Below are 57,671 nucleotides of genomic sequence, written 5' to 3' on the forward strand. Positions count from 1 at the left end.
TGAACCCGTGCTTCCTGCACAGTTCCTTGACCGGCATCCCGGCTTCAGCTTCCTTCAGAAACCCGATGATTTGCTGTTCCGTAAATCGCTTCTTCATGTTCGTCTTCTTCTCCGAAAACGAACTTTACTAGACTCCGGCTGGCCCTGTTTGTAGGGGGCAGGTCAGCCGAATTCGGCCAGACGCCGCCTCCGGGGTAGCCACGGCCACTGATCGCAGTGGTTTGCCTCTGCAAGTGACAAGTCGGCTGTCGTGAGCAGCAGCACTTGGTTTGGGGTAGCCTCCACATAAGCGCGCCGCTCGCTAGATATAATACCCGATGAAAATGTACGAATTTCGAATTTTTGGGGTAGTGCATGAGCAACCGAATTGAAAGTGATTACTTCTCGGTTTCTTTTTCTGATTCATACCAAATTGGTATTTTCGAGCTGGAAGACGTTTTTTGGCTTTTCAGAGAAGGCCGAGCGTTCACTCGCGCGGCCCCAATCTCGAAATCAGGTGAGCAGGCCGTATTTAAGATTGTAAAAAATTGCGAAGGTTATGACTATATCCCTTGCAGCTTCGTGCAGCTTTTTTCGACGAGAGTTTCTGATTTTCTACGAAGGGAAGCAAATTGTGAATTCGTGGACTTCATAGCGCTCAACGGGACCGTGCTAGTGAAAGATCCTGGCTATTCGCTATTTCACGCGATGGACGTATTTGAGGCCGTTGATCACGAGAAGAGTGAATTGCTAATGTGGAATGAAGAAGCGGGCGGGGGCATTAGGAAGATCAGAACGCTGTTCCTGAAGTGGGACATCATAGGCAGCAGCGAAGTTTTCGTTCTGAATGACGCGCAGATACTCTGTGTGTCAAGACGAATACGGGATCGTCTTTTGGAAATCGGGGTGAAAGGTTTCCGGTTTTGCTGTCTGGATGACATCGCAGCGGAGTACCTCTGAGATACACCGCAAGTCCTTGTGATGCATGGCTCTTCCGGGTCGGAATCGGCCATCCGAGACGACCAATTTCCCTCGGTGAAAACTCTCGGATCTGTGCACCAAACGTGCACCGATTAACGATATCTTATTGATCTAATTGGTTATAGGATTCTGGTCCCCGGTACCACTTAGGCTTCGAGCCACATCAAGCCAGACGTAGTAATCCCTATTGTTTCAGTGGGTTGTGTCAGATTCTCCGTTCCAGGAGCCGTGCGATAACGTAGCCAAAAGTAGCCCAGGAAAGCTATTTTGGCTTCTCAGTGCACCAGATTTGCACCGAAATTTGCACCGGCACCGAGTGGAAGGACGACGCTGCGCAAGCGTAGCCGCTGAAGAAAATTGCGGGAGATATTCGCAACCACCTCAGACTCCGATGAGGTCGAATATTGCGACGCCACTCTTAACCTGATTGGCACGCAGAAGGCACTGCCCGCGATAACGCAAAACCGAAAGTCTCGAAAGCGCAATGTGAAGATTTCGGATCAAGAGGCAATAGAGGCGCGCGACGGCTGGCTAGTCAATGAATCCGATGGTCAATCAGCGCTAGTGCGTTGCATTCATCGGGTCAATCCACAGCCATGAACCGTCATTCAGCCTCTTTGGTTTGATCGCTAACAATTTCCTCAATCAGGGGGCGCTTATGGACCTCAATCGGATCCATTCCCGCTCGCCCAACTTCGCCGGCATCGAAGGAGATTACGTCGCCACTGCCCGCCCAATTGAAAGAATTGGCCCGGTTGGCCGTCCGATCGGGGAGCCTTGGGGGGGCTCAAGGGTAATTTCAAACAACTGATTGGGCAGAAGTGGCGGGAGCTTCTCGATCGATACCTCGACCGGTACGCCAGCCCTTAACAGTCCCAACGAAACCGGAGCGGACCAGCCATCGGCCTTCGTCCATAGTTGCAGTGTCTTGTCCGTCTGTATTGGCTCTTGTTTCAATGGGATCAATCGCAACTTTCGGTCAGCGCCTACCTGCAACAACCAGCCCGGACTTTTGTCCTGAGGAGAGGCCAGTACGACGACGAAGCGTGGTGGCGGAGGCGATGTTCCCAGCTTCACCGCTAGCACAATCGATAGAGACAGTGCGGCGCAGGTAACGGCACCGGACGTGAATCGCCAAAAGCGGATGTCGTCCCATAAGCGACGCAATACTGAACGCTGTGTGACAGAAAGCGTCCGGCTCAGGCGCTGCCAGAGTTGTACCGAAGGCTCAAGCGGCGCCACGCTTTCGGCCAACGGGTGCAAACGGGACTCCCACTCGGCGACCTTCGCGGCCAGGATTGGCTCGTGCCGCAGCCTGGATGCCACGGCCTGTCGTTGCTCCCAAGACAGGGTGCCGATGACGTACTCACCAGCGAGATCGTCAAGCGCAGTGAGTTCCTCTGGGGGCATTCCATGCACTCACGAAGGGATTGGAGGCCGCGACGTACCCACGCTTTCACCGTCCCCAGCGGTGACCGGAGACGCTCTGCTATCTCGCTATGTGAGCAGCCGTCAAGATACGCGTAGAGGATGCTGGCGCGCCGGGGACCATCTAACCGATCCAGACACCCGGCCAGACGGCTTCGCATCACCGGGTCAGCGGCCAACGAGAACGACATTGCGCTTGACGTGGTGTCGGCGTTCATATGGGCATCAAGCGTATCGTCATCCGCATTGACTTCCTTGCTTCGACGACGAACGGTATTGAGTGCCTGGTGACGGACAATGCTGAAAATCCACCCGCGCCCGGAACCGCGGGTGGCGTCGAACGTTGCGGATTGCGTCCAGATACTGACGAACGCGTCGTGCAATACATCTTCGGCCAACTGGCGGTCGCGCACGATGCGCTGCGCAACGCCAAGCAGATCGCCGGCGTCGCGCTCATAGAGTTGCCGCAGCGCCTTGGCGTCTTGCCTGCGGCACGCTGCAATCAATGATTCGTAGTCAAACGCATCCGTATTGTCGTGCACAGGCAGCTCTCGGAAGCAATAGGGGGCATGCGCGAGCATGCCCCCGATAATCGACTACGCTTTCCGGAACATGCCTTTCGTATCAGGCCTTGTCAAGACGCCTTCCAGAAAATGTAGTCGGCCTGATACTTGACGGTTTGTTTCGCGCCTTTCGACGCTACGTTGCATGGCGTGGTCGGCGCTGTGCCACCTCGCGTCGCCAGTCGCTGTATGTACGTCACCCCCTGCATGGCACCGGCCCCCGTCGCAGGATTCGCCTTGACTAACTGCAGCGGGATGTTGCCGGCGCCTGCGGGCGACACTGCCACCTGCGTCGCAGTCACCTTGGAGCCGTCCATGGATTCCCACGTTGCGGGCGGGCCATAATACTTCCCGACTGCGCTGCCCGACCGGTCACTCAATGTGGCGTCAGGTCCAACAAAGGTCCATTCGAACTGGCCTGCCACGTCTTTCTTTTCCCGGCACTCATAAAGAATTTCCCCTTTACCGAGCGTCTGCATGACGACCCGATGGCCATCGGGAACCTTCACGGCGTCCGCAACCGGTGCCGAAGAGGCATTCATTTGCGTGCCTCCGGCGCAAGCGCCGAGAACGGCAGGGGCAAATACGCTGACAAGGACGAAGCGCTTCATGGCATGACTCCTGTGGAAGTTTGACGGGCAAGATGTCTCGATTTCGGGAGCATCACCCTCTCTACACACGAGATGCCAATTCGGATGCAGTGAACTGCAAATATTTGATTGGCTGTGAAAGAGGCGGCAAGCGGTGGTCGGACTGCTGCCTCGATATACCGTGTGGACTTAGCCGCAGGCCATGTAAGTCGTTACAACACGCCGCTTAATTATTTCTATGACGAATGTCAGCGGCTGTTGTTAATCGTCGCTCACCTCAGCTTGAAGGTAACGATTGTTGCAATGCGAGCAGGTTCTGAGGCACAACGCGAATAAGCCCACCCCGTGGACTATCGATATCGGCGATGAGGGAAAGCGAAAGCGATAACGTGACGGGTAGCACGAACAACAAAATGCGCCGCCCGGCAGCACCTCGTGCACCATACCCTTGCATGAGATTGCCGAAAAAAGCGATCGCTATCATGAGCGTCCACGCAGAGATCGGCACACGATTGAGCCACGCCGCCTGGGTGTACCCCTGCGTGTTGATGACGTCGTTCGTTCCGGCGACGGCGAGGGCGACGATCGGATTCGATTGTTCGGCTGCGGACTCCCGCACGCCATTCCACAATTGGGTCTGGATATCTGCCGTTTTTGCGTTAATGGTATCGAGTTGATCGGTGTCGCGCGTTCTGTAGAACTCGATACGCAATTTCACATAATCACGCAGCAGCGCTTTTAGCTTCGTGGCCTGACGTTCTCCCAGCAGTTCGGCGCGCAGGTACTGCGTACCGATCGCGTTCGCCTCCTCTTCCTCCAGATTTTTTCGCTGATCGTATCGACTCACGGCCATCGAAAGCGTGAAACCAATGAGCAATGCGAGCAGGGTAAGGGTTGCCCCCTGGACGACGGTGTAGTTATCGCGTGCGTCGTCCGATATGGGCATTACCCGTTGCAGACCCACCGCGCCCATCGCCGCAGCGACCGATAGCAGCACTATCAATGTCAGGAAAAGGTATGCCGGGTGATGCACAAGTTGCGTCATCTCAATCCCCGTAAATCTTCATCCAGTGCAACATTCACGCGAATGGAGAAGTCGCACTGGCGATTTGCTTTGCCCGGTCGGTAGGACATTGCCTCGAAGGGGAGGACGGCTCCCGCGCTAGCGGGTCTTAACGATGTCGTCGGGCTTCCATGTCTGGTCGAAGAACGCTTGCTTCGGAGAATAGAGTCTGAAGATCACGAAGTATCCCTTACCGGGTACTGTACGCAACCAGTTCTTTTCCTTGCCTGCGGGCGCCATTGGCCCGAAGTAAAGATCGACAGAGCCGTCGGCATTCTCTAGAGGCTTATCCATCTGGTTAAGCGATGGGAACGATTGCCCGTTGGCGAGCCCCGAAGCCGTGGTCCCGTCATAGACCGTCGCCGACCAGAAGTTCTTCGCCGGAATATTCGGCGGCAGATGCAAAGTGTAAGCATTTCCCCCGTCGAGGAAATTGCCATCTTTATCGCGGAAAGTCACCGGGTATTTGGCGCCCATCTCAACGAGATTGACAACCATACCTGGACTTGCCGAATAAGCGCTGGTGTAGAAGCCGGTGCGCTGTTCGAGGTTGATGAACATGCCCCCCGCCTGGAAAGCCGTATTTTCACCGGCAAACACGTTGATCCACTGACGGTCGGGATAATACTTGCCTCCCGGCTCGTGCGGCACCATGTCCACCATGACGACCTTGCTCATCTTGAACGCGATTTGAGCTGCCTGATCCAGCAGCGTCCGCCGCTCAGGCGTCGGGTTGAACGGCTTGCCTTTCTCGATGCCGATAGTGTGCAGAAAGCCTCGCATATCCAGATCACTTGGATCAACGTACTCGCTTTCGATCAGGCGCGACAACATACCGAAATACGCACCATCTCTCGGGAAAAGCATATTCGCCGGGGTCTGGTTTGCATCCGGGAATTGCATTGGCTTCGCGCCGCTCTTCTTCCCGAGCGGATAGATGCGCGTCGAGGCGATCTCGGCGTTCGGCTTGGATAGGTCTTTCGGATCGGAGAAGAAGGCCCGCCAGAAAAGGAAAACGTTGTAGGTGCGCGAGCGATAGACAAACGATCCTTTGGGTACATCTTTCGGCTCACCCTTGAAATCGGGAGGAAGGAGCACATAGATGCCCCCTTTCCCTTTATCGGGTCCGGCGAAGCCGACATCCCCCGTCCACGTATGACCGTTGAGCGTCGGGCCGACTAATGGGCGCTGAAAAAAATCGTCGAAAATGCCTTGCACGCCGGCAGGCACCTCAACGACGAGCGGTCCATCTTTATGCAGGTCGAGATACCCCATGGCATACACAACATCGGAATTTGGCGTCGTCACCTGTGTGGTGGCCTTGATGCGCTCCTTCCACACCGGAAGCACGTTGTAGCCCGCCCCAAAAGTCTTCTCAGAGCCTTCCTTCATCGCCCACATATTCACCGCGGGAAGCGCCCAGAGATATGTCTGGGTCGCGCGCTGAAAAATGAGTTCATCCTGAAGCGTGCGCGAAGTACTTGCGGTCGGATAATCCTTTTCGAATGGCAAGTCCGCCAGAGACTGATACCGTGAATTAGACGTTTGCGCATAGCCCACCGTCGCCAGACAGAGCATGAAGGCAGTGGTTGCAATTCGAGTGCGCGTGCTTCTCAGCGGCTTCATGAACGTGGCTCCGAAGTGATAGCGAAAACTTTCCCGTGACGCTGGACGGCCGACGGCCGACCCGATGAGGGAGAGACAGATAACAACGCGGCATATCTGTGGGAAATTTAGCGAGCCGTTGGTGGAAATGAAAGACGCTTGCCCCAGATTGCACCAAAGGGCAGACGCCTTGCCCTAAATCCCTATCGCTAATGGAAAACGCACCAGTGATACTGAAAATTGTCGTGCTTTGGGTTCAACGCGCGCATACCGCGACACGCGGAAATCACTGAGATATTGCGAGGCGATATGGCAGATCGTGAAGACGTTAATCTGACCCGCAGGCTGGTGGCTGTACTGGGTGGCATCGCGCCCGTTGCCTACGCCTCCACCTTTGCGGGTGTGCGCGACGCGAGTGCAGCGCCACAGGCGAAGCGCCTGGAGACTGGCGCAGCTGAGTCGGCAAGGACTGGTCCGTCCGCCGCGACACAAGTTCAGCCGCCGAAAGGCATCGTCATGCATGCGGGGTACGCGCAGGTCGTCGCGAAGTTGGCGTACGTCTGGGGCTGGCCGATGGTCAACATGCTGAACCGCTTCGCACGCATTACCCAGGCCCCGCATCCCGGATTACTCAACGGCGTGCTTCCGGCCGCACCGCGCGGACAGATCGGCATGCTGCACGACTACATCGATCCGGCCGAGACGTTCGTTACTTGTCCCAATCAGGATGTGGTGTACGGCCTGGGATTCTTTTCGCTCGATGAAGAACCCGTGGTGATTCAAGTGCCGGATTTCGGCAATCGCTTCTGGGTCTATGCGCTGTATGACGCCCGTACGAATCAGTTCGGACACGTCGGCAAGCCGTACAAATCGCGCCGTGGTTTCTACTTGTTGGCAGGGCCGAACTGGAAGGGAAAGGCGCCGGCAGGCATCACCGAAGTCGTGCGCTGTCCAACGGCGCTTGCCAACGCGATTCCGCGTGTCTTCATGAACGACACCGAAGAGGACCGCAAGGCGATTCAATCCGTGATCAATCAGGTCGTCGCTTATCCGCTGACGCAATTCGACGGAAAAATGAAAACGATCGTGTGGCGTGACGCCCCCGTCATCACGCCGCCCACTCAGGCAAATACCGAAAAGGCGGAAGCGGGGGAGACGAAATGGGTGATCCCGGAGAAGTTCTTCGATCAGTTCGGTGAGGTACTGAGCACGGTACCCCCTCTACCGGGCGAGGAAGCGATGTATGCTCAGTTCCGGTCATTGATGGAAGTCGCGGGGCGCGATGCTGAAATCAAGAAAACGATCGTGCAGACTGCCATTGATACGGAGCGCGATGCCATCGATCCGTTTTTCCAATGGCGGCATAACGGTGTGCCTGCGGGCAATGGTTGGAATCGCTCAACGAACAACGCGCAGAGCGGGTTTGACTACTTTGACCGCACCGGCACGGCAAAGTCGAACATGTTCGACAATCGCCCCGAGGAAACACAGTATTTTTACACTGACGTTGACGCCTCGGGCGCGCAATTGGTCGGTGGCAGCACCTACGAGATCGTCTTTGCAAAGGGGGAAGAGCCGCCCGTCAATGGCTTCTGGTCACTCACGCTTTACAACGACAAGCACCTGTTCCATCCCAACGATCTGAAGCGTTATTCGCTTGGCACAAAGAACATCACGCTCAAGCGAAATCAGGACGGCTCACTGTCGCTATACGCTGGCACTAAGTCCCCAGGAGTTGATAAAGAGGCGAATTGGCTACCGGCGCCCGCCGGGAAATTCTCTTTGTACATCCGTGCGTACTGGGGCAAGTCGCCGATTCTCGACGGCTCGTGGAAGCCGCCAAGAATCAACAAAGTCGGTTGAGGTATCTGGTTTGCGGTGTTGTCGTCACCCGCACGTTTGCATTGAATGACCGCTTCGGGTCGGAATCGGTCATCCGAGTAGACCAATTTCCCTCGGTGAAAATTCTCGCATCGGTGCACCAAGGGTGCGCCGATTGAAAATATCTTATTGATCTAATTAGTTATAGGATTCTGGTCCCCGCTACCACTGAGGCTTCGAGCCAACTCATGTCTTACAACGCAAACCCTATGATTTCAAGGGTTTGTGCAATGTCTTCCTACCGCAGATCGGTGCGGGAACGCGGCCCGCTCGATAAGGGATGAATACCGAACTGGGCGCATTCAATCGAGATATCCCTTGATACTTAATACATATTGTGGACGACCGCCCTGTTGGGTGCACCACTCCTCGTATTCGACGGGCGTAATCAAAGATTTCGAATGAATAAAATAGACATCTGCCCGCTTGGGGATCTTTGCCAATTTATCGCTGAGATGTATTCCGATGACATGGGGGGTGCCCTTCTTTTCATGAAGAGCGGGATCTATGTACGCGGAAGGCTCTTGCGGAGATACAGTCGTCTTGATGTCGAATAATGCCTCGAAGCCGCTGTACCTGACCACGAAGTCTGGTCTTGACTCCGGGGCAAGCGACACCAAACTCACTGGCTTTACGGACGAATGAAGCGCCAGAACGCGAAGCAATGCCCACTCTCCCAGGGCACCCACTATGTCCTGTTCTATGGGAGTTGAGTCAATCGTAAAAGCGTTGGCCCGAAGCCAGGCAATACGCTCAGCCGCCGCCAGGTCGTTTGGAGAAACCTCAATCGAGGCAATGTAAACGAGGCCATGCGGTGGCTGCGTCATGATTGCCGTTTCGAGGGCTTGTAGAAATGCTTCTCGCTCTGCTGGTTTTCTGAGGTCGCAGATAACACGCCGAATCAGATTTTTTTCGGCGGAACGGGCATCGATAAATTCGGTGTTGACTGGCAAAAAAATTGCTCCGGTGGAATTCTGCTCGCCCCTACGCAGTCATTGTTCGATGACGGCAAGTGGCTCGCCACAGTCTGTCGCGTGAAGCCATTCTGCGACGTTTGTGCAGAAGTGGTCTTCGGCACGAATCGACATGGGAATGGGTATGGTTGCCAATGCTCCACGACGCAATCGGATGTCGCTAGCCATCATTACGCGAAATCGCCAGCGGTTAATCCCCCTCACTGAAGAAATGCCGTAATCGCCGCCATCGTCGCGGCCGGTTGTTCTTCCATCAACCAATGACCGGCGTTCGGAATGACGACGCCTTTCACATTCGTTGCCGCAGCGCTCGCGACGGTTGCCATCATCGTGGCGAATGACTTCTCGCCACCGATGGCCAGTACCGGCATCGGTAGCGGACCCTTCGCGAGAAACGCCTTGTTGTCGATGGCGTCCTGATCGAAGGCATGGAATTGTTCGAAGCCGGAGTGCATCGCGCCGGGCAAAGCGTAAAACCGCGTGTAATGGCGGCGCGACGCTTCGTCGAAATGCTTGGGGTCTGCGGAGAACTCGTTCCAGAAACGGTCGAGGTAAATGCGTTCGCGTCCCTTCACCAGACGCTCCATGTCCGGCCCGCCAAACCGGAAGTGCCAGAGCAACGGGCTCTTCAATATGTCTTCCCAAGGGCCGACGCCGGGAATCGGGGCGTCCATCAGCACCAGTTTCGTGACCCGATCGGGCTGCTCCGCAGCAAATGCATACGCCACCATATTGCCGATGTCGTGCGCCACGACATCCACGCGGCCGATATGGAGCGAGTCCAGCACGCCGGCGATATCTCTGGCTTCGTTCTTCTTGTCGTAGCCACCGGCCGGATGGTCCGAGAGCCCCATGCCGCGAAGATCGGGCACCACCACTGTGTGATTCGTCGCGAGCTTCGCCGCCAGCGGCGCCCACATGTCGCCCGTTTCACCATAACCGTGCAACAGCACGACCGCCGGACCCTGCCCGCCGACGCGCACGTAAATCTTCGCGCCATTGGTCGCAATGGTCTGGTGCCGGAAATCCGAAGGGAAGCTGAATTTGTCCGCGAACGCGGGGAAGGACTGGAACGACACAAGCAACAGCAGGAAAGCAAGCAGTTTTCGCATTTCCGACTCCCGAGGGGTGGCCCAACCGATCTGGCTGAATTGCTCGATTCGCGGATAGTCTCATACTTTCTAGCGGCAATTCATTTCGACGGGATTCCATACCCGTCTTGCATCGTTGCCACGCGTGACGTTGGCGACCACCCGCACCGATACTCCGCTCCGACTTGCGCAACCCCCTTCGCTGAAAAATTTTGAAAAGCGCGGAATAACTCGACACGACGAGTCGTTATGGGAGTGAGAGGTGCTATTGATATCCCTCACATTCCCCCCAACGAATCGGAAATGATCATGTCTCAAACGCTTCTGTCTCGCCGTCGGATGCTCACCAGCGGTTCGCTCGGCGGTGCCGCGCTCGTCATGTCGAACCTGGCCTTTGCGCAGCCGCCGTCGTACCCGCCGAAGAAGTCGGTTAAAAAGCTCGACGAAGCCGCGCTGCTCGCGTATCTCGGTGCGTCGCCGCAATCGCTGCCCAATCTGCCCTACGCGCAGGACGCGCTCGAACCCGTCATTTCCGCTCGCACCATCGGCATTCATTACGGCAAGCATCATCAAGCCTATTTCACGAATCTTCACAAGCTGCTGGCCGATTCGCCGCTCGCCAATGCTACGCTCGAACAACTGATTCTGAAGTCGCATGGCCGCGAGGACATGGAAGACATCTTCAACAATGCCGCACAGGCGTGGAATCACAACTTCTACTGGAAGTCGCTGAGCCCCGTGCAGACGCAGCCCGACGAGCGTCTCGCCAAGGCCATCGTCGCCAAGTTCGGTTCGGTCGAAGCGCTGTCGAAGCAACTGATGTCGGTGTCGGCATCGCAATTCGGTAGCGGCTGGGGATGGCTCGTCGTCGACGACAAGCATGAGCTGGCCGTCGTGAAGACGGGGAATGCAGAGACGCCGTTCACGCGTAGCGGACAACTGCCGTTGCTCACGGTCGATGTGTGGGAGCACGCGTATTACCTCGACTATCAGAATCGTCGCCCGGACTATCTCGCCGAGACGATCGCGAAGAAGTTGAACTGGACGTTTGCCTCGCAGAATTACGCACGCATCTGAGTCCGGCCGAGCACAACAAGTGAGCGAGAAATGCGAATGCCCCGATTCGTCGGGGCATTTCGTCGTCCTGCAACGCTGCGTCGCAACCCCGTGACTGCGACCGAATATGCATATGCGCAATTCAACTAAGCCCATGGCCGATCACGTCGCATAATCGAAGGCTCCTCGCGCCTATCGATCGTCATGCAACCGCTGTCTCTCGCCCCTCTCGATCAGTTTTCTTCCGTCCGGTTCGTGCTGACGGATATGGATGAAACGCTCACCTATCGGGGGCGTCTGCCCGCGCAGACTTACGACGCATTGGCGCGTCTGGAAGCGGCGGGCATTCGCGTGATTCCCGTCACCGCCGCCCCTGCGGGATGGTGCGATCAGATGGCGCGCATGTGGCCCGTTGACGGTGTCATCGCCGAGAACGGTGGACTCTTCCTGCGAAGAACGGAAGACGGGCACCGCGTGGAGCGGCACTACTGGCACACGTCGGACACCATTGAGCATGCGACCGAACAACTTCAGACGATTGCTCGGGCGGTAGCGCACGCCGTGCCGCAAGCGGAGCACGCCGACGATCAGCTTTTCAGACTGACGAGCCTTGCGTATCGCCGCACGGGAACGGATCTCGATCAACGCATTCTCGACGCGCTCATTCAGGCGGGCGCCAACGCCACGATCAACAACTTGTGGGTGCTCGGCTGGGTCGGTGGATACGACAAGCTTTCCATGTCGCTACGCATTCTCGATGACGTCTACGGCATCGACGCCGAGGCGGCGTCCGACCTGATCGCGTACTCCGGCGATTCGACCAACGACGCGCCCATGTTCGGCTACTTCCGGCACACGGCGGGGGTGAGCACGGTGGTCGACTATCTGCCCCAACTTCCCGTGCCGCCGCGCTGGATCACGCAAGGCCCGGGCGGTGCGGGATTCGTGGAGTTCGCCGACGCGATACTCGCGTCGCGCACGACGCCCGCATTGCTTGCCGTGTAGCGCATGACGCTCGGTGGCGCGTCGCAAACGGAGAGAGCCCTGACACGTCAGGGCTTTCTTCATTTGCGTTGGCCATCGGCCATCGGCGTAGATCCGCTTGATGCACTTATTGCCAGAAGGGCGATGCTGCGGAAATAAGGCCGGTGAGATACAGAGCGCCTTCAGCGAACAGGGGGAGCAGGGGCATGGTGTTTCTCCTTCAGTAAGTCGGATGATGGTGAGGGTGATACGTCGGTGGTGTCGTCTTATTGCCAGAACGGGCTGGTCGCCGAGAGCAGGATCAGGCCTTGGAAGGCGTATTCGGCGGCATACATCAGGGCGGGTACGATCGGCATGGTGGTTCTCCTGGTTGGGGCTTTCGCGGTGTTGCGTGAGCCGTTGAATGAAGTATCCGACTTCGTGCTCGATGGCGAAACTGCGATTAATACAGGTGCGCTCAGCATGTCTGCGCAGGCGCTTGCCCCACGACGGTATCGACCCGTTCGCGAAACGCCCGAAGTGGCAGCGCGCGCCCGGCTGGTAAAATGCGCGTCCGCCGCATCTTTGCTTCAACGTCATTCATGAAGTCTCCAACGCTTCGGGATCAGTGGTTCCCGAATCTCCCCGGTAACGTCCTTGCCGGGCTCACCACCGCGTTCGCGCTGGTTCCCGAGTGCATCGCCTTCGCACTGGTCGCACAAGTCAATCCGCTGATGGGGTTGTACGGCGCATTCATCATCTGTGCGCTCACGGCCATTTTTGGCGGACGCCCCGGCATGATCTCCGGCGCCGCCGGGTCGATGGCCGTCGTGATCGTTGCGCTCGTCGTCGAGCACGGCGTGCAGTATCTGCTGGCGACGGTCGTGCTCAGCGGCCTGCTGATGATGGGCTTCGGCATGTTGCGGCTCGGCAAACTGATCCGCATGGTGCCGCATCCGGTGATGATCGGTTTCGTCAACGGACTGGCCATCATCATTGCGATGGCGCAGCTCGAACACTTCAAGCAGGCCACGCCGCAAGGCGACGTCTGGCTGCACGGCACGCCGCTCGTCATCATGTGTGCACTGGTTGCCGTCACAATGTTGATCGTCTACGTGCTGCCGCGCGTCACCAGGGCGGTGCCGCCGGCGCTCGTCGCCATTGTCGGCGTTGGTGTCGTGAGCCAGTTGCTGCATCTGCCCACACGTACGCTGGGCGACATGGCGCACATCGCGGGCGGTTTCCCGACGCTCCATCTGCCGCAAGTGCCGATCAATCTGGACACGCTGCGTATCGTCTTCCCTTATGCGCTACTCATGGCGATCGTCGGTCTGCTGGAGACGTTGCTCACGTTCAATCTGACGGACGAGATCACGCAGACGCGCGGCCGTCCCAACCGCGAATGCCTCGCGCTCGGCGTATCGAACGTGGTGTCGGGAATGTTCGGCGGCATGGGCGGTTGCGCCATGATCGGGCAGACGATGATCAACCTGAGTTCGGGCGGACGCACGCGGGTGTCGGGGGCCACCGCCGGGATCATGATCCTGCTGTTCGTGCTGTTTCTCTCACCGCTGATCGAGCGGATTCCGCTCGCGGCGCTCGTCGGCGTGATGTTCGTCGTCGCGCAGCAGACCTTCGCGTGGGGATCGCTGCGGGTGCTCGGCAAGGTGCCGCGCAACGACGCCATCGTGATCGTCGCGGTGACGGTCATTACCGTCTTCACGGATCTGGCGGTGGCGGTGCTGTGCGGCATCGTGATCGCTGCGCTCAACTTCGCCTGGCAGCATGCGCGGGAGATTCGCGCCGATATTGAAGACAACGCGCCCGACGCCCGCACTTACGTGCTGCACGGCACGCTGTTCTTCGCGTCGACGGCGAATTTCCAGGAACTGTTCGCACCGCCCACCGACGTGCACGACGTCACGGTCGATTGCCGCCATCTCCACGTTGCCGATCACTCGGCCATCGTGGCGTTCGAGACGCTGGTCGAGCGCTACCGGAAAGCCGGCCGGCACCTGCGCTTCGTTCATCTCTCGTCGCGCAATCAACGTCTGCTCGAACGGGCAGGGGTGCGTCTCGTCACGACGTAACGAGGGGATCAATGACCGGCGCAGCACCAGCGTGCCGATCGGTGTACTGGCGGTTGTGACCGCCATGCGTCGATGCGCGAACATCGACGCACGACAGCATTGCGCCGCCGCGTCAGCGCATCAGAATGCGTGGCGCATGCCGATCATCGTGCCGAACTGGCTCTTGCCCGCCGCAGGCGCCGAGCCGACGGCATCGGCGCTCACCGCGAGTGCGAGTCCGGCACGATTGTCTATCAGACCCGAAGTGACGTAGACCGACGTGCGCTTACTCAGCGAATACATGCCCCGCACCGCATACAGCCATGCCTGATTCGGGCTGCCGTGATAGCCGAGCCATGCGACCTGCGCGGCGAGATTGATCGCCGGCGACGCATCGTAGGAGACGCCGAGCGAGAACAGATCGCTGACAGGTTTGGGATTGGCGTCGTTGGTGCGACGTAGCCAGCTTGCGGCAATCCGGCCGTTCGGAATGGCGACGAACGCACCGACAAGCATCCGGTCGTCGGTCTGCGCCGGACTGTTCAGGCCACCGAACGCGCCGGCACCGCCTCGCAACGAGTCGTAGGCGATATTGGCGCCGTACTGGCTCGTCTTGTACATCAGCAACGCCGACCATTCGCGGCACGCGCGCGAGTTGCCGGGAATCTGTCCGGGACAGTTCATGCCGGCGGGGCTGGGGCCCGCGTTGACCGTGTCGCGTCCAAAACTGTAGGTCGCGCCTACCGTCCAGCCACCCGATTCGAATTTGTACGCCACGGCGTTATCGGCCCGGGCATTGGGAATGTAATTGTCGAGCGAGCCATTGCCGTAAATGTTGGGGCCGAGCACGTCGGTGTCCATCGTGGCCCAGAGCAGCATCGTCATCTGTCGCCCGAAAGTGAGTTGTCCCCACTGCGGGCTGTTCACGCCGACCCATGCCTGACGTCCGAATAGCCGTCCGCCCTGATTCAGACTTCCGCTGCTCATCGCAAACCCGGATTCGAGGGTGAAGATCGCTTTCATACCGCCGCCGAGGTCCTCCACACCTCGCATGCCCCAGCGCGAAGGCGTCGAGCCGGTGATCGACGGCACGCGCACGACCGAACGGTTGTCTGCGCCGATGTTGTTGACGTACTCGACGCCGGTGTCGATCACGCCGTAAAGCGTCATCGATTGCGCATGCACGACGCCTGCGCCTCCGGCGTAAATCGTGGCGCTCAGCAGCGCGCCGAGTGTCCCGGGAATGGGGTTGAACGACCACTTCATGATTTGTCTCCGTTCTTGTTTGTCGTGAGATGCGAGAAGTTTTCGGGTGCACGAAGCCACACGGCGTGCGGCGTCGCAGCCGTGACTGGCGTTGCGATGTGCGGATTGGCGAGCGGGACAGACCGGGGGGGGCGGTGCGCGCCGCTCGCAGGTGCGCACCGTAGGTGAGGTGTTCGGGTCTAGGGGGCGCGCCTGACGTCGCGTGGGTGTCTGATATTGGCGACGCCGTGGCTATCTGGCGATGTCGACGTTGCATCGCCCGCGCCCAGCCATACGGCGCAGAGGCTGGCGAGCACCGCAGGCACGGCGAGACAGCCGAGCAGTATCACGGGATCGACTTCGCGTGCCACACCGTACCCGGCGAGTTGAATGCCGAGGATGCCGCCTAGCCGGCCAATACTCTGCATCCAGCTGAGCCCCGTCGCGCGTGCCGTGACGGGGTATAGCGTTGTCGCGAGCACCTGAAACCCGGTTTGTCCGCCGAAGACGACGATTCCAGTGAGCAGTCCGACGATCAGCAGCGTCGTGGTGTCTGCGCCAATTGCCGGTCCCCAGAGCCAAGCCGCCAGCGCACCCGCGAGATACGTCAGCGTGACGACGCGGCGCGCACCGCATCGGTCGATCAGCCAGCCCACGACGACAGCGCCCAACGCGCCGCCGATCTGAAGACTCCCGGCAATCGTCGCGGCGACCGGCGCGGGAATGCTCTTGAACGTCAGGAAACTCGGCAACCAGTTGATCAGCGAGAACATCATCATCAAGCCGCAACCGTTCGCAATCCACAGCAGGGCGGTGCGCAGACGGTAGGTCGGCGAGAGGATGGTGCGCAGCGGTCCAGCGGTGATTGCCGAGCGCTCGGTTCGTGTCGACGACACTTCGCCTTCATCGAGATCGCGCGCGGTGATGCGTTGCAGCAGCGCCACGACACGTGTCACGTCCGCGCGGCGCTCCGCAAGAAATGCAATCGACTCCGGCAGCCGCCACAGCAGCATTGGCAGCAAGGCGAGCGGCAGCGCCGCGCCGACGACAAACATGCCGCGCCAGCCGACGTGGGGCACCACCAGCGGCGTGAGCCAGCCGGCCATGGCGCCGCCGAGCGTGTAGCCGCAGTACATCGTGGTGACGATGAGGGCGCGTCGGCGCGCCGGCGCATATTCCGAGACGAGCGCGACGGCGCATGGCATCGCGGCGCCCAGTCCGAGACCGGTGACGAAGCGCAGCGCGATCAGTGCATCGACCGACGGTACGAATGCCGTGGCGAGGTTTGCGGCGCCGAACAGGGCCGCGGCGCCGATCAGCAGCGGGCGTCGCCCGATGCGATCCGCGAGAATGCCCGCGACGCAGCCGGCGAGCATCAGGCCGGCGACACCGGCAGTGAAGACCGGCGTCATCGCGGGGCGGGGCAAATGCCACTGTGCGCCGATGAAGGGCGCGAGAAAGCCGACGAGCACGGTGTCGAAGCCGTCGAGCAGCATGATCAGAAAGCACAGCACGAAGATCGTCCATTGCAGGGACGACAGGGGATGGGCATCGATCAGCGCACGGTAGGTGCGACCACCGGCCTGCCCGTTGTCAGGCATGTTCATGTCTCCTCCAGACTACGGATGAATGCGATTTAGTGGGTGCCGTGCTGTTTCAGTCTTTTCGGCACCGATGGTCAGTCCTGAAAGATCGCCACCGCCCTTGTCCAGCCTGCCGAGGCGCGGCGAATCTTGTGCGGGAAGCAGCAGATCGTGTAGCCCGTGGGGGGCAGGGTTTCGAGGTTGTGAAGTTTCTCCAGATGGCAGTAGCCAATGTCGCGTCCGGCTTTGTGACCCTCCCAGAGCAGTGACTTGTCACCGGTCGCGGCGAATTTTTCTGCGGTGTAGACGAACGGGGCGTCCCAGCTCCAGGCATCGGTGCCGGTCAGCCGCACGCCTCGCTCCAGCAAGTACATCGTCGCTTCGTAACCCATGCCGCAACCTGCTGAGACGTAGTCGTTGTGCCCGTAACGTGAACCGGCACGTGTGTTGACGACAACGATGTCGAGCGGCGAAAGCGTATGACCAATACGCCACAGTTCGGCTTCGACGTCTTCGGCCGTAGCAACGTAACCATCGGGCAAATGACGGAAATCGAGTTTCACGCCGGGGCGGAAGCACCAGTCGAGCGGCACTTCATCGACGGTGATCGACGGCCGGGACCCGCCGAGCTTCGCGTCCTGCGTGGCGTGGAAGTGATAGGGCGCATCGAGATGCGTGCCGCTGTGGGTCGTGAGCGTCACCCACTCGGCGGCGGCCGCCTGTGCCTCGGGATAGTCCTCGGCCTTGGTGCCCGGCAGCAGATGCAGAAACGACGGCATCGTTTGCGAGTGATCTTCGTAGGTAATTTTCGGCGCCAGCGAGGGCGGATCCGAAAGCACGTCATTTTCCAGATAGATGGAAAGGTCGACGATGCGAGGCATGGCCTGTCTCCTTGATTCCTGATTTGCGGGCAACGTTTTCGAGGGGTGTCCTGCTCGATACCCGGTCGCTGCGCCGAACTGCGAAAGCGTTTGTCGCCGGCGTTATGCGCGTTATGCGCGTTACGCGCGCCGTACGACCTGTTCGATTGCGCCGAAAACCGACGCCCCGCTCGCATCAAGCATCTCCATGCGAATTCGATCGCCGAAGCGCATGAATGACGTCTGAATCGCACCGGTATCGATTACCTCGATGGCGCGCCGCTCCGAAATGCAGGCAGAGCCGGCTGCCCGGTCCTGATTTGACACGGTGCCACTTCCCAGAATAGTGCCCGCGCGCAAGCGACGGGTACGCGCGGCATGCGCGATCAGTTCCGGGAACGAGAAGGTCATTTCGCGGGCGTTCGGTTCGCCGAAGCGTTCGCCGTTCCACGAGATCCGCACGGGAAGATGCAGACGGTTGCCGTCCCACGCCGCGCCGAGCTCGTCGGGCGTGACAGCCACCGGGGAGAACGACGACGACGGCTTCGCTTGCAGGAAGCCGAAGCCCGTGGCCATTTCGCGTGGGCCGATGCTGCGCAGACTCACGTCGTTGACGAGCATCAGCAAACGAATGTGCCGTCCGGCATCGTGCGCTGCTACGCCAAGCGGCACGTCGTCGAGCACCACCGCGATCTCGCCTTCGAAGTCGATGCCGTCGGCTTCGCTCGGCAGCGCGATGTCGTCGTGGGCGCCGAGAAAGTCGTCTGAGCCGCCCTGATACATGAGGGGAATGTGGTCGTTGCCCGGCGCTGGCGCGATCCCGAAGGCCGTGATCATCAACTGGCCGTGATTGGCGAACGCGGAGGCGTCCAGCCATTGGTAAGCCCGCGGCAACGGGGCGGCTGCCCGCGTCGTATCAAACGCAAAGGCGTAAGGACACTCGTTGGCGTTCAGTGCATCGTAGACACGTTGTAAGCGCGGCGCGGTCGACGTCCAGTCTTCTATCGCAGCCTGCAAAGTCGGTGATATCTGGGGCACGGCCGCCGCACGACACAGGTCGCGCGACACCACGAGCAATTCGCCATCGCGGTTGGGGGATTTTCGGGTGGCCAGCTTCACGTTGTCTCCTGTCGTTTGCGTCGTCGAAGCACGCGGTCATTCGACGTTGTTTTATCGTCAAGATATAACTTTGTCGATAAAAATGCAAATTGACGAAAATATGATGCTCGGAGAGAATGTCGATTCCTGATAACAGAGAAGATGCCCGGACTTCGTCCGGCATCCGGTGAGAGGCATGGAGATCGAGAAAGGCACGCTGACGGAACTGGTGCTGGAACGCCTGCGCGACGACATCGTGGCAGGTGCCTACGACGCAGGGCAGAACCTGCGCATTGAGATGCTCAAGGAGCGTTACGGGACAGGCGCTTCGCCATTGCGCGAGGCGCTGGCCCGACTGGCGACGGAAGGCTTCGTGGTCAGTGAGACGAACCGGGGGTTTCGCGTCTCCCCCATGTCGCGCGACGACCTGGAAGACATTGCGCTCGTGCGAAAGACCGTGGAGTCGGAGGCGCTTTCACTGGCGATTCGAAATGCGGGCGACGAGTGGGAAGTGGGCATCGTGGCCGCGTTGCAGCGGTTGAAGCTCGCGGCGAATCGCCGTTACGACAACGCCGACGAACGCATGGCCGCGCTGGAGTCGGCGCACTGGCAATTCCATCGCGCAATCATCGAAGGCTGCGGCTCACCGCGCCTGTCCGAGTTGCAGGCGACGTTCTACCGACAAGGGGTGCGTTACCGGCGTCTTGCGTTCGACGAGTTGTTCGACGTGAAGAAGTTCGTCACCGAACATGAGTCTCTGGCAGAGGAACTGGCGTCGCGCGACATTGCGAGGGCCACCAAGGCGCTGCGCGCACACATCGGCATCACGTCCGAGGAAATTTTCCCGAGTTGAATGCCGGGGCGTGAGGTCGCGCGATGCGAATCACTTGAACGTGTGAAGGTAAGCGATCAGATCGGCGACCTTGCGTTCGTTGCCGATGCCCCAGAAGCGCATCTTCGTGCCCGGGACCGTGTTGCCGGGATTCGCGATGAAGGCGGCGAGGGTCTTGTCGTCCCACACGATGCCGGACTGCTTCATGGCGGCGGAGTATTCGAAGTCCTTCAGGCTGCCCGCGCGGCGCGTCGAGAGTCCGTTGAGTTGCGGGCCGAAGCCCGACGCGGCCATCGGCCCGACCGAATGACACGAGGCGCAGCGCGAGACGAACAGCGCCTTGCCGGCTTCGATGTTGCCTGCGGCAAAGGCGGGTGTCGCCGCAGCGAACAGCGTCAGCGCGAGAAGGCCCGCGCGCAGGCCGGCGGCGCACGAGAGGTGAAATGCGGACAACGCGTTAAGCGCCTTCATCGGAAGCAGCATGAGAGAGAGGTCGCGAGGAAAGATAACGAAAGCAAGCCGCTAACTTACCCCTTTCCGCGAAGGACTGCCAGTAAAGAGATCATGAAAAAAGGCCGTCCCTGCCGAGGCAGAGACGGCCTTTCGCGATGTCGCTATCGGCCCTGCAAATGCTGGCGTGCTTATGCGCCGCCCTTGGTCACGCTCTCCGGCAGATCGCGGCCATGGTACTTCTTGTAGATCTCGTTGAGCTTGCCGTTCTTCAGGTTGGTCTTGACCCAGTTGTTGACCCAATCCTTCAGGCCCGGCTGGTTCTTGTTCAACGCGATGCCCAGATCGAATTCCTTCTGCGCGAACTTCAGTTCCAGGTTCTTGCCCGGAGCGCGCTTCTGCATTTCGCCAAGGTTCGACGGCGTGCTCGAGAAGATGTCGACCTGACCCGTCACCATGGACGTGATCAGCGTGGCGTCGTCTTCGTAACGCACGATCTGCGCACCCTTGGCGTTCGCCGTGGTGAGCGTGTCGTTGACGGTGGCGCGCGTGAGACCGATGCGCTTGCCGTCCAGATCGGCGTAACCCTTGATGTTCATGCTCTTCGGCGCGCCCACGATGATCGAGATCACGGCGTAGGGGATCGAGAAGTCCACCACCTGTGCACGTTCCGGCGTGATCGACAGGTCGGCCACCACGATGTCGGCACGGTTCGCTTGCAGCGTGGGCACGCGCGCGGCGTTCGTCACGGACACGATGTCGAGCTTCACCCCCAGATCCTTGGCGAGCAACTCAGCGGTCTCGACGTCCGAGCCGACCGGCTTCAGATTCGCATCGGCATACGAGTACAGCGGCGTACCCATCGCGATGGCCACGCGGATCTTGCCTGCCTTCTTGATGTCGTCCAGTTGATCGGCAAACGCGGCGTGTGCCATCACGCCCAGCGCAACGGCGGCACAGGCTTGGGTAAGGAACGTCTTGAGTTTCATGCAATGGTCTCCTTCGGGTGATTGTTGTCTTGCTTGAACGGGCGTCGTGGATCGTGACCGCGGCTTACAGGCCGTTCGCCAGGAACGCACGCAGTTCGGGGGTCTGCGGGTTGTCGAGCATCTCGCCCGGACCGACTTCCCAGACCTTGCCGTGGTGCATGTAGATGATCTGATCGGCCACCCGCTTGGCAAACGCCATTTCGTGCGTGACGAGCAGCATCGTCATGCCGTCGGCTGCGAGGTCTTCCATCACGCGCAGCACTTCGCCCGTGAGTTGCGGATCGAGTGCGGACGTCACTTCGTCGAACAACATGACCTTCGGCGACATGGCGAGCGAGCGTGCAATCGCCACGCGCTGCTGCTGGCCGCCCGAGAGTTGTTCGGGATAGCTGTCCGCCTTGTCCGACAGGCCGACCTGTGCGAGCACGCGCTTGGCGACCTCTTCGGCTTCGCTGCGCGCCATGCGCTTCACGTGACGCAGCGCGAGCATGATGTTTTCGCGCACGCTCAGGTGCGGGAACAGGTTGTAGCTCTGGAAGACGATGCCGACTTCGCGACGCAACTGATGCAGGTCGATGGACGGATCTTCCACGCGGATGCCGCACACTTCGATGGAGCCTTCGTCGATGGTCTCCAGGCGGTCGATGCAACGCAAGGCCGTGCTCTTGCCCGAGCCGCTGGCGCCGATGATGGCGACCATCTGACCGCGCTCGACTTCGAACGACACGCCCTTGAGCACAGGGTTGTCGCCGAAGCGCTTGTGAATCTCTTTGACCTTAACGATTGCCGACATTGAGCCTGTCCTCCAGTGATGCGCTCCAGCGCGAGAGCGGGTAGCACAGCACGAAATAAAACACCCCTACCAGCGAGAACACGAGGAAGGGCTGGAAAATCGAGTTGTTGATGATCTGTCCGGCGCGCGTCAGTTCGACGAAACCGATGACCGAAGCGAGCGACGTCATCTTGATGATCTGCACCAGGAAACCGATGGTCGGCGGCAGCGACAGACGCACCGCCTGCGGAATGATCACCAGACGCAGGGTCTGCCAGCGGGTGAACGACAGGCACTCTGCCGCTTCCCATTGCGCACGCGGCATCGCTTCGACACAACCGCGCCAGATATCGCCGAGATACGCGCTCGTGTAGACCATGAGCGCCAGTGCGGCCGCCACGATCGAGGGCAGCTCGAAGCCGTACACCGACAGACCGAAGTAGACGATGAACAGCAGGATCAGCAGCGGAATGCCCTGAATCGCTTCGATGAAAACCTGTGTGGGCAGGCGCAGCCAGCGGCGCGGCGAGATACGTCCGAGCATCACCAGAAAGCCGCCGGCCATGCCCAGCACAAAAGCGAGGGCAGACAGCACCAGCGTCCAGCCGATGGACTGCACCATGTAGCCGAGATACGTGAACGAGAAATTGCCGATCATGAAGCGCTCCGTTGCGCGGTGTTGCCCGCCGACGTGCCGGAGGCGTTCGTGTTGCCCGCACGCGCAGCGGCGGCACGGCGGCGTGCGGCCTGCGCGGTCTGTGCTGCGGCGCGTCGCACGGTGCGGCGGCGCTTGAAGAAGTATTCGCCGGCGGCCCACGCCACGAGCTTCACGAGCAGCGAGAGCGCGAGATAAAGCGCGGCCACGACGATGTACGTCTCAAGCGAGCGGAACGTATCCGACTGCACGGTATTGGCGACTGCCGTGAGTTCCTCGGCGGAAATCTGCGAGGCGATGGCCGAGGCCTGCATCATCAGAATGAACTGCGTGGTGAGCGACGGGTACACCTTCTCGATGGACGGTTGCAGCATCACGTGCCACGCGATGCGCCACTTCGACAGCCCCAGACACTCTGCCGCTTCGATCTGACCGCGCGGCACCGATTCGAGACCGGCGCGGATGATCTCGGCCGCGTAGGCGCCGATGTTGATCACCATTGCGAGCACGGATGCCGTGAACGTCGGCAAGTGCACGCCCATGCTGGCGAGGCCGAAGTACAGCAGGAAGATCTGGACGAGGAACGGCGTGTTGCGCACCGACTCGATATAGATGCCGCACAGGCGCGACAGCCAGCGGTGACGGCTGCGTTTGGCGAAGGCGACCAGCGTGCCCAGGGCCGTGCCGATGACGACCGAGAATACGGTCATCTTCAGCGTGAGCCACGCGCCTTCAAGGAAAACTGGCCAGTAAGGAACCAGCGGGGCGAAATTCAACGAGAAATGCATGGCAAACGCCTGTCTCCGGTGACGTTCGGGGCCGACGCGCCAGGCAGCCATCGTTGCGGTTATGACATCCGCAGCAGCCGTGGTGGGTCTTTCTTGTACGTCGTCATATAAGTGATGTGATTTTGCGCATCGCCCCTCGGCATTGTCAATAGCAATCGCTTGGGGGGATACCCTTGGCTATTGCCTTTATAGGACAAGGGTTAAAGGCCGTTTTCAACTGTGGGGCGGTGCCCCGCAGGTTGCGTGAAGCGTCCTCAACGATGGGTTGACGGCGGGCGGCTTCAGACCCTTGTCATCGTATCTCTTGGTGTGGGAAATCGACGGATCGGGGGGAGCGACGTTCCGGCATCTGCGGGATGGCGGCGCTCTATAATCAGCGCTTGCCCAGGCGACCGGTTCGACGTACTCGACCCCCACTTCCCGATATCCGATGACGCTTCTTGCCACCGCGCTCGACGAACTCGACCGCAATCTGCTCGCCCTGCTCCGCGTGAACGCCCGTGAGAGCACGGCCAATCTGGCGCGGCGTCTGGGCGTGGCGCGTACCACGGTCGTGGCCCGTCTCGGTCGTCTCGAACAGGCCGGGGTCATTGCCGGCTATACGGTGAGACTGGGCCAGGACGCCGCAGGCGGCGGGTTGCAGGCGTGCGTGAGCATCGCCGTTCAGCCTCGCTCGGGGCGCGACGTGCTGCGGCGCCTGAACAAGATGCCGGAGATCCATCTGCTGTGCTCCGTGAGCGGGGAGTTCGACTACGTGGCATGGCTGCATGCGGCGTCTGCCGACCAGCTCGACGCGCTGCTCGACACCATTGGTGAGATCGATGGCGTGACGCGCACGACGACGTCCGTCGTCCTTGCCCGCAAGATCGACCGGGGCGGCGTGCTGCCCTGATAGACGCCGGTAATTATCCGTAACCGACGCCTAAGAATCCGTGCTCAGGGGGCGAGCGCCCCCGCCGATGCTCGCGCAACCCTCAAAACTCCCAAATTTCCCCGTGTTCCCTTGACTTGGTCGGTTTGTCTGCCCTTGGCGATAGTGCTAAAATTATTGAGAATTGTTTGCATTAACTAATCGACCAAATCTGGAGTGTGTATGCGTGTGAAATCCCTCGCAGCAGCGATGCTGCTTGCCGGTGTGGCCACCCTGGCCCAGGCCGCTGAGTTTCCCATCGGCAAACCGCTGAACACCGCGGGCATGGAAATCAACACGGTGTACCTCCAGCCGATCACGATGGAGCCGGCCGGCATGATGCGCGACGCCGCCAAGTCGGACATCCACCTGGAAGCCGACATCCACGCGATCAAGGAGAACCCGAACGGTTACGCCGAAGGCGACTGGATTCCGGGTCTCGAAATCACTTACAAGCTCCAGAAGATGAAGTCGGACGGCAAGACGCCGGACGGCCCGATCGTTCAGGGCCTGATGATGCCGATGGTGGCGAGCGATGGCCCGCACTACGGCGACAACGTCAAGCTCAACGGCGTGGGCAAGTATCAACTGACGATGGTCGTCAACGCGCCGGGCACGCTCAAGGAATTCGGTTGCGTGGTCGACAAGAATGCCAAGCCGATGGCCGGCGGTCATATGGATCACGGCGGCGCGGGTCCATGGTGCTTCGGCCGTCACGTCGATAAGGAAACCGGCGTGGGCGCATGGTTCAAGCCCATCACCAAGGTCGTCGATTTCACGTTCGCGACCGTGGGCAAGAAGGGCGGCTACTAAGCCGGATTAATCTGATGCAGCGTTGGTCAGCGGACCAACGCTGTTTTCCTTTGGAGTAGAAGGATGATTCAGCGCATCGCGCGCCTGCTGGCCACGATGACGGCCGTGGTGGTGACCTTGTTGGCCATGGGCGGCCCGTCGCTCGCCCGCGCCGACGACCTGCCCACCTTCAAGCTGGAAATGAACAACGGCAAACTCAATCCGGCGCGCATCGAAGTGCCGGCCGGCAAGCGCATCAAGATCGAGGTGCACAACACCGGAACGAACGCCGTCGAATTTGAAAGCCTTCAACTGCGCAAGGAAAAGGTGCTCGCACCCGGTGCGCAGTCGTTTGTCGTGATCGCACCGCTGCAACCGGGCGAATACAAGTTTTTCGACGACTTCCATCAGCAGGCGCAGGGCGTGATCGTCGCCAAGTAAGCCGGGCGTAGCTCAGGTCGTTCCAGTCACACCGCAGTACACGCATTACAAAAGGAATTACACGATGGGTCAGGTCATGTTCATCGTCTGGCGCGAAAGCGTCGAGGCATTGCTGGTCGTAGGTATTCTCCATGCATGGCTGGCCAATCCGGATCACGGCGCCAAGCGTGGCCTGCCTTATCTGTGGGCCGGCGTCGTGCTGGGTATCGCCGCCGCCATCGGCCTGGGCGCCGCCCTCGTCGGCTTCACCGAAGTGCTTTCGGGCGACGCGCAGGATTACTTCCAGACCGGCATGGTGCTCGTTGCCTGCGTGCTGATCGTGCAGATGGTCTTCTGGATGAAGCGCAACGGGCGCACGCTCAAGCGCGACATGGAGTCGTCTCTGCAGAAGAATCACGATCAGGGGACATGGTGGGGGGGGCTCGTGCTGGTGGCGCTGGCGATTGCCCGCGAAGGCAGCGAGACCGCGATCTTCCTGTACGGTCTGGGCTTCGGTCAGGGCGGCAGCGTGCCGATGTCGATGTGGCTGGCGGTGGCGATCGGCTTCGTGCTCGCGCTCGTCACGTTCTGGTTGCTGCAACTGGGCGGCAAGATATTCTCGTGGCGCCTGTTCTTCCGCGTCACCGAAATCATGCTGCTGTTCCTCGCGGCCGGTTTGCTGGAGTCGGGACTGGATCGTCTGATCTCGCTTGAGCTCGTGCCGACGCTGGTCGATCAACTGTGGGATACTTCCGCGATTCTGGATGACGCCAGCCCGTTTGGCAGCCTCGTCGCGACGCTGACCGGCTATCGCGCCCATCCGTCCGGCATGAATCTGCTGGTGTATGCCGTGTACTGGCTGTTCATGTGGATGCTGCTCAAGCGAGCGGGCGCCCCGGCCAAGCAGGTCAAGCCTGCCTGATCGAGATGACACGATATTGCGCGACATTGCGCGATATCGCATGACGTAACGTAGCGTGTGGCACCGGGCGGCAATCCCGCCCGGCGCGCACAACGGACTGAACGGACGCGCAACATACGAGATCCGTCAGCCCGCAAGGTAATCCCCCGATGCAAGACCGACGCAAGCACCGAGCATGAGTATCGCCATTACTGTCCCGAACCGACTGGCCCGTCTGGGCCTTTGGATGCAACGCCACGGCAAACTGATTCGTGGCGTGCAATGGGTCATCGTGCTCGTTTATGCGTTCCTCATCTGCGTGCCCGTTCTGCTGCCGTTGCCCGATGAGACGGCACACATCCTGAACAATCTCACCGTCTTCGCGCAATTCACGTTCTGGGGCATCTGGTGGCCGTTCGTGCTCATCAGCATGGTGCTCATGGGGCGTATCTGGTGCGGTGTGCTGTGCCCCGAAGGCACCCTCTCCGAATTCGCCAGCCGACATGGCAAAGGCCGTGCGATTCCGCGCTGGATGCGATGGGGCGGCTGGCCGTTCGTCGCTTTCGCCGGGACCACGCTGTACGGTCAGATGGTCAGCGTCTACCAATATCCGAAAGCGGTGCTGCTGGTGCTCGGCGGCTCGACCATCGGGGCCATGGTGATCGGCTACTACTACGGGCGCGACAAGCGCGTGTGGTGCAAGTATCTGTGCCCGGTCAATGGCGTGTTCTCGCTGCTCGCGCGTCTGGCGCCGTTCCACTTCAAGGTCAACGAAGACGCCTGGCGTCAGTCGTACAACACCAAGGGTCACAAGATCATCCCGATCAATTGCGCGCCGCTCGTGCCGCTGCGCAACATGAAGGGCGGTGCGCAGTGTCATATGTGCGGCCGTTGCGCCGGACATCGCGACGCCATCGAGCTCACGGGCCGCTCGCCGAGCGAAGAGATCGTGACGTACGGGGCGACCGAAAACAACAGTCTCTGGGATAGCGTGCTGGTCAACTTCGGCCTGCTGGGCGTGGCCATCGGCGCATTCCACTGGACGGTGAACCCGTGGTTCGTTGCGACCAAGACGTTCCTGGCCACGTGGCTGATCGACCGCGACATCATGTGGCCGTTCGAGACGAACGCGCCGTGGTTCATCTTCACCAACTATCCCGAACAGAGCGATGTCTTCACCTGGCTCGACGGTGCGATGGTCGTCACGTACATCCTCGGTAACGGTCTGGTACTCGGCCTCGCGTTCTCGGCCATCTTCGCGCTGGCCAACCGGGCGATGGGCAAGTGGGACACGTCGCGCTTCAACCACCTCGTGCAGTCGCTGATTCCGATTGCCGGCGCGGGCGTGTTCATCGGTCTGTCGGCCACGACGGTCAGCCTGTTGCGCGCCGAGCATCTGCCTATCTACTGGGCGAACGACGTGCGCGCGACCATTCTCGCGACCACGACGTTGTGGAGTCTCTGGCTGGGCTGGCGCGTGACGGGGCGGCATGCCACGTCGCTGATGCGGCGTCTGGCCGGCATGGCCGGGATCGTGGCGGCGCTGGCGCTCGTGAACTGGCTCTGGCTGCTGATGTTCTGGATCTGGTAACAGTCAAAGATCCACGAGCGTGCATGACGTAGGGCGTTTCCCGGTCGGTGCGAATCCGCACTGCCGGTGAAATGGCCGGGATTGGCGAGCCGAAGGCCGGTGGCCTACAATGACGCCACACGTCGCCCGGTCTGCCGGGGCTTGCCGACCTCACGGCCCCGTCGGCGCATCGCCTTTCGGTGCCCCGGTGTCCCGGTGTCCCGGTGTCCCGGTCTTCCGGCCTCGCAGCTTCGCCGGTCCTCACGGTCTTTCCAGTCTCAAGACGCCCATGTTGCTCGCTCAACGTCTCCCGCTCTATTTCCGCCTCGTCCGTCTGGACAAGCCGATCGGCACCGTGCTGCTGCTGTGGCCGACGCTCTCGGCGCTGTGGATCGCGTCGAACGGGCATCCCGACCCGTTGTTGCTCGTCATCTTCACGCTCGGCACGTTCCTGATGCGCTCGGCGGGTTGCGCCATCAACGATTACGCCGATCGCGACTTCGACAAGTACGTCAAGCGAACGAAAGAACGCCCGATCACGTCGGGACGGATTCGGGCGTGGGAGGCGGTCGCCGTGGCTGCGACACTTGCGCTCGTCAGCTTCCTGCTGATTCTCCCGCTCAATGCGCTGACCAAGTGGCTCTCGATTCCGGCACTGTTCGTGGCGGGCACCTATCCGTTCACCAAACGCTTCTTCGCGTTGCCGCAGGCGTATCTGGGCGTGGCGTTCGGCTTCGGCATTCCGATGGCGTTTGCCGCCGTGCAGGATCAGGTGCCCGTGATTGCGTGGGTGCTGCTGCTCTCCAACGTGTTCTGGTCGCTGGCCTACGATACCGAGTACGCCATGGTCGATCGCGACGACGATCTGAAGATCGGGATCAAGACGTCGGCGATCACGTTCGGCCGTTTCGACGTGCTGGCCGTGATGCTTTGTTACGTCGGCGCACTCGGCATTCAGGCGCTGGTCGGGGCGTATCTCGGCTTCGGCTGGCCATTCTGGCTGGGCATGGCCGTTGCGGTGAGCTTCGCCATCTATCACTACTTCCTGATTCGCGGCCGCGAGCGCATGCCTTGCTTCGCGGCGTTCCGTCACAACAACTGGCTCGGCGCAGCGGTGTTCGCCGGTATCGCCGGGCACTATCTGCTGACTGCGCAGGGCTGACGGCGGACGCGGGGCATCGACATGCCCCACGTGCACCGCGCGTGAAACCCGCTTTGCGTGCTCATCGCGCCGTCATGGCGCGGTCGGTCTCGCCGTACTTTTCCAGCAATGCGTCGAGCACGGCGACCGTTTCCACGTCGGGCACGCCGTCATAGCGTGCCGGATGGAAATGCATCTGGAACGCGGCAATGACATCGGTCGTTGAAGCGTCCAGTTCTCCCGTTTGCGGCGTGTCGAAACCGTAGGCGAGCAGCTTCGCCTGTAACGCCGGAACGTCTCCCCGATACGGTCGATGATCGCGGTAATGCGCGACCCTCGCGTCGTCGGGCCATGCGCCGACCCCAAATTGCTCGTGCAGCCACCGCCACGGAAACCGCGGTCCGGGGTCGTGCGTGCGCCCGGGGGCGACGTCGGCATGACCGAGTACCCGATCCGGTGCAATACCGTATCGCACCACGATGTCGGCGACGAGTCTGCCGACGACGGCGATCTGTGGCATCGGGAAGGGATGCCAGCGCCGGTCCATGAGCGGGAGCCGCGCGTCGTCTGCCGGATAGCCGGGATTGACGATTTCGACGCCGATGGAGGTGCCGTTCAGCAGACGTTCTCCCCGCCATCCGCTCACGCCAGCGTGCCGGGCCAACTGCCGTTCGGGTACCAATTGGTAGACGACGAAACGATTGTCGTCGTCGGCCGTCTCGGGCACGACGTAATGCGCGCTGGCATCGCCCGCAGGATTCGTCAGCGCACTGAGCGAGCGCAGCAGCGAGGTCGCGGTGTAATGCAGCACGAGCGTGCGAATGCGCGGCTCGCGTCTGGCCGGTGTCAGCCCTTTGTCGATGAAGTAGCCGTTGCACTCCCGAACCATCGGCGGCACCTTCCCTGGCCGCGCAAGCAAACCGGCTTGCCGCGCCAGCGGGCGGCCCAGTGCGTTGAGGAGAAATTTCCGGTACTTCTCGTCGTCACTCATTGGGACGGTTGCCGCTTGGGCACTGCCGCGCTGTTCGGGGCGGGGCGAACATTGTGCATTGGAATTCCATGACGTCGCTGAGACTTGACCAGCGTAGTCGTCGGCGGACGTCGGGGACTCCAAAAAAGGTTCACGCCGGAATCGTTTGGGCAGATTCCGGCGCGTTGCACTGTCCACTGCCTATGGATGCCGGTAGATGGCGCTGGCAGCGTCGTCCGGTGCGTTCGGTCCCGTCGCTGCGCTGCGGCTTTTCGCGGTAACGTCGGCGGACGGACGCGGCACATCGAGGTATTTCTCCAGCAGTGCGTCGAGCACTGCGACCGTTTGTGCGTCGGGAACCCCGTCGTAGCGATGGCTCGCGCAGAAGTGCATCTGAAACGACTCGATGACGTTCGTCGTCGCCTGGTCCAACTGGCCGGTTTGCGGGGTGTCGTAGCCGTAGGTTCGCAGCTTCGCCTGCACGGTCGCGACGTCGCCGGCATACGGCATATGATCGCGATAGAAGGCCACCGTTGCCGCGTCCGGCCAGGCGCCGATCCCGCGTTCATGCAGCCTCTGCCAGGGAAACAGGGGGCCCGGATCGAGCTTGCGGCCCGGCGCGACATCGGCATGACCGACCACCCGATTCGGTGCGATGCCGTGGCGCTGCACGATCGTGGCGGCTAATTGGCAGACGACGTCGATCTGGCTATCGGGGTACGCGTACCAGCGTCTGTCCATCAGCGGCCGACGGTTGTCTTCCGGGCCGAATCCGATATTGACGATCTCCATGCCGATCGACGTGCCGTTGATCAACCGTTCCCCCAACCATGCGCTGACCCCTGCGTGATGCGCCAGTTCCGACTCGGGAACGAGTTGGTAGACGGTGAAGCGCCCACCCGATTGGGCGGTGTCCGGTACGACGTAATGCGCGCTGACGCCGCGTTTGGGGTTCGTCAGAATGTCGAGCGCCTGCGCCAATGGCGTTGCCGTGTAGTGAAGCACCAGCGTGTGGATGCGAGGCTCTCGATTTTCCGACAGGATCGAGGTGTCGAGGTCGAAATTTTGATCGGGAGCGTCGGGGGAGGGGCGCAATGTCGACGCGTTGGCCTGTAAAGCCGGTAAGGCGGTCGTCAGCGTGGCGGCAAGGGTCGTCGCTTGCCGCAGGAAGTCCCGTCGTGGCGTCGGTTCGGCGTCGTGATCGGCGGGCTGTCGGGCATTGCGCATCGGGCATCGGTCACGTTGTTGACATCCGCCCAAGGTAGCCGTCGTTTGACGGCGAATGCTTTCATAAATGGCTCACGCCGGCATCGTGCGAGACGATGCCGGCGTGTCGGACTGACGCAATCAGGCGTCGCCCAGTTCGTCGCCGAGTTCCTTGGCGCGATGGTTGGCCGCCTTGACGCCGCGCACGATGGCGTCCTTGATGGCGTCTTTTTCGAACGAGCTGATGGCCGCGAAGGTGGTGCCGCCCTTCGACGTCACGCGATCGCGCAGCACGCTGGCCGGTTCGGTCGAGTCTACCGCGAGTTGCGAGGCGCCGGTGAACGTGGCGATGGCGAGCTGGCGTGCCTTGTCGGGCGCGAAGCCCAGTTCCTGTGCGGCCTGCTCCAGCGCTTCGATGAAGTAGAAGACGTAGGCCGGGCCGCTGCCCGAGATGGCGGTGACGGCGTCGAGCTGATCCTCTTTCTCGACCCATACGATTTCGCCGGCGGCGCCCAGCACGGTCTCGGCGCGCTTGCACTGATCCGAATCCACGCCCGAGAGCGCGATCAGGCCGGTGATGCCCTTACCGATCAGTGCCGGTGTGTTCGGCATGCAGCGCACGATCTGGTTGTGACCGCCGAGCCAGCGCGCGAGATCCGAAGCGCGGATCCCTGCGGCAATGCTGATGACCAACTGACCGTTCAGATGCGGCTGGAGCGCTTGCGCGACATCCTTGAGCACTTGCGGTTTGACGGCCAGCACGAGCGTGTCGTAATCGCGCAGGCGGTCGTTCGGGGCGCTGGCTGTCTCGATGCCGTGGTGCTTGACGAGACTTTCGCGGGTCGATTCGTTGACGTCGATAGCGAGAATGTCGCGCGGGGCCGTGCCACGCTTGACGAGTCCGCCGATCAAGGCATTGGCCATATTGCCGCCGCCGATGAATGCAATTCTCATAACCATCCTTTGCGTTGCGTGTGTCGTTACTCGTTACCGTTACTGCTATTCGTGGCGAGTCCAGTGCGGGGCGCGGTGCATCGTTGCGGTGGTGCGTTGTCGTGACGCGCTCACCGCAGGACGCATGCCGCGCTCAGGCCTTGGCGCCGTAATCTCGTGCGCCGAAAATCGCCGTACCGATGCGCACCATGGTGGCGCCCTCGGCAACCGCTGCCTCCAGGTCCCCCGACATCCCCATCGAGAGCGTGTCCAGCGCCAGCCCGTCGGCGCGAAGCGCATCGAACAAGTCGCGCACCGCCTTGAAGGGTTCACGCTGACGTGCCGGGTCGTCTTCGGGTTCGGGAATCGCCATCAGGCCGCGCAGCGTCAGATTCGGCAGTGCGGCGATAGCGCGGGCGACAGCGAGGGCTTCGTCCGGTGTGACGCCGCTTTTGCTGGCCTCGCCGCTGATGTTCACCTGCAGGCAAACCTGCAAGGGCGGCAAGTGTGTCGGGCGCTGTGCGCTCAGGCGTTCCGCGATCTTGAGCCGGTCGACGGAATGTACCCAGTCGAAATGCTCGGCGACCGGCCGCGTCTTGTTGCTTTGCAGCGGCCCGATGAAATGCCATTCGAGCGGTTCGTCGCCGACGCGCTCACCGGCGAGTGCTTCGATCTTGTCGAGCGCTTCCTGCACATAGTTCTCGCCGAAAGCCCGCTGGCCGGCCGTCACCGCTTCGCGCACGGCGTCGGCGCCGAAGGTCTTCGAGACGGCGAGCAGGCGCACACTGCCGTCGGCTCGGCCGGCAGCGGCGGTGGCGCGGGTGATCCGGGAGAGGACGTCTTCGAGATGTGCTGCGATGGGCGACATAGAAAGGATTCGGCGGGTTCGGCAGGTTCGGGCGTAGCGAAGCGGTTGGACGGTGTCGGCGGTTCCGGGCAAATGAAGCGAATCGGGCGGATCGGGTGAAATCGGGTGAATCGAGTGTCCGGGTTGTCGTAACGACGCGGGGACGACCTGTCGTCGATATCGTCGATCTCGCGGGTTTCGAACCAGCGTACACCGGGAAGGCCGGGCGCGTCCGAAAGACCCCTTTGGCCCGTCGGTCAACGATTATAGCCGTGCTCCGGGCGCAGGTGCTACCCGACAAAAAAGGAGGTGCTACCCGGGGCGTACTCGCCGGGCGATCAAGGATAACCGGGAGGTGGCTACGGCGCGAATCGCCCGCCGGGCCGGGGTTGTGGCAGACTGCGCGGTGCCAACATCCACAGGGAAGGGAGCCGCCGATGAGCGTGAATCCACAGCACACACAGCACGTGTACGATTTTTCGGTCCAGACGCTGGCGGGGGAGTCCGTCAGCCTGTCGCAGTATCGCGGCAAGGTGCTGCTCATCGTGAACACGGCGAGCGAGTGCGGGTTCACGCCGCAGTACGCCGGTTTGCAGACGCTCCACGAGCAACTCGCGCCGCGTGGCTTCGAGGTGCTGGCGTTTCCGTGCAATCAGTTCGGCAAGCAGGAGCCGGGCGATGCGCAGGCCATCCGCAGCTTCTGCGACCTGCGCTTTCACGTCACCTTTCCGATGTTCGCCAAGATCGACGTCAAAGGGCCGGACGCCGCGCCGCTCTACCGCTATCTGACGCAGGAGAAGCCCGGGATTCTGGGCACGAAGGCGATCAAGTGGAATTTCACCAAGTTCCTTGTCGATGCGTCGGGCACGGTGGTGGCGCGCTACGCCCCGACCGCGAAGCCCGAAGCGATTCGCGCCGATATCGAAAGGTTGCTGGCGTGAGTCGATGAATCCTCGGGTGCTCAGGCACCTTGGCAATTGAACGGTTCAGCATGTAAGTACGTCAGCACGGGAGCACGGGAGCACGGCAGCACGGCAGCACGGCAGCACGTAAGCACTCGGGCACTCGGACGCTCACGCATCAGAGCGCCCGTGTCAAAGGCCGTTCAGAGGCCGAAATATCGAAGGATGGCTTGAAGGCGTCCGGTGGCCGGGGGGCGCTGGTCGTCCGAAAGCCGGAGGTCGCTTGCGCCGACCCGACTCGCGACGGATGCGCCGCCATCGCTCGCGATCGCGAACCAGCCGGACGTCTCCACGACATACACCTGCCCGGCCGCCAACGGCACGGTCGGGCGCCACACGCCTGCGGCAAGCCAACGGGCGGGGGGCGTCAGCATGACATTCCCGTCACGAACCTGAAGCACCGTGCCCCGGCTCGCGTAGGTATGAAACGACTGCCCGCGCATGAGCTTGAGCAAGGCAGGTGAGGGCGTCCCGACATCGGTGCGCTCGCGGGACGTCACCGGCACATCGACTCGCTCAGCACGCGCTGCAGGGGGCTTCGCGACCGGGCTACGGATGAGCGAAGCGTACTCGGGTGTAGGGGCGGGATGTGTTTCCATGGCGAAGCTCCGGGGCGTTGAACAGATGGCTACAGCGTATCGATGGCCCCATCGGCCCGGTAGGCACACCCGCGAACCGTTTTTTGTGTAACAGATGGGCGTCAGACAACCTGTTACGATGCCAAATTCTCAAATCTGTATCTGTTGCGGTGCGATCCGATGCCCGATGATCTGCGCATGGACGCCCCCACCCCCGACCTGATGGTCACCGACACGACCGACCCCATGGCTTCGACGCCCGTTTCCACGCAAAGCGCCCCGGAAGCGGCGAGACCTGCGGTGTTTCCCGTCATTCCCGAAGAGCGCACGCCGATTTACCGCCAGTTGGCGGATCACTATCGTCTGGCGATCGAAGCCGGGACGCTCGTCTGCGGCGCGCGCATGCCTAGCGTGCGTGCGTTGATGGAGCGCCACCAGATCAGCCTGTCGACGGCGCTACAGACTTGCCGCCATCTGGAGGCGCAGGGCCTGCTCGAAGCGCGTCCGCGTTCCGGGTACTTCGTGCGCACGCCCGCCCGCGCGAGCGCCGTACCGGTGGCCGAGCCGCGCCCGTGGGTGCCTGACCTGATGCAGTACGTGGGCATCAATCAGCGTGTCTCGTCGATTCTCGCGCGCGGCCTTCAGGCGGATATCAAGATCAATTTCGCGATCGCGCACGGGTCCCCGTCGCTCTATCCGGTCAACGAGTTGCGGCAGGCGACGATCCGCGCACTGCGTGACCATCCGCTGCTCTACGGCATGCCGCCGCCCGGCGGCGGTGAAGCCCGGTTTCGCGGCGCGATTGCACGCCGTGCGCTGGAAGCGCGGATGAACATCAACCCGGATGAAATCATCGTCACGCACGGCTGCATCGAAGCGATCAACCTGGCGCTGCGTGCGGTGGCGAGCACCGGCGACGTGGTCGCGGTCGAATCGCCGACCTACTACGCGCTGTTGCAGACGCTTGAGAGCATGGGCATCCGGGCGCTGGAAATTCCGACGAGCCCGCAAACCGGCATCTCGCTCGACGCGCTGGAGCTGGCCTCGCAAACGTACGACAACATCAAGGCGGTGATCGTCGTGCCGCATTTTCAGAATCCGCTCGGATCGGTGATGCCGGACGCCAACAAGATGCAGCTCGTGAAGTGGGCGGAGTCGCGAGGCATCGCCATCATCGAGGACGACACGTATTCCGCGCTGGGTGACGACGGCAACATGCCTGCGGCCATCCGTTCATGGGATACGACGGGCAACGTGATTCACTGTGCCTCGCTGCACAAGACGCTTGCGCCGGGCATGCGGCTCGGCTGGATTGCTGCCGGCAAGTGGCAGCGACGGGTCGACATGCTGAAATATGCGCAGACGCGCCCGAACGAAGCGCTCGCGCAGATCGCCATGGGCGAGTTCATGGACTCGCCGCGATTCGATCGTCATTTGCGGCGTCTGCGCTCGCAGTTGCGTGAACACCGCGCCGCGATGGCTGAAGCGATCGCGACGTACTTCCCGGCCGGCACGCGTCTGACGCAACCGGCGGGCGGTCTGAGCTTGTGGGTGGAGATGCCGGGCGGTGTGAGTTCCGAGCGACTGTTCGACGCGGCGCTGGAGAAAGGCATTCGCATCGCACCGGGCAGCCTTTTCTCCAACTCGGCGCGCTACGACAACTTCCTGAGGATGAATGGCGGTCAGCCGTTCACGCGCGACGTCGACAAGGCCGTGCGGACGCTGGCCACCGAAGTCACCCGCCTGCTCGACACGAACGGCTGAGCGGATCTCGGTCAGCCGGGCTGCACTTGTGGCCGCACCCACGGTCGCATGAACAGCCGAATGAGCAGCCGCACGCCTGACTGTATCTCGGACTGGCGGTGCGGATAAGGGACGGCTCAGAACTCCGGATACATCCGTCCCGGATTGAAGATGCCCGCAGGATCGAACACCGACTTCAGATTTCGGTGGATGCGCATGACGGGCGCGGGCAACGGGGTGAAGACACTGACGCTCGGTTCGCCGTAACGGAACAGCGTGGCGTGCCCGCCATCCTGACGGGCGGCGGAGCGCACGATCTGCGCGTCGGCGTCGGTGATCCACCAGCGCTGTGCGCCACCCCACTCGATGAGTTGCTTGCCTGGCAGACGATGCGGTTCGGCTGTCGACGGCACGGCCAGACGCCACAAGGCCTGCCCCGGTCCCGCATCGGCGAAGAAGTTGTCGGTCTGCTCGCGAATGGCGTGCCAGAACTTGGCCGCATGAATGGCATCGACCAGCTCGCCGCCCATCTTCACGCGAGCGGCCTTGATGGCTGCCGACGCGCCCGCCAGACGAATCACCAGCAAATCGCTGCGCCAGGCGCTACCGGTAATCGGCAGCGGCTGGCCGCCCCATTCGTTGAGCTTGCGCACCGCATCGACGGCATTCATTTCGAATTGCAGCGTCAATTCCGCGAACGGCTGCGGCAGCACCTTGAGCGACACTTCGAGAATGAGTCCCAGCGTGCCGAGCGAGCCGGCGAGCATGCGCGAGACGTCGTAACCGGCGACGTTCTTCATCACCTGACCGCCGAAGTTCAGCACATGTCCCCGACCGTCCATCAGCTTGGCGCCGAGCACGAAATCGCGCACTGAGCCCACGGCACTGCGACGCGGGCCGGCCAGCCCGGCGGCCACTGCGCCGCCGATGGTTGCCCCTGGCCCGAAGTAGGGCGGCTCGAACGGCAGCAACTGATTGCGCTCCGCGAGCGCGGCCTCGACTTCAGCCAGCGGCGTGCCGCAACGCGCCGTAATGACGAGTTCAGCGGGATCGTAAGCGACGATGCCGCTGTATGCACGCGTGTCGAGCACGTCGCCCACACGCTGCTGTCCGTACCACGCTTTCGTACCGCCCCCGCGCAACTGAAGCGGGGCACGGCGAGCGGTGGCCTGTTCGATGACGGCGCGGAAATTCTCGAGGGTGTCGTTCGTGTCGGTCATCAGCTCGGTTCAGGCGGTGGTGTCGTATCGCATTGATAGGGATCCAGCTCGCTGCCGCAGTGCTTGCAGAAGCGGGCGTTCGGCTCGTGTCCTTCGGTCTGACATTGCTTGCAGGTGCGTGTGGTGACCGGCGCGCGGCGCATGGCCGAATGAATTTCGGCACCCATGATGCCGGTGGGAATGGCGATCACGCTGTAACCGAGCAGCATTACGAAACCGGTGATCGCCTTGCCCAGTCCGGTGACGGGGACCACGTCGCCATACCCGGTCGTCGTGAGCGTGACGATGGCCCAGTAGATGCCGACCGGAATGCTCGTGAAGCCATGTTCCGGCCCCTCGATGATGTGCATCAGCGTGCCGAAGATCACCACGATGATCGAAATGAAGCCGAGAAACACGAGGATCTTGCGCCGGGCGTTGTACAGCGCAATGCTGAGAATACCGGCTTCGTTGACGTATGCGGTGAGCTTCAGAATCCGGAACGCGCGCATCAAACGCAGCAAACGCACATCGATCAGTCCATGCAATTCCGGCACGAGAATCGCGAGATAGGTCGGCAGGATGGCGAGCAGGTCGATGATGCCGTAGAACGACAGCGCATAACGCATCGGCCGGTGCGCGCTCAGCAGGCGCGCAATGTACTCCGCCGTGAACAGCAGCGTGAAGAACCACTCCAGGATCGCCATCGGTATCGGCATGGTGGCCTGTACCGCCGGCACGCTGGAGACCACCACCGTGAGGACGGACAACACGATGGCGGCGAGCAGCGCAATGTCGAACAGCCGCCCCTCGCGGGTATCGGCCTCGAAGATGATGATGTAGAGACGCTGCCGCCAGTCGTGCGGCAGCCATTCCGACAGCGGGCGCATGTCAGAACCTCGGCAGATCGGGATGCGGCAACAGGCCGCCGCGCACATGCTGCTTGCCGTATTCGGCACAGCGCGCCCGTGTCGGAATGCCCTTGTCCGGATTGAGGAGTCCGACCGGATCGAACGCGCGTTTCACGCCGAAGAACGCGTCGCGTTCCTGCGCCGAGAATTGCACGCACATCGAGTTGATCTTCTCGATGCCCACGCCGTGTTCGCCCGTAATCGTGCCGCCGAGTTCGACGCACGCTTCGAGAATGTCGCAACCGAACGCCTCGGCGCGATGCCATTCGTCCAGGTCGTTGCCGTTAAAGAGAATGAGTGGATGCATGTTCCCGTCTCCCGCGTGAAAGACGTTAATACAGCGCAACCCATATTGTTGTTCCAGACCTTCGATGCGTTTGAGTAATGTCCCAATCGCGCGGCGTGGAATCGTCCCGTCCATGCAGTAGTAGTCGGGCGAGATGCGCCCGGCGGCAGGGAAGGCGTTCTTGCGTCCGGACCAGAAGCGCAGGCGCTCCTCCTCGCTGCGCGAGATCTGCAAGCGTGTCGCCCCCGAGGTACGTAGTACGTGCGAGATGCGCAGGATCTCCTCGGTGACTTCTTCGGGCGTGCCGTCCGATTCGCACAGCAGAATCGCGGCGGCGTCCAGATCGTACCCGGCGTGCACGAACTCTTCCACGGCCTGCGTGGCGGGCTTGTCCATCATTTCAAGGCCCGCCGGAATGATGCCCGCTGCAATGATCGCCGCGACGGCATTGCCGCCGGTCTCCACGTCGTCGAAGCTTGCCATGATGACCTGTGCGGTCTGCGCCTTCGGCACGAGCTTGACGGTGATTTCGGTCACGACGCCGAACATGCCTTCGCTGCCGATGAACACGGAGAGCAGATCGAGACCCGGCGCATCGGGGCCGAGCGATCCGAACTCGATGGCCTCGCCCGACATGGTGATGGCGCGCACACGCAGCACGTTGTGCACCGTCAGCCCGTACTTGAGGCAATGCACGCCGCCCGAATTCTCTGCGACGTTGCCGCCAATGGTGCAGGCGATCTGCGACGACGGGTCTGGCGCGTAATACAGCCCGTAGGGCGCGGCGGCTTCCGAAATCGCGAGATTGCGAACGCCCGGCTGCACCGTGGCCGTGCGTGCGTAAGGATCGACTTCGACGATCTTCTTGAACTTCGCGAGCGACAGCACCAGACCGTCTGACATCGGCATGGCGCCGCCGGAAAGACTGGTGCCTGCGCCGCGTGGTACTACCGGGATGCCGAGCTGGTGGCAGGCCTGCAAAATGCGCTGTACCTGCGACTCCGACTCCGGCAACACGACGGCGAGCGGCACGCGACGATACGCGGCGAGGCCGTCGCACTCGTATGGCGTGGTGTCTTCGCGCCGATGCAGGATGCAATGCGGCGGCAGAATCCGCGCAAGCGCTTCGAGCAACTGGCGCTGACGCGCAGCGAGCGCTTCGGCGTCGCCGCTGTCATGGCCGGGTCCGCCATGCGGCGAGGCGCCCGTCTGAAACGAACCGGATGCACTAGACGAGCCGGGCTGGCCCTGCGGCGACGGCATCTGTGGTGTCTGGGGCGCGTTCATGCGGCGCTCAGCCCGCGGCGCGCAGCCGGAAAATCTTGCCCGGATTCAGGAGGTTATGTGGGTCGAGCGAGGTTTTGATCGACCGCATGACATCGATGGCATCCTCACCGTGCTCGGTCACGAGGAACCCCATCTTGTGCAGGCCGACGCCATGCTCGCCGGTGCAGGTGCCGCCCATGCGAATGGCGCGCTCGACGATGCGCTGATTCAGTCGCTCCGCTTCATCCATATCTTCCTGCTTATCAGGATCGATCAGGATCGCGACGTGGAAGTTGCCGTCGCCCACGTGGCCGACGATCGGGCACAGGAGCCGCGAACCCTTCAGATCTTCTTCCGTTTCGCCCACGCACTCGGCCAGGCGCGAGATCGGCACGCAGACGTCCGTCGTCACGGCGCGGCAACCCGGCTGAAGCTGAAGCATGGCGAAGTAGGCGCTGTGACGTGCACTCCACAAGCGGTTGCGGTCCTCGGTGCGCGTGGCCCATTCGAAGCCGGTGCCGCCGTTGTCCCTGGCGAGTTCCTCGACCGTCTGCGCCTGTTCCTTCACGCCGGCCTCGCTGCCGTGGAATTCGAAGAACAGCGTTTGCGTCTCCGGCAGCTCCATCCTGGAATGCTTGTTGATCGCGCGCACGGCTAGTGCATCGACGAATTCCACACGTGCGACCGGCACGCCCAGTTGAATGGTCTGGATAGTGCAGTTCACGGCGTCCGTCATGCTCGGGAACGAACAGATAGCGGCCGATACGGCTTCCGGCTGCGGGTACAGACGCACGGTCACTTCGGTGATGATGCCGAGCGTGCCTTCGCTGCCGACGAACAGGCGTGTGAGGTCGTAACCGGCCGACGACTTGCGCGCCCGCGTACCGGTGTGGATCACGCGGCCGTCTGCCAGCACGACAGTCAGGGCGAGCACGTTCTCGCGCATCGTGCCGTAGCGCACGGCATTGGTGCCCGACGCGCGCGTGGCGCACATGCCGCCAATGCTGGCGTCGGCGCCCGGATCGATCGGGAAGAACAGGCCCGTGTCGCGCAGCGCTTCGTTCAGCGCCTTGCGCGAGATGCCCGGTTGTGCGGTGACGGTCAGGTCTTCGGCGTTGATCGAAACGATCTGGTTCATCTCCGACAGATCGAGCGACAGACCGCCTTCGACCGCGAGCAGATGACCTTCGAGCGACGAGCCGGCGCCGTAGGGAATGATGGGAACGTCGTATTTCGCGCAGAGCTTGACGATCTGCGAGACCTCCTCGGTGCTGTGCGCGAAGGCGACGGCATCGGGCAGCATGGGATCGAACGGAGACTCGTCACGGCCGTGATGTTCGCGTAGCGCCTCCTTGGTGCTCACGCGCTCGCCCAGCAGGGTCTGCAAGTCGGTGAGCAGGGCGTCGGGAAACGGACGCTTGGCGGCGAACGGCAGGTGGGGGTGATTCACGGCTTTCTCCTTCGGGTCTCCGGGCCGCCGTTGCCGGTAGGCGAGGGCGGACACCATGTCGGGCGGGGTCTCGGGCGTGCGGTGCACTCCCTGACACCTCATGAGCGGGGATTTTACGCCGACGTCGCGTTTTTCCCCACACTTTGCGTCATATCATACGGACTTGCCGTGTATCGACGCTATCGGAATTGCCTGAAAAATGAGCAATCGATGGTGATACGGTCTATTTCAATCAAAAAGGCAGGTCGTCCGGCGGCTTGAGAGGCGCCGGCAGGCAAGATGTGCCGCAAGGGGTAGGTGTCAGAAGATGGGTAATCGTTTGAGCAAGATCGTCACGCGCACGGGCGACGGAGGCAAGACCGGTCTGGGAGACGGCGCGCGCGTGGACAAGTTCAGCCTGCGTATCGTCGCCATCGGCGAGATCGACGAAACCAACTCGCACATCGGCGTATTGCTGTGCGAAGACCTGCCGCAGGACGTGCGCGCGATGCTGATCGACATTCAGCACGACCTGTTCGATCTGGGCGGCGAGCTGAGCATGCCGCGTCACACGCTGCTGGGGGACGCCCACGTCGTCAAGCTCGACGAGTGGCTGGCCCATTACAACGCCGATCTGCCGCGTCTGAAGGAATTCATTTTGCCTGGCGGCACCCGGGCGGCGGCGCTTGCGCACATCGTGCGGACCGTGGCACGTCGTGCCGAGCGCGCGATGGTCGCCCTGGGCGCCGAGGAGACGGTCGCGCCGGCGCCGCGCCAGTACATCAACCGCTTGTCCGACCTGATGTTCGTGCTGGCCCGTGTGCTCAATCGTGCGGGCGGCGGGGCCGACGTGCTGTGGCAGCGTGAGCGTTCCGGCAGTGCGCCGCCGGAAGGCGAGGCGCAGTAAAAAGCAGGCGAGCCGGTGAGCCGGTGGCCGGTGACCCCGTCAACCGGCCGTCCGACGGTATGCCGGGCGGCTTTTCGTGCATCGCGCACCCCGGCCGCCCGTGGTTTCAGTTTCCTGCGCCGCGTGCTACGCGACGCGCACGCACGGCGTCGGCCAGCGTGTCGAGCACCTTCAGGCTGTCTTCCCAGTTGATGCAGGCGTCGGTAATGCTCTGGCCGTAGGTCAGTTCCTTGCCCGGCACGTGGTCCTGACGACCGGCCACGAGGTGCGACTCGACCATCACACCGATGATGCGGTCGTCGCCGCCAGCGAGCTGACGGGCGATGTCTTCGCACACCGGGATCTGGTTCTCGTGCTTCTTCTGGCTGTTGGCGTGCGACGCGTCGATCATCACGCGTGCGGCCAGGCCCGACTTGGCGATGTCGTCGCAGGCGGTCTGTACGCTCGCGGCGTCGAAGTTCGGCGCCTTGCCGCCACGCAGGATCAGGTGGCAGTCCTCGTTGCCGGCGGTCGACACGATGGCCGAGTGCCCGCCCTTGGTGACCGACAGGAAATGGTGCGGCTGCGAGGCGGCCTTGATCGCGTCCACGGCGATCTTCACGTTGCCGTCGGTGCCGTTCTTGAACCCGACCGGGCACGACAGGCCGGACGCCAGTTCGCGGTGCACCTGCGATTCCGTAGTGCGAGCGCCGATGGCGCCCCACGACACGAGGTCGGCGATGTACTGCGGGCTGATCATGTCGAGATACTCGGTGCCGGCCGGCAGCCCCATTTCGTTGATCTGTGCGAGCAGTTCGCGGGCCAGACGCAGACCGTCGTTGATCTTGAAGCTGTTGTCCATGTGCGGGTCGTTGATCAGACCCTTCCAGCCCACCGTCGTGCGCGGCTTTTCGAAGTACACGCGCATCACGATTTCAAGCTCGCCTTTCAAACGTTCGCGTTGTTCGACGAGACGCGACGCGTATTCCAGCGCGGCCTTCGGATCGTGAATCGAGCACGGGCCGATGATGACGACGAGACGGTCTTCCATGCCGTGCAGCACGCGGTGAATGGCGCCGCGCGTGCGATGGATGAGGTCGGCGCTCTTTTCCGAGCACGGGTATTCGCGGATCAGGTGCGCAGGGGGCGTCAGTTCCTTAAGTTCGCGAATACGGACATCATCGGTATTGTGGGGAGGCATGGTTTTTCTCCTGGGCAGTTCGGACTGCGGTTCGTTTCTCGGGATTCGGGGCAAAAAAAAACCGCCAGACTCGCTGGCGGTTTTTCAGGATTCGTTCGGTGCTTACTGCTGCAACTGTCCCTCTCCATCCGCCAGCGGTGTGAGATACGCAAAAAAGTAAAAGTAAAACTTATTGGCGTTCATGAAGGATGTCTAGGACGTTGCGTGGCCGGTGGTTTGCCGTGCACAGAAACAACTTTATACGCCGAATCGAATGACGCTGCAACCGCGTGAGGACGCCAGATGGATGAAAAACGCGCGGAATCTCCGCGTTTTTTATCGGATATTTGCGTTAATAATTCTATGATTTTTGAAATCATGCGGAAACGCCCGGTTTGAGCCGGGCGCTTTGCTATGCTTGACGCATTTTTGCAGTGCGGAATTTCACACCGTCGGACATGGCATACCGACGTCTCAGGCCGTACCGCCGACCGTCATGTTTTCCATGCGCAGCGTCGGCTGGCCCACGCCCACCGGCACGCTCTGGCCTTCCTTGCCGCACACGCCCACGCCCGAGTCCAGCGACATGTCGTTGCCGATCATCGTCACGTCCTTGAGCGATTCCGGACCGTTGCCGATCAGCGTTGCGCCCTTGACCGGGTACGTGATCTTGCCGTCTTCGATCATGTAAGCCTCGGACATCGAGAACACGAACTTGCCGTTGGTGATGTCCACCTGCCCGCCGCCGAAGTTCACGGCGTACAGGCCACGTTTGACCGACGCGATGATTTCCTCGGGATCCTTGTCGCCGCCGAGCATGTACGTATTGGTCATGCGTGGCATCGGCAGCGCGGCGTACGATTCGCGACGGCCGTTGCCGGTAACCGGCATCTTCATCAGGCGTGCGTTCAGGCTGTCCTGCATGTAGCCCTTCAGGATGCCGTCCTCGATGAGCGTGGTGCACTGCGTCGGGTTGCCTTCGTCGTCGATGTTCAGCGAGCCTCGACGGTTCGACAGCGTGCCGTCGTCGACCACCGTGACGCCCTTGGCCGCCACACGCTCGCCGAGTCGTCCGGAGAACGCCGACGAGCCCTTGCGGTTGAAGTCGCCTTCCAGCCCGTGGCCCACGGCTTCGTGCAGCAGCACGCCGGGCCAGCCCGGTCCGAGCACCACGGTCATCGCACCGGCAGGCGCCGGGCGGGCGTCGAGCTTGACGATGGCGCCGTCGACCGCTTCCTTGACGTACTTTTCGAGCAGATCGTCAGTGAAGTAGGCGTAATCGAGGCGAGCGCCGCCGCCGCTGTTGCCGATTTCGCGGCGTCCATTGGATTCGACGATGACGGTGACCGACACGCGCACGAGCGGACGCACGTCGGCGGCGATCACGCCGTCGCTGCGCGCCACGAGCACGACGTCGTACTCGCCGGCCAGCCCTGCCATGACCTGTGACACGCGCGGATCGCGGGCGCGGGCGAGCTTTTCGATGCGTTCGAGCAGCGCGACCTTGCCGTTGGCGTCGAGCGACGCGAGCGGGTCGGACGGCAGATACAGCCCGTGGCCGCTGGCGCTTGCGAGCTTGCTGCCGACCTTGACGCGTCCGCGACCGGCCGTTGCAATGCTGCGCGTCGCTGCGGCGGCGTCTTTCAGCGCGATCTCGGAAATGTCGTCGGAATAGGCGAACGCCGTGCGATCACCCACGATGGCGCGCACCCCCACGCCCTGATCGATCGAGAACGAACCCGATTTGACGATGCCTTCCTCCAGGCTCCACGCTTCGCTGCGTGTGTACTGGAAGTACAGGTCGGCGTAATCCACGCGGTGCGTGAAGATATCGCCGAGAGCCCGTTGCAGATGGCTTTCGTCGAGGCCGTACGGCGTGAGCAGCAGCTCGCGGGCCGTGGCCAGGTTCTGGATGCCGGTGTCGATGATTTTCATGCGGTGTCAGGCCAAGGAAATGTATTCGGTAGATGAGGGCGAATGCCGGGATATCAACATGGCAACGTGGCGAAGTCGTCGGACGTCAACCCTGCAATACGCGGTGCCGCCATGCGGGCAGGCTCTGGCGTACGCCGGCCAGCCGGGCCGGGTCGATCTCGCCGACGACCACGCCGGCGCCTTCCGTGTCTCGCTGGGCGACGATGTCGCCCCAGGGATCGATCAGCATGGAGTGCCCCCAGGTGCGCCGCCCGTTCTCATGATGGCCGCCCTGCGCGGACGCCAGCACATAACACTGGTTCTCGACGGCCCGCGCGCGCAGCAGCAACTCCCAGTGCGCGCGGCCCGTGGTGTAGGTAAAGGCGGCGGGTACGACCATGAGCGTACAGTCGCCCATGGCACGGTACAACTCGGGAAAACGCAGGTCGTAGCAGACCGACAGGCCCACGCGCCCGAACGGCGCTTCGAACGTGCGCACTGCATCGCCGGGGCGAATGGTGCGTGCCTCGTCGTAGGCTTCCTCGCCTTTGACGAAGTTGAACAGGTGGATCTTGTCGTAACGCGCGGCCGGCGCGCCCTCCGGCGAGAAGACGAGCGTGGTGTTGAGCACGCGCTCGGGTTCCGGCGCCGCCAGCGGCAGCGTACCGCCGATCAGCCAGACGCCGTGCCGACGCGCGGTTTCCGCCAGAAAGTCCTGAATCGGGCCGCTGCCCGGTGTCTCGCGCAATGCGAGCTTGTCGGTGTCGCGCTGTCCCATGTAGCAGAAATACTCGGGCAACAGCACCAGTTGCGCACCGGCGTCCGCTGCCTCGGCCACCAGACGCGCAGCGTCTTGCAGGTTTCGCGAGACGTCCGGCGCGCTCACCATCTGCGCGGCGGCCACGCGCACGGGGGAATCCGTGGGGGCGTTCAGGGCGGCTGACTTCGTGTCGGGACTCGTCATGAAATGGCTGAATTCGGGGCGATGATCGTGGCGTTATCGAGACTTCCGGGGCTGCGGGTATCGCATTCGCGTGCTTTCGTATCCTGCCGTTGCGCTCAGTTGCCGCGCATACCGGCCGGTTGGGCGCGGTTTTGCGCCTCTGGCCGGGTTTCCGGGGATGCATCGATCTTACTCTTATTGCCGCCGCCCTGTCCGATGACCGGATTGTCCCAGGAGCCGGTGACGTGATACGTCGTCGAGAGCGTGCGCGAGAGCTGGTCGCCCAGCGCCAGTTGCGCGAAGAACGATCCGATGCCCAGCGCCGGGTTGACGATCGCCCACGCGAGCGATGCCGACGCCGCATTGATCTTCGGCAGCACCAGCACGTTCAGGTCCTGTGTTTCGTGGGCGAGGTCGGTGTGACCGTCGATCTTGATGGTCGCCGCATTCGCATTGATCGTCAGGTCGCTCGTATTCGCCACGCCGCCCTGCATCGCCACGTTCCCGTCGATGCTGTCGAACGGCAGGCCGCTGCCGATCACGCTGTTGAAGTCGAACGTCAGGATCTTGGCGAGCGTCTGCACCGACAGGATGTTCAGTAGTTTGGCCAGTCCCGGATCGGCTTTCAGGATCTGCCCGCGCTTCAGATCGATCGCCACGCGACCGCCCAGCGTCGGGTAGTCGATGGCGTCGGGGCCGCCGCGCCAGCCGAAACGGCCGGAGACGGTGCCGGAGCCGTCCTTGAGCGTCTTGGGCAACCCGAGCCGGTCGAGCAGCCCGCCCGCGTCCTTCACGTCGAGGTTGAAATCGAGCACGGTGCGGCGCGGCACGTCGTCGTCACTCGTTTGCGGTGTCTGTGCAGCCTGCGCCGCCCGGCGGCGCGACGTGCGCCAGTTGCCCTTCACGTCGAGCGTGGCCGTGTTGTTGCTCAATTCCAGCTTGGTGAGCTGCCACACCGGCACACCGTCTTCGATGTCGTTGTGGGCGTTCAATTGCAGACGACCCAGCGGCTTGTCGCGCAGCACGAAGTCATTGGCGATCACATCGATGGCCGGGAATTCGTCGCTCGGCTCGTCGAGCACCTGCGTGAGCACGTCGCTGCCGTGGTCCTCGCGCGGGATCACCAGCTTGGCCAGACGCGCACGCACGGCGCCCGACGGGTTCTTGTCGGTCGGCGCCTGCCATTCGGCGAATCCGGAGACGAGTTCCGAGGCGAGACTGACCTGCCAGTCGCGATCGCTGCGCTGCGCGCCCACGACCAGCTCCGGCCATCCGCGCGACATCAGACGTACTTGTTTCGCGTGCAGTGCGAGGCGTGTGGGCAGGTACGGCGTGAGTGCGCCGAACTCGTCGCGCGCGGCGGCGGCCGTGGCAGCGGGGGCGGGCGGTGTGCCTTGCGTGCCCGGCGTGACGGCGTCGGAGCCGAGCGAGGCGATGACACTGCGCCAGGCGTCCACGTCGAGCGTGTCGAATTGCGCCGTGGCCTGCACGCCTTCGCGCGGCGCAGGCACCGGTTGGTTGATGCCGATGCCGCCGCGCAGTACCTCGACGCGCCCCCCCGGGGTGCGCTGCTGCACGTAGTTGGCCTGCACGCTGCCGATGGCGAAGTCGAGCGTATCGATGCGGCGTCCGCCCGGATTGGCCTGCGGACGCATCGTGAAGCGGGCCGGCAGGGACGCCTCCGCACTCTTGCCCAGCGGGGCTGGCAAGTTCACCGCGAGACCGGCCAGCGTTGACTGCACCGCCACATCCGTCATGCCCTGACGCACTGTCACCGTCGCCGTGTACGGCGTGCTGCCCGTCATGCGCTTGGCCAGTTGCGCCAGCGTGGCGTTCTCCCGGTTCTCGCGCAGTCCCTGCGCGCTCATCTGACCGTTGACGTTCAGGACGATGGTGCCGTCGTCGCGACTGCCGCCCGAGGCGCGCACGTCACCGCCGAGGAATGTGCCGCGCAGGTTGTCGAGCGAAATGCCGCGCTCGGTGAAGGCCAGTTCGCCATCCACCGCGCCGAACGTCGGCAGACCGTTGATGAGTGTGATGTCGTTGCGCAGGAAGCGCGCACGGCCCGTGACCTTCGAACGATCGGTATGGTCGAGCGGCATCGACAACTGCATGGCGAGCTGTGTGTTGCCGTTCGCCCGCGTGTCTTCGGTGAAGTCGCCGATCCAGCGGCCGACCGGGCTGTTGTTCAGATACTTGACGAAGTCCATCGCGGGGCCGCGGGCGTCGCCCTTGAGCGTGAGCGTGGAGTCGTCCTGACCGATGTCGTTGATGTCGCCCTGCACCTGCGTGAGCGTGACGCCGAAGACCGTGCCGCTGTCGATCGCGATGTGCAGCTTGTCGGCATCGAAGCGCAGATTGCCGCGTACCTTCTCGAAGGGCGGCCAGACTTCGGTATGACCGGGGCGCAGCGGCGACGGATTGAACGTCACGTCCACCAGCGGAATATCGATGCGGAACTTGCCGCCACCCTTGCCGTACGGGAAGTCTTCGAGATCGCCTTGCACGGCGAACGGCGCGTTCTGCACCGTGCCGGCGAGCAGCGCCCGTTGCAGATAGTCGCGCACGGCGGCGCCGATGTCCGTGGGCAGGTAGCGCGGCACGGCATTGGCGTTCGCGCGCACGATGCTGCCTTTCAGATCGACGATGCCATTGCCCTTGCCGCCGTTATGCCAGGTGCCGCTCACGTCCCCTGTGAGTTCGCTGTTTTGCAGATGGACGGCATCCACGCGCACTTGCACGTTCGCGGGGGCGTCGCGTTGCGTCGCCGAATGCGAGATGCGCCATGACGTGCGCGCCGTGAGCGTGTCGAGATCGATGCGCGGCTGGTCGAAGCGACCGGGGAAGTCGAGCATGGCGTTCTTCGCGTTGAGCGAGAGGCTGCCGCGCGACTGATCGGCGTCGATGTGACCGCTCAGATTGGCGAAGCCCGGGCGCCCTGCGTTGGGCGCATTTGGCCGTACAGGCGGATGCTGGCTGGGCTGGCTGTCGATGCCGAGACCGTCGAAGTCGGCCACCACGCGGTAGCGATCGCGCTCCGGCGGCAGCTGTTTGATGCCCGGCAGGTCGCGCCAGTTGGTCGGGCCATGCGGCTTGGGCGCCTGATAGTTGATGTCGAAATTCGTCAGACGGCCACGCGGACGGAAGCTGGCGAGTGTGTCGCGCGTTTGCTGATCGATGGGCAGCGACGGCACGACGGCCATGGCCGCGCCGATGTCGAAGCGTTGACCGGCCACGGCGACGTGCAGGCCCTGCGTGTCGGTGCCGGGCGTGAAGCTGCCGCGCAGGTCCGGGATGTCGAGCGTGGGACGCCCGGCCGCCTGCAAGCTCAGTTCGCGCGCACGCACGTTCCAGCCGGCGTCGGCCTGTGCGCCGATGCGCGTGACGTCGATGCGGCCCTGTGTGGCGTCGAACGTCAGCGGCGGCAGGTTGTCGGCCAATTGCACCGAGGTGTCGGCGCCCGCCATGCGTAGCGTCGCCCCCGTGAGCGCGCCGTTGTCGAAGTCGACCCAGGCGCGCCCGGCGACACGGCCGCGCGAGTCCTTGCCCGGCAAATCGACGTAACGGGCGAGTTCGGTCAGATCGAGCGTGCCCACGTCGGCATAGATCTGCCCGCGCCAGCGTTTCACTTCGCCGGGGCGTGCGAACAGCGGATTCGTGAAGCGCGCACGAATGTCCAGCGGCGCCACGACGCCCTGCGGCGGATTCGCCTGCATGCCGAAGCGATGCTCGAAGCCGCGATTGCGCAGCATGGCGTTGACCTGCGTGACGACGACTTCGGGCACATCGCGCGTGGCGTCGCGCCAGCGCACGGTGCCGTTGCGCACCACGATGCGCGCCTGACGCATGAGCCAGTCGGCCCCCGTGGTATCCGTCGTCTTGCCGTTGCCCGCGACCGGCATGCCGGCGACGAGGATCGAACCATCGACGCGGCGCTCCACGGTCAGGTCGGGCTCATACAGCGTGAGGTCCGACAGGCGCAGGTCGAAATGGATCAGGCTGGTCCACGAGAGCACGGCGTCGAGCCGGTGCAGCGTGAGGCTGGGTTCGACCGGCGGTGGTGCGCCCGGCGGCGCGTAAGTCACTGTGGGGTTGTCCGTCGCGGAGGGCTGGGAGGCCACCGCCGCAGACGCCAAAGGTGCGGCGGATGCGGCAGAAGCTGCCGATGCCGTGTGCCGACGCAGCGGCGCGACCACGCGGGCGATCGTCGACGCCTTGGGCTGCGCAGCCTGCGCGGGCGGCGTGATGCGAACATCTTCCAGCGACAGGTAGGGGTGCCAGCCGCGCCAGACAGCGTCGATCTTGCCGATGGTGACGGGCAGCCCGATGGCGCGCGTTGCCGCCGCTTCGATCTGCGGGCGGTAGTCGGACACACGGGGAAGGATGACGTAGCGCGTCGCGAGGATCACGGCGCCCAGTCCGAAGTAGACGATGACGACGAGCGCCAGCAGCCATTCCAGACCCAGTCGCAAGCCACGCGGCAGTGACGAGAACCAGGACCGGGTCGCGGTGGGCGAGGCGGGCGGCTTGCGGTCGGTCATGCTGCGCGTCTACGAGGTAATGTGGTAGTTTCTGTGGCAAAGACTGTAACACAAGCCCAAGGCCGTCCGATGGCCCGGCCGTAGGACAATCAGACGTGTGATCCGGCGTTTCATCGCGCCCGGGTAAGCATGCGAAAGTCTCTCCATCCTTTGCTGACCGGAACCCCGCCAGTGAGTTCACCCGAAATCCCGACCGATATTCAGTCCTACTCGCGATACGCCGCCCGCATGCTCGCGAGCCGTCCGGCACTGGCCGAGGCGTTGCCCACGCTTGCCGAGCATCCCGTGGACGCCCGCTGGCTCGCCCGCCGCTTCGAAGCCATCACCGGCACGCTGCTCTCGCCGCCCGACCAGGCGTCGGGTGTGAGCGGGATCGACGAGGCCGGACTGGCACGGGCCTTGCGCGTGTTGCGCGTCGAGGCGCTGTGCGCTGTCATGCAGCGCGATCTGGACGGCCGCGCCGAGTTGTCCGAAGTGACCGAGGCCATGACCGCGCTCGCCGAGTTCGCCGTGCAGGCGGGCATCGCGGTGCTGTCGCGCGAACTCGAAGCGATTCACGGCGTGCCGCGCAATGCCGAAGGCGAGCGTCAGACGCTCGGCGTGGTTGGCATGGGCAAGCTCGGCGGTCGCGAACTGAACGTTTCGTCCGACATCGATCTCATCTTCCTGTATGAAGACGATGGCGACACCACGGCGCCCGACGACGCCGATCCGGCGCTCGCCAACCGCCTGCGTCTGCTATCGAATCACGAATTCTTCACCAAGCTCGGCCGCAAGCTGATTGGTCTGATCTCGGAGCTGACCCCGGACGGTTACGTATTCCGTGTGGACATGCGTCTGCGTCCTAACGGTGACTCCGGGCCGCTCGTGTGCAGCCTGCCGATGCTCGAAGAGTATTTCTACGTGCAGGGCCGCGAGTGGGAGCGTTACGCCTGGATCAAGGGACGTCTCGTGTCCGAACTGGCGAGCGAGCCGGGCAAGCGTGTCGAGCGGTTGCTGAGTTCGCTGGTCCAGCCGTTCGTCTTCCGTCGCTATCTGGATTACGGCGTGATCGGCGCGATTCGTGCGCTGCACGAGCAGATCCGCCACGAGGCCGAGCGTCGTGCGCGCGCCAAACCGGCCCGCATCAACGATATCAAGCTCGGACGCGGCGGCATTCGCGAAGTCGAGTTCTCCGCGCAGGTATTCCAGTTGATTCGCGGCGGGCAGGAGCCGGAACTGCGGGTGCGTCCGACGCTCGCGGTGCTGGGCGTGGCGGCCCGGCGCGGCTGGCTGGCGCAGAACGTGGCGGAATCGCTTGCGAACGCCTACGTCTTCCTGCGCAAGCTCGAACACCGCATTCAGTATCTGGACGACGCGCAGACGCACATCCTGCCGCCGCCGGGTGACGACCGTCTCGCGGTCGCGCGCGCCATGGGATTCCCCGACGAAGCGACGTTCATGACGGTGCTCGACGAGCATCGCGAATTCGTCGCCGGTCAGTTCGACGAGATCTTCGCTGACAAGGCCAATGGCGGCGCACAGAAGGGCAAAGGCGGCGCCGGCGCCTCGGGGTCGGGCGATTGCGAGTGCCCGCCGGAGCTGTGGAGCGAATGTCTGGCGGACGAAGCGCAGACGGGCGACCTCGGCAATCAGTTGACGCGACTGGGCTTTGCCGATGCCGAAGGGGCGCTCGACCGTCTGCGCGCCGTGTGGACGTCCTCACGTTACAAGGCGCTCGGCGAAATCAGCCGACGTCGCTTCGACCAGCTCATCCAGCGTGCTGTCGAAGGCGCGGCGGGGACCGGCGAAGCGGATGCCGTACTCGCCCGCATGCTCGACCTGCTCTCGACCATCAGCCGTCGCAGCTCCTATCTCGCGCTGCTCACCGAATATCCGCGTGCGCTGGAGCGCGTGGTCAAGGTGCTCGCGGGGTCACGCTGGGCGGCGGGTTACCTGATCAGCCACCCGCAACTGCTCGACGAACTGCTCGACGACGAAGCGCTCGCCGCCCCGTTCGACTGGCCGTCGTTCAAGACGCAATTGCTGTTGAGCCTGAACGCGGCGGGGGCGGCGGGCAACGTCGAAGTGCAGATGGACATTCTGCGGCGCGCCCATCACGCCGAAGTCTTCCGCATCCTGCTGCTCGATTTGCAGGGCACGCTGTCGGTGGAAGCCATCGGCGACCGGCTCTCGGAACTGGCGGACATCATCGTCGACGTGACGATCTCGACCGTCTGGCCGCACGTGGCGACGCGCCATCGCGAAGTGCCGCGCTTCTCGGTCATCGCATACGGCAAGCTCGGCGGCAAGGAACTGGGCTATGCCTCGGACCTCGACCTGATCTTCCTTTACGACGATGACGACGACCGCGCGCCGGACGCCTACGCCGCGCTCGCCCGCCGCTTCGTGACGTGGCTCACCACGCACACGGGCGCAGGCATGCTGTTCGACGTGGACCTGCGGCTGCGGCCCAACGGCTTGTCCGGCCTGCTGGTGACGAACATCGAGAGTTTCCGTCAGTACCAGTTCCGCGAAGGCAATGCGAACACGGCGTGGGTCTGGGAGCATCAGGCGCTCACCCGCGCGCGGTTCTGCGCAGGCGACGAGACCATCGGCGCGGCGTTCGAGAATATTCGGGCGCAGGTGCTGGCCACGCCGCGCGAAGCGCTGCCGCTCGCGCAGGAAATCGTGGCGATGCGCCGCAAGGTGCTTGAAGGGCACCCGAATCCGACGAAGCTGTTCGACCTGAAGCATGACCGGGGCGGCATGGTGGATATCGAGTTCACCGTGCAGTACCTGGTGCTGCTGCATTCGGGCGCGCATCCCGCGCTGCTGCGCAATGCGGGCAATATCGCGTTGCTGCGCGAAGCGGCGCAACTCGGCTTGATCGACGCAAAACTTGCCGACGATGCGGGCGCCGCTTATCGGACGTATCGCAAGCGTCAGCACAAGTTGCGTCTGGATGGCGTGGAAGCGGCGCGCGTGCCGTGCGCCGACATCGAGGCGGAACGCAATGCGGTGATGGCGTTGTGGGATTCGGTGTTCGCGGACGCCGGGCCGGTCTGACGGTTCAGCGTCGAGATGGTGCGAAAGCGTCGAAATGCAAACGGGCGGTGATGATTCACCGCTCGTTTTTTCATGGTGTCAGTCGATGCGATTGACCCGGATAGGCGCGCCTTTTGACGTCTCTGACGATCGGACGGGATGCAACCTGCCTGATGCCTGACCGGGCGCATCAAAGCGCCAGCATCTCCCGTGCATGCTTGCGTGTCGTCGCCGTAATTTCGACACCGCCGAGCATTCGCGCAATCTCTTCGACACGTTCGCTGCGTCCGAGCGGTTCGATTTCACTCATCGTCGTGTCGCCGTCGCTGCGCTTGCTCACGCGCAGATGCTGATGGCCGAGCGCGGCGACCTGCGGCAAATGCGTGACGCACAGCACCTGCCGTCCCTGACCCAGCTCACGCAGCAGACGGCCGACCACTTCTGCGACGGCGCCGCCGATGCCGGAGTCGACTTCGTCGAAAATCAGCGTCGGCGTGAGGCTCGCGCTGCTGGCGATGACCTGCAAGGCGAGGCTGATGCGGGCGAGTTCGCCGCCCGAGGCGACTTTGGCGAGCGGGCGCGTCGGCACGCCCGGATGACCCGCGACGAGGAATTCGACCGTCTCCAGACCGAACGACTGCGGTTCGGGCGTCGGCGTGAGGGCGACTTCGAAACGGCCGCCGGGCATGGACAGGTCCTGCATTGCGCGCGTGACTTCGCGCGAGAGCGACGCCGCCGCCTTCGCCCGCGCCTTCGACAGATCCTTGGCGAGCTTGAGATACATGGCGTGCGCGGCGTCGGCCGCGGCCTGCATGGCGGCGGTGTCCGCCGACGCCGTCAATTCTTCCAGTTGGGCACGGCGTTCCGCGAGTTCGGCGGGCAACTGCTCGGGCGTGATGCGGAACTTGCGTGCGGCTGAATGCAGCGCGTCGAGGCGCTGCTCGACCACAGCGAGACGCTCCGGATCCAGGTCGACGCGCTGCGCGTAATGCGTGAGCGAGTGAACCGCTTCGCGAAGCTGAATCTCGGCGGGTTCGAGCGCGGCCAGCGTATCGGCGAGCCCGGCGTCGATCTCCGCCAGTTCGCGGATCTGATGCACGACATGCCCGAGCGACGGGACGACGGCGCCATCCGCTTCGGCGAGTACGTCGAGCGCGCCCTGTACGCCGTTGATGAGACTCGCGGCGTGCGAGAGGCGACGATGCTCGGCACTCACTTCATCCCACTCGCCTTCCTGCGGGTTGAGCTTGTCCAGTTCGGACGTCTGCCATTCGAGACGCTCGCGCTCCAGTTGCAGCTCACGGTCGCGTCCGTGCGCTTCTTCGCAACGTTTCACGAGGCGTCGCCATTCCTTATGGGCCGTGGCGGCGTCGGCGGCAAGCGCCGTGGCGCCGGCGTGGGAGTCGAGCAGGCGGCGCTGCGCGTCGGGGCGCAGCAGTTGCTGATGCGCATGTTGCCCGTGAATGTCGACGAGCATTTCGCCGAGTTCGCGCAACTGCGTGAGCGTGGCGGGCGTGCCGTTGATGAACGCGCGCGAACGTCCGCCGGCATCGAGCACGCGGCGCAGCAGCACGCCACCATGTTCTTCGAGCGTGAGCGCCTGCGCTTGCAGCCAGGCTTCGAGGTCGGGGCGCGCTTCGGCGTCGGCGGCAAACTCGGCGGTGATGTCGGCGCGCGTCTGCCCGTTGCGCACCATGCTGGTGTCGCCGCGCTCGCCCATCGCGAGCGCCAGTGCATCGATCAGAATCGATTTGCCCGCGCCGGTCTCCCCCGAAAACACGGTGAAGCCGGCGGAGAATTCCAGGTCGAGACGATCGACGATCACGAAATCGCGAATCGAGAGACTGCGTAGCATGGGATGTCGGGTGAGGCGTGAAGTCAGTTCTGCGGCGTATCTTCGTCGGAGATATGCTCGTTCCAGTGCAACTTGCGGCGCAGCGTGGCGTAGTAGTTGTAGCCCACCGGATGCAGGAACGTCACCTGATGTTCGGAGCGGCCAACCAGAATCCTGTCGCCCTGACGCAGCTCGGCAAACGACTGCATGTCGAAGTTGGCGCCGACCTCGCGCCCGCCCGTGATCGTGATGACGATGTCGCTCGAATCGGGCAGCACGATCGGACGGTTCGACAGCGCATGCGGGGCGATCGGCACGAGCACCACGCCGCCGAGGCGCGGATGCAGGATCGGGCCGGTCGCGGACAGCGCGTAAGCCGTCGACCCCGTGGGCGTGGCGACGATCAGCCCGTCCGAGCGCTGCTTGTACATGAAGCGGCCATCGACGTCGACACGCAGCTCGACCATCCCGGAGATTCCCGAGCGGTTCACGACCACGTCGTTGAACGCGAGGGTCTCGAAGAGCGTCTGGCCGTCGCGCTCGATGCGCGCGGACAACAGCGTGCGCTGCTCGGCTTCGAAGTGGCCTTCGAGCATGGCGGGCACGACCTGTCGCATGTCGTCGAGCGGGATGTCGGTGATGAAGCCCACGCGCCCGTGGTTCACGCCGATGAGCGGCACCTTCGAGGCGGCAAGCTGACGGCCGACGCCGAGCATCGTGCCGTCGCCGCCGACGACCACGGCCACATTGGCCTGGACGGCGATCTCCTGAATGTCGAGCGTGCCGTACGGATCGGCGCCGGCGCCGATGTTGTGCGCCGTATCGCGCTCGAAGACGACGTGATGCCCGCGCTGGGCAATGCATGCCGCAAGCGTGAGCAGTGGTTCGGCAACGCCGTCGGCATGGTACTTCCCGACGAGCGCCACGGTCTTGAAGGGGCTCCCAGTTTTCATGCCGCCATTACACCATAAGTCGATGACAGCAACCATCGGCACGCACGGCCTGCAACGGTTCTCGTGTCAGGGTTCACCGTGCGCCGCGTACCTACGTTTCGCGTTACAATTTTTGCCATGCTAGATCAACGTGCGCAAACGCTTCTCAAAACCCTGATCGAACGGTACATCGCCGATGGCCAGCCGGTCGGTTCGCGTACGCTTTCGCGTTATTCGGGACTCGATCTGTCCCCGGCGACCATCCGCAACGTGATGGCCGACCTCGAAGCGCTGGGGTTCGTCGCCAGCCCGCATACGTCTGCGGGCCGTGTGCCGACGCCGCGCGCCTACCGTCTGTTCGTCGACACGATGCTTTCGGTGCGCCCGCTCGAAGAGGCCGTGCACCATCTGGCGTCGCAAGTGCAGACGAGCCTGCAACCGGCCGGGCCGCAGCAACTGGTCGCGTCTGCCGCGCAGGTGCTCTCGCATCTGTCGCAGTTCGCAGGCGTGGTGCTCACGCCGCGCCGCAGCCAGACCTTCCGCCACATCGAGTTCCTGCGCCTGTCCGACAAGCGCGTGCTGCTGATCATCGTCACGCCCGACGGCGACGTGCAGAACCGCATCATCCTGACGGAAAAGGACTATTCCCCGGCGCAACTGGTCGAGGCGGCGAACTATCTGAACGCCAACTTCGGCGGCCACAGCTTCGACGACGTGCGCACTTACTTGCGTGGCGAACTCGACGCCCTGCGCTCGGACATGAGCGCGTTGATGCAGGCGGCGGTGCAGGCCGGCAGCGATGCGATGGCCGACACCACGCGCGAGAGCGTGCTGA

Annotated in this window: 48 protein-coding genes and 1 pseudogene (1 of these 49 running past the window's edge); 17 read left to right on the forward strand and 32 right to left on the reverse strand. The window is 62.7% G+C overall.

The features are described from left to right. Positions 1-97 (reverse strand): transposase (locus C5N93_RS08360; RefSeq protein WP_038732834.1); only part of this gene is annotated, 97 nt, incomplete at its 3' end. Positions 98-354: 257 nt separating this feature from the next. On the opposite strand from C5N93_RS08360, the gene C5N93_RS08365 reads away from it, so the two are divergent. Beyond that, positions 355-939 carry a DUF1629 domain-containing protein gene (locus C5N93_RS08365; RefSeq protein WP_242558921.1) on the forward strand — a complete coding sequence of 195 codons (585 nt, stop codon included), beginning with the start codon at positions 355-357 and terminating at the stop codon, positions 937-939. Positions 940-1,674: 735 nt separating this feature from the next. On the opposite strand, the gene C5N93_RS08370 is transcribed toward C5N93_RS08365, so the two are convergent. The 5 genes from C5N93_RS08370 to C5N93_RS08390 all read right to left on the reverse strand — a co-directional run bounded on the left by C5N93_RS08370 (position 1,675) and on the right by C5N93_RS08390 (position 6,230). After that, positions 1,675-2,202 (reverse strand): anti-sigma factor, encoded by a 528-nt coding sequence (locus tag C5N93_RS08370; RefSeq protein WP_347403298.1) that lies wholly within the window; start codon positions 2,200-2,202, stop codon positions 1,675-1,677. Further along, the gene (locus tag C5N93_RS08375; RefSeq protein WP_347403299.1) at positions 2,160-2,969 is read right to left on the reverse strand and encodes a sigma-70 family RNA polymerase sigma factor; all 810 of its coding nucleotides are present in this window, start codon (positions 2,967-2,969) and stop codon (positions 2,160-2,162) included. Before C5N93_RS08375 ends, C5N93_RS08370 begins: the two co-directional genes overlap by 43 nt. A 53-nt stretch (positions 2,970-3,022) precedes the next feature. Further along, entirely contained in the window at positions 3,023-3,562 is a 540-nt protein-coding gene (locus C5N93_RS08380) for a DUF3455 domain-containing protein (protein WP_242558923.1), read from the reverse strand. 256 nt (positions 3,563-3,818) lie between these two features. Further along, positions 3,819-4,586 (reverse strand): hypothetical protein, encoded by a 768-nt coding sequence (locus tag C5N93_RS08385; RefSeq protein ID WP_242558924.1) that lies wholly within the window; start codon positions 4,584-4,586, stop codon positions 3,819-3,821. Positions 4,587-4,703: 117 nt separating this feature from the next. Further along, complete coding sequence (locus C5N93_RS08390; protein ID WP_242558925.1) at positions 4,704-6,230, reverse strand: DUF1254 domain-containing protein; 1,527 nt, start codon at positions 6,228-6,230, stop codon at positions 4,704-4,706. Positions 6,231-6,518: 288 nt separating this feature from the next. On the opposite strand from C5N93_RS08390, the gene C5N93_RS08395 reads away from it, so the two are divergent. Beyond that, complete coding sequence (locus tag C5N93_RS08395; RefSeq protein WP_242558926.1) at positions 6,519-8,072, forward strand: DUF1254 domain-containing protein; 1,554 nt, start codon at positions 6,519-6,521, stop codon at positions 8,070-8,072. A 320-nt stretch (positions 8,073-8,392) separates the two neighbouring features. Here the strand turns inward: C5N93_RS08395 and C5N93_RS08400 are convergent, their stop codons facing one another. Further along, complete coding sequence (locus C5N93_RS08400; protein WP_242558927.1) at positions 8,393-9,043, reverse strand: hypothetical protein; 651 nt, start codon at positions 9,041-9,043, stop codon at positions 8,393-8,395. 221 nt (positions 9,044-9,264) lie between these two features. Beyond that, complete coding sequence (locus C5N93_RS08405) at positions 9,265-10,176, reverse strand: alpha/beta hydrolase (RefSeq protein WP_242558928.1); 912 nt, start codon at positions 10,174-10,176, stop codon at positions 9,265-9,267. A gap of 288 nt (positions 10,177-10,464) precedes the next feature. On the opposite strand from C5N93_RS08405, the gene C5N93_RS08410 reads away from it, so the two are divergent. The 3 genes from C5N93_RS08410 (at position 10,465) to C5N93_RS08420 (ending at position 14,264) form a co-directional block, all read left to right on the forward strand. Next, on the forward strand, positions 10,465-11,232 hold the full coding sequence (locus C5N93_RS08410; RefSeq protein ID WP_277990253.1) for a superoxide dismutase: 768 nt from the start codon (positions 10,465-10,467) through the stop codon (positions 11,230-11,232). 183 nt (positions 11,233-11,415) lie between these two features. Continuing rightward, positions 11,416-12,216, forward strand: coding sequence for an HAD-IIB family hydrolase (locus tag C5N93_RS08415; protein ID WP_242558929.1), 801 nt, complete (start codon positions 11,416-11,418; stop codon positions 12,214-12,216). 560 nt (positions 12,217-12,776) lie between these two features. Continuing rightward, a complete protein-coding gene (locus C5N93_RS08420; RefSeq protein WP_242558930.1) occupies positions 12,777-14,264 on the forward strand; it encodes a SulP family inorganic anion transporter in 1,488 nt (495 codons plus the stop codon). A gap of 120 nt (positions 14,265-14,384) precedes the next feature. Here the strand turns inward: C5N93_RS08420 and C5N93_RS08425 are convergent, their stop codons facing one another. The 4 genes from C5N93_RS08425 to C5N93_RS08440 form a co-directional block, all read right to left on the reverse strand. Then, complete coding sequence (locus C5N93_RS08425) at positions 14,385-15,509, reverse strand: porin (RefSeq protein ID WP_242558931.1); 1,125 nt, start codon at positions 15,507-15,509, stop codon at positions 14,385-14,387. 179 nt (positions 15,510-15,688) lie between these two features. Continuing rightward, positions 15,689-17,089 carry an MFS transporter gene (locus C5N93_RS08430; RefSeq protein ID WP_242558932.1) on the reverse strand — a complete coding sequence of 467 codons (1,401 nt, stop codon included), beginning with the start codon at positions 17,087-17,089 and terminating at the stop codon, positions 15,689-15,691. 77 nt (positions 17,090-17,166) lie between these two features. After that, complete coding sequence (locus C5N93_RS08435; protein WP_242558933.1) at positions 17,167-17,952, reverse strand: cyclase family protein; 786 nt, start codon at positions 17,950-17,952, stop codon at positions 17,167-17,169. Between the two features lie 120 nt (positions 17,953-18,072). After that, complete coding sequence (locus C5N93_RS08440; protein ID WP_242558934.1) at positions 18,073-19,050, reverse strand: fumarylacetoacetate hydrolase family protein; 978 nt, start codon at positions 19,048-19,050, stop codon at positions 18,073-18,075. Positions 19,051-19,225: 175 nt separating this feature from the next. On the opposite strand from C5N93_RS08440, the gene C5N93_RS08445 reads away from it, so the two are divergent. Next, positions 19,226-19,882, forward strand: a complete 657-nt coding sequence (locus C5N93_RS08445; protein ID WP_242558935.1) for an FCD domain-containing protein — start codon at positions 19,226-19,228, stop codon at positions 19,880-19,882. Positions 19,883-19,912: 30 nt separating this feature from the next. Here C5N93_RS08445 and C5N93_RS08450 read toward each other — a convergent pair whose 3' ends face one another. The 5 genes from C5N93_RS08450 to C5N93_RS08470 all read right to left on the reverse strand — a co-directional run bounded on the left by C5N93_RS08450 (position 19,913) and on the right by C5N93_RS08470 (position 23,515). Next, positions 19,913-20,344 (reverse strand): c-type cytochrome, encoded by a 432-nt coding sequence (locus C5N93_RS08450; protein WP_242558936.1) that lies wholly within the window; start codon positions 20,342-20,344, stop codon positions 19,913-19,915. 158 nt (positions 20,345-20,502) lie between these two features. Beyond that, the gene (locus C5N93_RS08455; RefSeq protein WP_069342710.1) at positions 20,503-21,300 is read right to left on the reverse strand and encodes a transporter substrate-binding domain-containing protein; all 798 of its coding nucleotides are present in this window, start codon (positions 21,298-21,300) and stop codon (positions 20,503-20,505) included. A 64-nt stretch (positions 21,301-21,364) separates the two neighbouring features. Then, positions 21,365-22,093 (reverse strand): amino acid ABC transporter ATP-binding protein, encoded by a 729-nt coding sequence (locus C5N93_RS08460; RefSeq protein ID WP_242558937.1) that lies wholly within the window; start codon positions 22,091-22,093, stop codon positions 21,365-21,367. Then, positions 22,077-22,730: an amino acid ABC transporter permease gene (locus C5N93_RS08465; RefSeq protein WP_039401077.1), complete on the reverse strand. Its 654-nt coding sequence runs from the start codon at positions 22,728-22,730 to the stop codon at positions 22,077-22,079. Before C5N93_RS08465 ends, C5N93_RS08460 begins: the two co-directional genes overlap by 17 nt. Continuing rightward, positions 22,727-23,515, reverse strand: a complete 789-nt coding sequence (locus tag C5N93_RS08470; RefSeq protein WP_150719688.1) for an amino acid ABC transporter permease — start codon at positions 23,513-23,515, stop codon at positions 22,727-22,729. Before C5N93_RS08470 ends, C5N93_RS08465 begins: the two co-directional genes overlap by 4 nt. Positions 23,516-23,945: 430 nt before the next feature. Between C5N93_RS08470 and C5N93_RS08475 the strand changes: the two genes are divergently transcribed. From C5N93_RS08475 to ubiA, 6 genes are all read left to right on the forward strand, one after another. Next, the gene (locus tag C5N93_RS08475; RefSeq protein ID WP_150719687.1) at positions 23,946-24,407 is read left to right on the forward strand and encodes an Lrp/AsnC family transcriptional regulator; all 462 of its coding nucleotides are present in this window, start codon (positions 23,946-23,948) and stop codon (positions 24,405-24,407) included. A 201-nt stretch (positions 24,408-24,608) separates the two neighbouring features. Beyond that, entirely contained in the window at positions 24,609-25,238 is a 630-nt protein-coding gene (locus tag C5N93_RS08480; protein WP_150719686.1) for an iron transporter, read from the forward strand. Positions 25,239-25,334: 96 nt separating this feature from the next. Then, a complete protein-coding gene (locus C5N93_RS08485) occupies positions 25,335-25,658 on the forward strand; it encodes a cupredoxin domain-containing protein (protein WP_242559053.1) in 324 nt (107 codons plus the stop codon). 64 nt (positions 25,659-25,722) lie between these two features. Beyond that, complete coding sequence (locus C5N93_RS08490; RefSeq protein ID WP_242558938.1) at positions 25,723-26,559, forward strand: FTR1 family protein; 837 nt, start codon at positions 25,723-25,725, stop codon at positions 26,557-26,559. Between the two features lie 175 nt (positions 26,560-26,734). Then, entirely contained in the window at positions 26,735-28,129 is a 1,395-nt protein-coding gene (locus C5N93_RS08495) for a 4Fe-4S binding protein (RefSeq protein ID WP_242558939.1), read from the forward strand. A gap of 268 nt (positions 28,130-28,397) precedes the next feature. Beyond that, positions 28,398-29,270: a 4-hydroxybenzoate octaprenyltransferase gene (ubiA, locus tag C5N93_RS08500; protein WP_069342705.1), complete on the forward strand. Its 873-nt coding sequence runs from the start codon at positions 28,398-28,400 to the stop codon at positions 29,268-29,270. A 79-nt stretch (positions 29,271-29,349) separates the two neighbouring features. On the opposite strand, the pseudogene C5N93_RS08505 reads toward ubiA, so the two are convergent. The 4 genes and pseudogenes from C5N93_RS08505 to C5N93_RS08520 all read right to left on the reverse strand — a co-directional run. Then, a pseudogene (locus C5N93_RS08505) lies at positions 29,350-30,138 on the reverse strand (N-acetylmuramoyl-L-alanine amidase); the annotation flags it as partial. Positions 30,139-30,420: 282 nt separating this feature from the next. Then, on the reverse strand, positions 30,421-31,446 hold the full coding sequence (locus C5N93_RS08510) for an N-acetylmuramoyl-L-alanine amidase (RefSeq protein WP_242558940.1): 1,026 nt from the start codon (positions 31,444-31,446) through the stop codon (positions 30,421-30,423). A 120-nt stretch (positions 31,447-31,566) separates the two neighbouring features. Continuing rightward, positions 31,567-32,379, reverse strand: a complete 813-nt coding sequence (gene proC / locus C5N93_RS08515; protein WP_242558941.1) for a pyrroline-5-carboxylate reductase — start codon at positions 32,377-32,379, stop codon at positions 31,567-31,569. A gap of 133 nt (positions 32,380-32,512) precedes the next feature. Continuing rightward, entirely contained in the window at positions 32,513-33,226 is a 714-nt protein-coding gene (locus tag C5N93_RS08520; RefSeq protein ID WP_150719681.1) for a YggS family pyridoxal phosphate-dependent enzyme, read from the reverse strand. Between the two features lie 416 nt (positions 33,227-33,642). Between C5N93_RS08520 and C5N93_RS08525 the strand changes: the two genes are divergently transcribed. Beyond that, positions 33,643-34,146: a glutathione peroxidase gene (locus C5N93_RS08525; RefSeq protein ID WP_242558942.1), complete on the forward strand. Its 504-nt coding sequence runs from the start codon at positions 33,643-33,645 to the stop codon at positions 34,144-34,146. Between the two features lie 164 nt (positions 34,147-34,310). Here the strand turns inward: C5N93_RS08525 and C5N93_RS08530 are convergent, their stop codons facing one another. Continuing rightward, positions 34,311-34,766 carry a hypothetical protein gene (locus tag C5N93_RS08530; protein ID WP_242558943.1) on the reverse strand — a complete coding sequence of 152 codons (456 nt, stop codon included), beginning with the start codon at positions 34,764-34,766 and terminating at the stop codon, positions 34,311-34,313. A gap of 159 nt (positions 34,767-34,925) precedes the next feature. Here C5N93_RS08530 and C5N93_RS08535 point away from each other — a divergent pair, with 159 nt between their 5' ends. Then, positions 34,926-36,509 (forward strand): PLP-dependent aminotransferase family protein, encoded by a 1,584-nt coding sequence (locus C5N93_RS08535; RefSeq protein ID WP_242558944.1) that lies wholly within the window; start codon positions 34,926-34,928, stop codon positions 36,507-36,509. A gap of 116 nt (positions 36,510-36,625) precedes the next feature. Here C5N93_RS08535 and glcE read toward each other — a convergent pair whose 3' ends face one another. Genes glcE through C5N93_RS08555 form a run of 4 tightly spaced genes read right to left on the reverse strand, consistent with a single transcriptional unit; the run spans position 36,626 to position 41,600 of the window. Then, positions 36,626-37,708 (reverse strand): glycolate oxidase subunit GlcE, encoded by a 1,083-nt coding sequence (glcE, locus tag C5N93_RS08540; RefSeq protein WP_150719678.1) that lies wholly within the window; start codon positions 37,706-37,708, stop codon positions 36,626-36,628. Then, positions 37,708-38,577 carry an ion transporter gene (locus tag C5N93_RS08545; RefSeq protein ID WP_242558945.1) on the reverse strand — a complete coding sequence of 290 codons (870 nt, stop codon included), beginning with the start codon at positions 38,575-38,577 and terminating at the stop codon, positions 37,708-37,710. The genes glcE and C5N93_RS08545 overlap by 1 nt, the downstream gene beginning before the upstream one ends. A gap of 1 nt (position 38,578) precedes the next feature. After that, entirely contained in the window at positions 38,579-40,171 is a 1,593-nt protein-coding gene (locus tag C5N93_RS08550; RefSeq protein WP_242558946.1) for an FAD-linked oxidase C-terminal domain-containing protein, read from the reverse strand. Positions 40,172-40,178: 7 nt separating this feature from the next. Continuing rightward, the gene (locus tag C5N93_RS08555; RefSeq protein WP_242558947.1) at positions 40,179-41,600 is read right to left on the reverse strand and encodes an FAD-linked oxidase C-terminal domain-containing protein; all 1,422 of its coding nucleotides are present in this window, start codon (positions 41,598-41,600) and stop codon (positions 40,179-40,181) included. 307 nt (positions 41,601-41,907) lie between these two features. Here C5N93_RS08555 and C5N93_RS08560 point away from each other — a divergent pair, with 307 nt between their 5' ends. Further along, the gene (locus C5N93_RS08560) at positions 41,908-42,486 is read left to right on the forward strand and encodes a cob(I)yrinic acid a,c-diamide adenosyltransferase (protein ID WP_242558948.1); all 579 of its coding nucleotides are present in this window, start codon (positions 41,908-41,910) and stop codon (positions 42,484-42,486) included. Positions 42,487-42,592: 106 nt separating this feature from the next. On the opposite strand, the gene aroG is transcribed toward C5N93_RS08560, so the two are convergent. The 4 genes from aroG to C5N93_RS08580 form a co-directional block, all read right to left on the reverse strand. Continuing rightward, positions 42,593-43,666 carry a 3-deoxy-7-phosphoheptulonate synthase AroG gene (gene aroG / locus C5N93_RS08565; protein ID WP_069344375.1) on the reverse strand — a complete coding sequence of 358 codons (1,074 nt, stop codon included), beginning with the start codon at positions 43,664-43,666 and terminating at the stop codon, positions 42,593-42,595. A gap of 453 nt (positions 43,667-44,119) precedes the next feature. Further along, a complete protein-coding gene (gene tldD, locus C5N93_RS08570; protein ID WP_069344376.1) occupies positions 44,120-45,580 on the reverse strand; it encodes a metalloprotease TldD in 1,461 nt (486 codons plus the stop codon). 85 nt (positions 45,581-45,665) lie between these two features. Beyond that, entirely contained in the window at positions 45,666-46,523 is an 858-nt protein-coding gene (locus C5N93_RS08575; RefSeq protein ID WP_242558949.1) for a carbon-nitrogen hydrolase family protein, read from the reverse strand. Positions 46,524-46,618: 95 nt separating this feature from the next. Next, positions 46,619-51,043 carry an AsmA-like C-terminal region-containing protein gene (locus tag C5N93_RS08580; protein ID WP_242558950.1) on the reverse strand — a complete coding sequence of 1,475 codons (4,425 nt, stop codon included), beginning with the start codon at positions 51,041-51,043 and terminating at the stop codon, positions 46,619-46,621. 171 nt (positions 51,044-51,214) lie between these two features. On the opposite strand from C5N93_RS08580, the gene glnE reads away from it, so the two are divergent. Continuing rightward, on the forward strand, positions 51,215-54,091 hold the full coding sequence (gene glnE, locus C5N93_RS08585) for a bifunctional [glutamate--ammonia ligase]-adenylyl-L-tyrosine phosphorylase/[glutamate--ammonia-ligase] adenylyltransferase (RefSeq protein ID WP_301232196.1): 2,877 nt from the start codon (positions 51,215-51,217) through the stop codon (positions 54,089-54,091). Between the two features lie 169 nt (positions 54,092-54,260). Here the strand turns inward: glnE and recN are convergent, their stop codons facing one another. Continuing rightward, on the reverse strand, positions 54,261-55,925 hold the full coding sequence (gene recN, locus C5N93_RS08590) for a DNA repair protein RecN (protein WP_242558951.1): 1,665 nt from the start codon (positions 55,923-55,925) through the stop codon (positions 54,261-54,263). 23 nt (positions 55,926-55,948) lie between these two features. Further along, positions 55,949-56,857: an NAD kinase gene (locus C5N93_RS08595; RefSeq protein ID WP_150719669.1), complete on the reverse strand. Its 909-nt coding sequence runs from the start codon at positions 56,855-56,857 to the stop codon at positions 55,949-55,951. Between the two features lie 117 nt (positions 56,858-56,974). On the opposite strand from C5N93_RS08595, the gene hrcA reads away from it, so the two are divergent. Next, a protein-coding gene (hrcA, locus tag C5N93_RS08600; RefSeq protein WP_069344380.1) for a heat-inducible transcriptional repressor HrcA crosses the window boundary here: on the forward strand, positions 56,975-57,671 show its 5' portion. It continues 332 nt past the right edge of the window; 697 of the gene's 1,029 nt are visible here — the first part of the coding sequence; it begins with the start codon at positions 56,975-56,977; its stop codon lies off the right edge, out of view.

The organism is Pandoraea sp. LA3, assembly GCF_022696215.1.
Taxonomy (GTDB): domain Bacteria; phylum Pseudomonadota; class Gammaproteobacteria; order Burkholderiales; family Burkholderiaceae; genus Pandoraea; species Pandoraea capi.

What these genes read in the sequence shown, in the direction of transcription:
- C5N93_RS08365 (WP_242558921.1), top strand. Translation starts at nt 355, where the DNA reads ATGAGCAACCGAATTGAAAGTGATTACTTCTCGGTTTCTTTTTCTGAT.
- C5N93_RS08375 (WP_347403299.1), bottom strand. Translation starts at nt 2,969, where the DNA reads ATGCTCGCGCATGCCCCCTATTGCTTCCGAGAGCTGCCTGTGCACGAC.
- C5N93_RS08380 (WP_242558923.1), bottom strand. Translation starts at nt 3,562, where the DNA reads ATGAAGCGCTTCGTCCTTGTCAGCGTATTTGCCCCTGCCGTTCTCGGC.
- C5N93_RS08385 (WP_242558924.1), bottom strand. Translation starts at nt 4,586, where the DNA reads ATGACGCAACTTGTGCATCACCCGGCATACCTTTTCCTGACATTGATA.
- C5N93_RS08390 (WP_242558925.1), bottom strand. Translation starts at nt 6,230, where the DNA reads ATGAAGCCGCTGAGAAGCACGCGCACTCGAATTGCAACCACTGCCTTC.
- C5N93_RS08395 (WP_242558926.1), top strand. Translation starts at nt 6,519, where the DNA reads ATGGCAGATCGTGAAGACGTTAATCTGACCCGCAGGCTGGTGGCTGTA.
- C5N93_RS08405 (WP_242558928.1), bottom strand. Translation starts at nt 10,176, where the DNA reads ATGCGAAAACTGCTTGCTTTCCTGCTGTTGCTTGTGTCGTTCCAGTCC.
- C5N93_RS08410 (WP_277990253.1), top strand. Translation starts at nt 10,465, where the DNA reads ATGTCTCAAACGCTTCTGTCTCGCCGTCGGATGCTCACCAGCGGTTCG.
- C5N93_RS08415 (WP_242558929.1), top strand. Translation starts at nt 11,416, where the DNA reads ATGCAACCGCTGTCTCTCGCCCCTCTCGATCAGTTTTCTTCCGTCCGG.
- C5N93_RS08420 (WP_242558930.1), top strand. Translation starts at nt 12,777, where the DNA reads ATGAAGTCTCCAACGCTTCGGGATCAGTGGTTCCCGAATCTCCCCGGT.
- C5N93_RS08425 (WP_242558931.1), bottom strand. Translation starts at nt 15,509, where the DNA reads ATGAAGTGGTCGTTCAACCCCATTCCCGGGACACTCGGCGCGCTGCTG.
- C5N93_RS08430 (WP_242558932.1), bottom strand. Translation starts at nt 17,089, where the DNA reads ATGCCTGACAACGGGCAGGCCGGTGGTCGCACCTACCGTGCGCTGATC.
- C5N93_RS08435 (WP_242558933.1), bottom strand. Translation starts at nt 17,952, where the DNA reads ATGCCTCGCATCGTCGACCTTTCCATCTATCTGGAAAATGACGTGCTT.
- C5N93_RS08445 (WP_242558935.1), top strand. Translation starts at nt 19,226, where the DNA reads ATGGAGATCGAGAAAGGCACGCTGACGGAACTGGTGCTGGAACGCCTG.
- C5N93_RS08450 (WP_242558936.1), bottom strand. Translation starts at nt 20,344, where the DNA reads ATGCTGCTTCCGATGAAGGCGCTTAACGCGTTGTCCGCATTTCACCTC.
- C5N93_RS08455 (WP_069342710.1), bottom strand. Translation starts at nt 21,300, where the DNA reads ATGAAACTCAAGACGTTCCTTACCCAAGCCTGTGCCGCCGTTGCGCTG.
- C5N93_RS08460 (WP_242558937.1), bottom strand. Translation starts at nt 22,093, where the DNA reads ATGTCGGCAATCGTTAAGGTCAAAGAGATTCACAAGCGCTTCGGCGAC.
- C5N93_RS08465 (WP_039401077.1), bottom strand. Translation starts at nt 22,730, where the DNA reads ATGATCGGCAATTTCTCGTTCACGTATCTCGGCTACATGGTGCAGTCC.
- C5N93_RS08470 (WP_150719688.1), bottom strand. Translation starts at nt 23,515, where the DNA reads ATGCATTTCTCGTTGAATTTCGCCCCGCTGGTTCCTTACTGGCCAGTT.
- C5N93_RS08475 (WP_150719687.1), top strand. Translation starts at nt 23,946, where the DNA reads ATGACGCTTCTTGCCACCGCGCTCGACGAACTCGACCGCAATCTGCTC.
- C5N93_RS08480 (WP_150719686.1), top strand. Translation starts at nt 24,609, where the DNA reads ATGCGTGTGAAATCCCTCGCAGCAGCGATGCTGCTTGCCGGTGTGGCC.
- C5N93_RS08485 (WP_242559053.1), top strand. Translation starts at nt 25,335, where the DNA reads ATGACGGCCGTGGTGGTGACCTTGTTGGCCATGGGCGGCCCGTCGCTC.
- C5N93_RS08490 (WP_242558938.1), top strand. Translation starts at nt 25,723, where the DNA reads ATGGGTCAGGTCATGTTCATCGTCTGGCGCGAAAGCGTCGAGGCATTG.
- C5N93_RS08495 (WP_242558939.1), top strand. Translation starts at nt 26,735, where the DNA reads ATGAGTATCGCCATTACTGTCCCGAACCGACTGGCCCGTCTGGGCCTT.
- ubiA (WP_069342705.1), top strand. Translation starts at nt 28,398, where the DNA reads ATGTTGCTCGCTCAACGTCTCCCGCTCTATTTCCGCCTCGTCCGTCTG.
- C5N93_RS08510 (WP_242558940.1), bottom strand. Translation starts at nt 31,446, where the DNA reads ATGCGCAATGCCCGACAGCCCGCCGATCACGACGCCGAACCGACGCCA.
- proC (WP_242558941.1), bottom strand. Translation starts at nt 32,379, where the DNA reads ATGAGAATTGCATTCATCGGCGGCGGCAATATGGCCAATGCCTTGATC.
- C5N93_RS08520 (WP_150719681.1), bottom strand. Translation starts at nt 33,226, where the DNA reads ATGTCGCCCATCGCAGCACATCTCGAAGACGTCCTCTCCCGGATCACC.
- C5N93_RS08525 (WP_242558942.1), top strand. Translation starts at nt 33,643, where the DNA reads ATGAGCGTGAATCCACAGCACACACAGCACGTGTACGATTTTTCGGTC.
- C5N93_RS08530 (WP_242558943.1), bottom strand. Translation starts at nt 34,766, where the DNA reads ATGGAAACACATCCCGCCCCTACACCCGAGTACGCTTCGCTCATCCGT.
- C5N93_RS08535 (WP_242558944.1), top strand. Translation starts at nt 34,926, where the DNA reads ATGCCCGATGATCTGCGCATGGACGCCCCCACCCCCGACCTGATGGTC.
- glcE (WP_150719678.1), bottom strand. Translation starts at nt 37,708, where the DNA reads ATGACCGACACGAACGACACCCTCGAGAATTTCCGCGCCGTCATCGAA.
- C5N93_RS08545 (WP_242558945.1), bottom strand. Translation starts at nt 38,577, where the DNA reads ATGCGCCCGCTGTCGGAATGGCTGCCGCACGACTGGCGGCAGCGTCTC.
- C5N93_RS08550 (WP_242558946.1), bottom strand. Translation starts at nt 40,171, where the DNA reads ATGAACGCGCCCCAGACACCACAGATGCCGTCGCCGCAGGGCCAGCCC.
- C5N93_RS08560 (WP_242558948.1), top strand. Translation starts at nt 41,908, where the DNA reads ATGGGTAATCGTTTGAGCAAGATCGTCACGCGCACGGGCGACGGAGGC.
- aroG (WP_069344375.1), bottom strand. Translation starts at nt 43,666, where the DNA reads ATGCCTCCCCACAATACCGATGATGTCCGTATTCGCGAACTTAAGGAA.
- tldD (WP_069344376.1), bottom strand. Translation starts at nt 45,580, where the DNA reads ATGAAAATCATCGACACCGGCATCCAGAACCTGGCCACGGCCCGCGAG.
- C5N93_RS08575 (WP_242558949.1), bottom strand. Translation starts at nt 46,523, where the DNA reads ATGACGAGTCCCGACACGAAGTCAGCCGCCCTGAACGCCCCCACGGAT.
- C5N93_RS08580 (WP_242558950.1), bottom strand. Translation starts at nt 51,043, where the DNA reads ATGACCGACCGCAAGCCGCCCGCCTCGCCCACCGCGACCCGGTCCTGG.
- recN (WP_242558951.1), bottom strand. Translation starts at nt 55,925, where the DNA reads ATGCTACGCAGTCTCTCGATTCGCGATTTCGTGATCGTCGATCGTCTC.
- C5N93_RS08595 (WP_150719669.1), bottom strand. Translation starts at nt 56,857, where the DNA reads ATGAAAACTGGGAGCCCCTTCAAGACCGTGGCGCTCGTCGGGAAGTAC.